Source organism: Turicimonas sp. TL08 (assembly GCF_054660695.1).
Genome location: NZ_BAAGDP010000003.1, coordinates 1 through 56,319, shown reverse-complemented (window position 1 = coordinate 56,319; position 56,319 = coordinate 1). Strand labels below are relative to the sequence as shown.

56 protein-coding genes and 1 pseudogene (1 of these 57 only partly in view) are annotated in these 56,319 nt (G+C 45.9%); 24 read left to right on the top strand and 33 right to left on the bottom strand.

Translation table 11 applies throughout. The features are described 5' to 3' along the window. Positions 1-403: the 5' portion of a 16S rRNA (guanine(966)-N(2))-methyltransferase RsmD gene (gene rsmD, locus ACYQ4O_RS02385; RefSeq protein WP_460174636.1), read on the bottom strand. The gene continues 176 nt to the left of window position 1, outside the view; 403 of the gene's 579 nt are visible here — the first part of the coding sequence; the start codon lies at positions 401-403; its stop codon lies off the left edge, out of view. A 58-nt stretch (positions 404-461) separates the two neighbouring features. Here rsmD and ftsY point away from each other — a divergent pair, with 58 nt between their 5' ends. From ftsY to trmL, 6 genes are all read left to right on the top strand, one after another. Then, the gene (gene ftsY / locus ACYQ4O_RS02380) at positions 462-1,391 is read left to right on the top strand and encodes a signal recognition particle-docking protein FtsY (RefSeq protein ID WP_460174635.1); all 930 of its coding nucleotides are present in this window, start codon (positions 462-464) and stop codon (positions 1,389-1,391) included. A gap of 13 nt (positions 1,392-1,404) precedes the next feature. Beyond that, on the top strand, positions 1,405-2,868 hold the full coding sequence (locus ACYQ4O_RS02375) for a Ppx/GppA phosphatase family protein (protein WP_460174634.1): 1,464 nt from the start codon (positions 1,405-1,407) through the stop codon (positions 2,866-2,868). Continuing rightward, positions 2,865-3,521, top strand: a complete 657-nt coding sequence (locus ACYQ4O_RS02370; protein WP_460174633.1) for an ATP-binding cassette domain-containing protein — start codon at positions 2,865-2,867, stop codon at positions 3,519-3,521. The genes ACYQ4O_RS02375 and ACYQ4O_RS02370 overlap by 4 nt, the downstream gene beginning before the upstream one ends. Continuing rightward, positions 3,521-4,378, top strand: a complete 858-nt coding sequence (locus ACYQ4O_RS02365) for a cell division protein FtsX (protein ID WP_460174632.1) — start codon at positions 3,521-3,523, stop codon at positions 4,376-4,378. The genes ACYQ4O_RS02370 and ACYQ4O_RS02365 overlap by 1 nt, the downstream gene beginning before the upstream one ends. A 62-nt stretch (positions 4,379-4,440) precedes the next feature. Beyond that, positions 4,441-5,358, top strand: coding sequence for an RNA polymerase sigma factor RpoH (gene rpoH, locus ACYQ4O_RS02360; protein ID WP_460174631.1), 918 nt, complete (start codon positions 4,441-4,443; stop codon positions 5,356-5,358). After that, positions 5,351-5,821: a tRNA (uridine(34)/cytosine(34)/5-carboxymethylaminomethyluridine(34)-2'-O)-methyltransferase TrmL gene (gene trmL / locus ACYQ4O_RS02355; RefSeq protein WP_308512868.1), complete on the top strand. Its 471-nt coding sequence runs from the start codon at positions 5,351-5,353 to the stop codon at positions 5,819-5,821. The genes rpoH and trmL overlap by 8 nt, the downstream gene beginning before the upstream one ends. A 63-nt stretch (positions 5,822-5,884) precedes the next feature. On the opposite strand, the gene ACYQ4O_RS02350 is transcribed toward trmL, so the two are convergent. The 8 genes from ACYQ4O_RS02350 to ACYQ4O_RS02315 all read right to left on the bottom strand — a co-directional run bounded on the left by ACYQ4O_RS02350 (position 5,885) and on the right by ACYQ4O_RS02315 (position 15,156). Further along, the gene (locus tag ACYQ4O_RS02350; protein WP_460174630.1) at positions 5,885-7,180 is read right to left on the bottom strand and encodes an NCS2 family permease; all 1,296 of its coding nucleotides are present in this window, start codon (positions 7,178-7,180) and stop codon (positions 5,885-5,887) included. A gap of 264 nt (positions 7,181-7,444) precedes the next feature. Next, positions 7,445-8,395, bottom strand: coding sequence for a phosphate ABC transporter permease PstA (pstA, locus tag ACYQ4O_RS02345; protein ID WP_460174629.1), 951 nt, complete (start codon positions 8,393-8,395; stop codon positions 7,445-7,447). Between the two features lie 8 nt (positions 8,396-8,403). Beyond that, positions 8,404-9,282 (bottom strand): phosphate ABC transporter permease subunit PstC, encoded by an 879-nt coding sequence (gene pstC, locus ACYQ4O_RS02340; RefSeq protein ID WP_460174628.1) that lies wholly within the window; start codon positions 9,280-9,282, stop codon positions 8,404-8,406. Between the two features lie 46 nt (positions 9,283-9,328). After that, entirely contained in the window at positions 9,329-10,150 is an 822-nt protein-coding gene (locus tag ACYQ4O_RS02335; RefSeq protein WP_460174627.1) for a PstS family phosphate ABC transporter substrate-binding protein, read from the bottom strand. Positions 10,151-10,430: 280 nt separating this feature from the next. After that, a complete protein-coding gene (locus ACYQ4O_RS02330) occupies positions 10,431-11,570 on the bottom strand; it encodes a BMP family ABC transporter substrate-binding protein (protein WP_460174626.1) in 1,140 nt (379 codons plus the stop codon). A gap of 66 nt (positions 11,571-11,636) precedes the next feature. Then, the gene (locus ACYQ4O_RS02325) at positions 11,637-12,554 is read right to left on the bottom strand and encodes an ABC transporter permease (RefSeq protein WP_460174625.1); all 918 of its coding nucleotides are present in this window, start codon (positions 12,552-12,554) and stop codon (positions 11,637-11,639) included. Then, entirely contained in the window at positions 12,551-13,642 is a 1,092-nt protein-coding gene (locus ACYQ4O_RS02320) for an ABC transporter permease (protein ID WP_308512859.1), read from the bottom strand. Before ACYQ4O_RS02320 ends, ACYQ4O_RS02325 begins: the two co-directional genes overlap by 4 nt. Beyond that, on the bottom strand, positions 13,639-15,156 hold the full coding sequence (locus ACYQ4O_RS02315; RefSeq protein ID WP_460174624.1) for an ABC transporter ATP-binding protein: 1,518 nt from the start codon (positions 15,154-15,156) through the stop codon (positions 13,639-13,641). Before ACYQ4O_RS02315 ends, ACYQ4O_RS02320 begins: the two co-directional genes overlap by 4 nt. A 247-nt stretch (positions 15,157-15,403) precedes the next feature. Between ACYQ4O_RS02315 and ACYQ4O_RS02310 the strand changes: the two genes are divergently transcribed. Both ACYQ4O_RS02310 and pstB read left to right on the top strand, forming a co-directional pair. Continuing rightward, positions 15,404-16,543, top strand: coding sequence for an ATP-binding protein (locus tag ACYQ4O_RS02310; protein ID WP_460174623.1), 1,140 nt, complete (start codon positions 15,404-15,406; stop codon positions 16,541-16,543). Positions 16,544-16,704: 161 nt separating this feature from the next. Continuing rightward, entirely contained in the window at positions 16,705-17,481 is a 777-nt protein-coding gene (pstB, locus tag ACYQ4O_RS02305; protein ID WP_346744414.1) for a phosphate ABC transporter ATP-binding protein PstB, read from the top strand. 5 nt (positions 17,482-17,486) lie between these two features. Here the strand turns inward: pstB and ACYQ4O_RS02300 are convergent, their stop codons facing one another. The 8 genes from ACYQ4O_RS02300 to ACYQ4O_RS02265 form a co-directional block, all read right to left on the bottom strand. After that, complete coding sequence (locus ACYQ4O_RS02300) at positions 17,487-18,041, bottom strand: LOG family protein (protein ID WP_460174622.1); 555 nt, start codon at positions 18,039-18,041, stop codon at positions 17,487-17,489. 63 nt (positions 18,042-18,104) lie between these two features. Next, on the bottom strand, positions 18,105-18,644 hold the full coding sequence (secB, locus tag ACYQ4O_RS02295) for a protein-export chaperone SecB (protein WP_066594326.1): 540 nt from the start codon (positions 18,642-18,644) through the stop codon (positions 18,105-18,107). A gap of 39 nt (positions 18,645-18,683) precedes the next feature. Beyond that, positions 18,684-19,121 carry a rhodanese-like domain-containing protein gene (locus ACYQ4O_RS02290; protein WP_066594325.1) on the bottom strand — a complete coding sequence of 146 codons (438 nt, stop codon included), beginning with the start codon at positions 19,119-19,121 and terminating at the stop codon, positions 18,684-18,686. Between the two features lie 456 nt (positions 19,122-19,577). Then, positions 19,578-19,970 (bottom strand): cupin domain-containing protein, encoded by a 393-nt coding sequence (locus tag ACYQ4O_RS02285; protein WP_460174621.1) that lies wholly within the window; start codon positions 19,968-19,970, stop codon positions 19,578-19,580. A gap of 194 nt (positions 19,971-20,164) precedes the next feature. Then, on the bottom strand, positions 20,165-20,404 hold the full coding sequence (locus ACYQ4O_RS02280; RefSeq protein ID WP_460174620.1) for a carboxymuconolactone decarboxylase family protein: 240 nt from the start codon (positions 20,402-20,404) through the stop codon (positions 20,165-20,167). Further along, entirely contained in the window at positions 20,404-21,420 is a 1,017-nt protein-coding gene (locus ACYQ4O_RS02275) for a DUF362 domain-containing protein (protein WP_460174619.1), read from the bottom strand. The genes ACYQ4O_RS02280 and ACYQ4O_RS02275 overlap by 1 nt, the downstream gene beginning before the upstream one ends. Positions 21,421-21,467: 47 nt before the next feature. Next, positions 21,468-22,496, bottom strand: a complete 1,029-nt coding sequence (locus tag ACYQ4O_RS02270) for an alpha/beta hydrolase (protein WP_460174618.1) — start codon at positions 22,494-22,496, stop codon at positions 21,468-21,470. A gap of 9 nt (positions 22,497-22,505) precedes the next feature. Continuing rightward, positions 22,506-23,276, bottom strand: a complete 771-nt coding sequence (locus ACYQ4O_RS02265) for a carboxymuconolactone decarboxylase family protein (RefSeq protein WP_460174617.1) — start codon at positions 23,274-23,276, stop codon at positions 22,506-22,508. 144 nt (positions 23,277-23,420) lie between these two features. Here ACYQ4O_RS02265 and ACYQ4O_RS02260 point away from each other — a divergent pair, with 144 nt between their 5' ends. The 5 genes from ACYQ4O_RS02260 to ACYQ4O_RS02240 all read left to right on the top strand — a co-directional run bounded on the left by ACYQ4O_RS02260 (position 23,421) and on the right by ACYQ4O_RS02240 (position 29,805). Beyond that, positions 23,421-24,317, top strand: a complete 897-nt coding sequence (locus ACYQ4O_RS02260; protein WP_460174616.1) for a LysR family transcriptional regulator — start codon at positions 23,421-23,423, stop codon at positions 24,315-24,317. Between the two features lie 187 nt (positions 24,318-24,504). Beyond that, a complete protein-coding gene (gene hutW, locus ACYQ4O_RS02255; protein ID WP_460174615.1) occupies positions 24,505-25,974 on the top strand; it encodes a heme anaerobic degradation radical SAM methyltransferase ChuW/HutW in 1,470 nt (489 codons plus the stop codon). A 160-nt stretch (positions 25,975-26,134) separates the two neighbouring features. Next, positions 26,135-26,884: a 2,3-diphosphoglycerate-dependent phosphoglycerate mutase gene (gene gpmA, locus ACYQ4O_RS02250; protein ID WP_460174614.1), complete on the top strand. Its 750-nt coding sequence runs from the start codon at positions 26,135-26,137 to the stop codon at positions 26,882-26,884. Positions 26,885-26,954: 70 nt separating this feature from the next. Then, entirely contained in the window at positions 26,955-28,289 is a 1,335-nt protein-coding gene (locus tag ACYQ4O_RS02245) for a murein hydrolase activator EnvC family protein (protein WP_460174613.1), read from the top strand. A 40-nt stretch (positions 28,290-28,329) separates the two neighbouring features. Then, positions 28,330-29,805, top strand: a complete 1,476-nt coding sequence (locus ACYQ4O_RS02240; RefSeq protein WP_460174612.1) for a S41 family peptidase — start codon at positions 28,330-28,332, stop codon at positions 29,803-29,805. A gap of 75 nt (positions 29,806-29,880) precedes the next feature. Here the strand turns inward: ACYQ4O_RS02240 and slmA are convergent, their stop codons facing one another. Together slmA and argB are read right to left on the bottom strand one after the other, a co-directional pair. Further along, a complete protein-coding gene (slmA, locus tag ACYQ4O_RS02235) occupies positions 29,881-30,498 on the bottom strand; it encodes a nucleoid occlusion factor SlmA (RefSeq protein WP_460174611.1) in 618 nt (205 codons plus the stop codon). Between the two features lie 2 nt (positions 30,499-30,500). After that, positions 30,501-31,397: an acetylglutamate kinase gene (argB, locus tag ACYQ4O_RS02230; protein WP_308514886.1), complete on the bottom strand. Its 897-nt coding sequence runs from the start codon at positions 31,395-31,397 to the stop codon at positions 30,501-30,503. Positions 31,398-31,499: 102 nt separating this feature from the next. On the opposite strand from argB, the gene ACYQ4O_RS02225 reads away from it, so the two are divergent. Beyond that, a complete protein-coding gene (locus ACYQ4O_RS02225) occupies positions 31,500-31,706 on the top strand; it encodes a heavy-metal-associated domain-containing protein (RefSeq protein WP_308514884.1) in 207 nt (68 codons plus the stop codon). A gap of 68 nt (positions 31,707-31,774) precedes the next feature. Here ACYQ4O_RS02225 and iadA read toward each other — a convergent pair whose 3' ends face one another. The 6 genes from iadA to dcuC (ACYQ4O_RS02195) all read right to left on the bottom strand — a co-directional run bounded on the left by iadA (position 31,775) and on the right by dcuC (ACYQ4O_RS02195) (position 39,137). After that, complete coding sequence (gene iadA, locus ACYQ4O_RS02220) at positions 31,775-32,917, bottom strand: beta-aspartyl-peptidase (protein ID WP_460174610.1); 1,143 nt, start codon at positions 32,915-32,917, stop codon at positions 31,775-31,777. 18 nt (positions 32,918-32,935) lie between these two features. Further along, positions 32,936-34,312 carry a C4-dicarboxylate transporter DcuC gene (gene dcuC / locus ACYQ4O_RS02215; RefSeq protein ID WP_460174609.1) on the bottom strand — a complete coding sequence of 459 codons (1,377 nt, stop codon included), beginning with the start codon at positions 34,310-34,312 and terminating at the stop codon, positions 32,936-32,938. Between the two features lie 131 nt (positions 34,313-34,443). Next, positions 34,444-35,334, bottom strand: a complete 891-nt coding sequence (locus ACYQ4O_RS02210) for a LysR family transcriptional regulator (RefSeq protein WP_460174608.1) — start codon at positions 35,332-35,334, stop codon at positions 34,444-34,446. Between the two features lie 15 nt (positions 35,335-35,349). Beyond that, positions 35,350-36,474, bottom strand: a complete 1,125-nt coding sequence (locus ACYQ4O_RS02205) for an alanine racemase (protein WP_460174607.1) — start codon at positions 36,472-36,474, stop codon at positions 35,350-35,352. A 259-nt stretch (positions 36,475-36,733) separates the two neighbouring features. Beyond that, positions 36,734-37,837, bottom strand: a complete 1,104-nt coding sequence (locus ACYQ4O_RS02200) for a porin (protein ID WP_460174606.1) — start codon at positions 37,835-37,837, stop codon at positions 36,734-36,736. Between the two features lie 31 nt (positions 37,838-37,868). Then, positions 37,869-39,137 carry a C4-dicarboxylate transporter DcuC gene (dcuC, locus tag ACYQ4O_RS02195; protein ID WP_460174605.1) on the bottom strand — a complete coding sequence of 423 codons (1,269 nt, stop codon included), beginning with the start codon at positions 39,135-39,137 and terminating at the stop codon, positions 37,869-37,871. Between the two features lie 227 nt (positions 39,138-39,364). On the opposite strand from dcuC (ACYQ4O_RS02195), the gene ACYQ4O_RS02190 reads away from it, so the two are divergent. From ACYQ4O_RS02190 to ACYQ4O_RS02180, 3 genes are all read left to right on the top strand, one after another. Beyond that, positions 39,365-40,651, top strand: a complete 1,287-nt coding sequence (locus ACYQ4O_RS02190) for an L-lactate MFS transporter (RefSeq protein ID WP_460174604.1) — start codon at positions 39,365-39,367, stop codon at positions 40,649-40,651. Then, positions 40,629-41,909, top strand: a complete 1,281-nt coding sequence (locus ACYQ4O_RS02185) for an amidohydrolase (protein WP_460174603.1) — start codon at positions 40,629-40,631, stop codon at positions 41,907-41,909. Before ACYQ4O_RS02190 ends, ACYQ4O_RS02185 begins: the two co-directional genes overlap by 23 nt. A gap of 71 nt (positions 41,910-41,980) precedes the next feature. Then, positions 41,981-42,754: a GntR family transcriptional regulator gene (locus ACYQ4O_RS02180; protein WP_460174602.1), complete on the top strand. Its 774-nt coding sequence runs from the start codon at positions 41,981-41,983 to the stop codon at positions 42,752-42,754. Between the two features lie 27 nt (positions 42,755-42,781). On the opposite strand, the gene ACYQ4O_RS02175 is transcribed toward ACYQ4O_RS02180, so the two are convergent. Continuing rightward, the gene (locus ACYQ4O_RS02175; protein WP_460174601.1) at positions 42,782-43,720 is read right to left on the bottom strand and encodes an AEC family transporter; all 939 of its coding nucleotides are present in this window, start codon (positions 43,718-43,720) and stop codon (positions 42,782-42,784) included. 292 nt (positions 43,721-44,012) lie between these two features. Between ACYQ4O_RS02175 and ACYQ4O_RS02170 the strand changes: the two genes are divergently transcribed. Beyond that, the gene (locus ACYQ4O_RS02170) at positions 44,013-44,483 is read left to right on the top strand and encodes a hypothetical protein (RefSeq protein WP_460174600.1); all 471 of its coding nucleotides are present in this window, start codon (positions 44,013-44,015) and stop codon (positions 44,481-44,483) included. Between the two features lie 267 nt (positions 44,484-44,750). On the opposite strand, the gene dksA is transcribed toward ACYQ4O_RS02170, so the two are convergent. Beyond that, complete coding sequence (dksA, locus tag ACYQ4O_RS02165) at positions 44,751-45,200, bottom strand: RNA polymerase-binding protein DksA (protein ID WP_066595946.1); 450 nt, start codon at positions 45,198-45,200, stop codon at positions 44,751-44,753. Between the two features lie 226 nt (positions 45,201-45,426). Further along, positions 45,427-46,578, bottom strand: coding sequence for a CobW family GTP-binding protein (locus ACYQ4O_RS02160; RefSeq protein ID WP_460174599.1), 1,152 nt, complete (start codon positions 46,576-46,578; stop codon positions 45,427-45,429). A 330-nt stretch (positions 46,579-46,908) separates the two neighbouring features. Between ACYQ4O_RS02160 and ACYQ4O_RS02155 the strand changes: the two genes are divergently transcribed. Further along, positions 46,909-47,709, top strand: a complete 801-nt coding sequence (locus ACYQ4O_RS02155) for an aspartate dehydrogenase domain-containing protein (protein WP_460174598.1) — start codon at positions 46,909-46,911, stop codon at positions 47,707-47,709. 50 nt (positions 47,710-47,759) lie between these two features. Here the strand turns inward: ACYQ4O_RS02155 and ACYQ4O_RS02150 are convergent, their stop codons facing one another. The 4 genes from ACYQ4O_RS02150 to ACYQ4O_RS02135 are packed head-to-tail and all read right to left on the bottom strand — an operon-like array spanning position 47,760 to position 51,534. Further along, entirely contained in the window at positions 47,760-48,983 is a 1,224-nt protein-coding gene (locus ACYQ4O_RS02150; RefSeq protein ID WP_460174687.1) for a class I SAM-dependent rRNA methyltransferase, read from the bottom strand. 18 nt (positions 48,984-49,001) lie between these two features. Next, positions 49,002-49,703, bottom strand: coding sequence for a hypothetical protein (locus ACYQ4O_RS02145; protein WP_460174597.1), 702 nt, complete (start codon positions 49,701-49,703; stop codon positions 49,002-49,004). Between the two features lie 10 nt (positions 49,704-49,713). Continuing rightward, a complete protein-coding gene (dapF, locus tag ACYQ4O_RS02140) occupies positions 49,714-50,565 on the bottom strand; it encodes a diaminopimelate epimerase (protein ID WP_460174596.1) in 852 nt (283 codons plus the stop codon). A 60-nt stretch (positions 50,566-50,625) separates the two neighbouring features. Further along, positions 50,626-51,534 carry a lysophospholipid acyltransferase family protein gene (locus tag ACYQ4O_RS02135; RefSeq protein ID WP_460174595.1) on the bottom strand — a complete coding sequence of 303 codons (909 nt, stop codon included), beginning with the start codon at positions 51,532-51,534 and terminating at the stop codon, positions 50,626-50,628. Between the two features lie 216 nt (positions 51,535-51,750). Between ACYQ4O_RS02135 and metK the strand changes: the two genes are divergently transcribed. Further along, positions 51,751-52,938 carry a methionine adenosyltransferase gene (metK, locus tag ACYQ4O_RS02130; protein ID WP_460174594.1) on the top strand — a complete coding sequence of 396 codons (1,188 nt, stop codon included), beginning with the start codon at positions 51,751-51,753 and terminating at the stop codon, positions 52,936-52,938. Positions 52,939-53,126: 188 nt separating this feature from the next. Here metK and ACYQ4O_RS02125 read toward each other — a convergent pair whose 3' ends face one another. Continuing rightward, positions 53,127-54,608: an ISAs1 family transposase gene (locus tag ACYQ4O_RS02125; RefSeq protein WP_460174593.1), complete on the bottom strand. Its 1,482-nt coding sequence runs from the start codon at positions 54,606-54,608 to the stop codon at positions 53,127-53,129. A gap of 186 nt (positions 54,609-54,794) precedes the next feature. Here ACYQ4O_RS02125 and ACYQ4O_RS02120 point away from each other — a divergent pair, with 186 nt between their 5' ends. The 4 genes and pseudogenes from ACYQ4O_RS02120 to ACYQ4O_RS02105 all read left to right on the top strand — a co-directional run. After that, positions 54,795-55,460, top strand: a complete 666-nt coding sequence (locus tag ACYQ4O_RS02120) for a M20/M25/M40 family metallo-hydrolase (RefSeq protein WP_460174592.1) — start codon at positions 54,795-54,797, stop codon at positions 55,458-55,460. After that, complete coding sequence (locus ACYQ4O_RS02115; RefSeq protein WP_460174591.1) at positions 55,442-55,729, top strand: peptidase dimerization domain-containing protein; 288 nt, start codon at positions 55,442-55,444, stop codon at positions 55,727-55,729. The genes ACYQ4O_RS02120 and ACYQ4O_RS02115 overlap by 19 nt, the downstream gene beginning before the upstream one ends. A 35-nt stretch (positions 55,730-55,764) precedes the next feature. Then, a pseudogene (locus tag ACYQ4O_RS02110) lies at positions 55,765-55,893 on the top strand (helix-turn-helix domain-containing protein); the annotation flags it as partial. A gap of 17 nt (positions 55,894-55,910) precedes the next feature. Next, a partial coding sequence (locus ACYQ4O_RS02105) for an IS607 family transposase (protein ID WP_460174590.1) occupies positions 55,911-56,319 on the top strand: 409 nt, incomplete at its 3' end.

The following is a 56,319-nucleotide window of genomic DNA, read 5'->3' as shown; positions in this document are numbered from 1 at the left end:
GAAGATTGAGAGCAAACGGAGGATCGATAAAGACAACGTCATAAGGACCGAACTCCTCCGCTCTTGAGTCTTTCAACGAGTCCCCGCAAAAAATATGGATGTTGTCGGCATTCAGTTTTTCTTTGCTTTGCTCAATAAGCTTTGCAGCAGTGCGGTTTTTCTCAAGAATCACAGCATTTTCTGCGCCTCGGCTCGCCATTTCAAAAGACAATGCTCCGGTACCCGCAAACATATCCAAAGAACGTTTGTCGGAGAACTCGCCGTCAAAAAGATGATTCAGCCAGTTAAAAATGGTTTCACGTTGTCTATCGCCGGTAGGCCGAAGGCCCTCTGAGTCCAAAACGGGGAGAGGAGTTCTCTTCCAGAGGCCCCCAATAATCCTGATTTTTCCGCCTTGTTTCATGTGTGTGTAAACTTACTCAAATTAGTGGTAGCTAAACTTTAATTGATAATTGTCAGTCATGGACACAAAAAAAGAAAAAACGGGTTGGTTTGCCCGATTAAAAAACGGTCTTTCTAAGAGTCGAATCAATTTAATCGGAATTTTTTCCGGAGGTGTAGTTGACGATGAGTTTATGGAAGAGCTCGAATTCCAGTTAATCTCTTCTGATGTCGGTGTGGAGACGAGCGCCAAGATTATTAGTCAGCTTAAAGATCAAATCAAACTTAAGGGTCTGAAGACTCAAGATGAAGTCAAGATAGCTCTGCGAGATGTTATTGAAGAAAGGTTAAAAATCTGTGAAAAAGCACCGGATTTGGAAATTCATCAACCAACAGTCTGGATGATGTGCGGTGTAAACGGAGCCGGTAAAACCACCAGCATCGGCAAATTAGCTAAGTTTTTTGCCAATGAAAAGAAAACCGTTCTGCTTGCAGCCGGTGATACTTTCAGAGCTGCGGCCAGAGAACAGCTCGAAATTTGGGGCGACAGAAACCAGATAGAAGTTATTGCGCAGGAAAAGGGAGATCCTGCTTCGGTAGCCTTTGATGCTATCTCATCGGGGAAAAGAAGAGGGACGGACGTTGTGATGGTTGATACTGCCGGGCGTCTGCCGACTCAGACCAATTTAATGAATGAACTCTCCCGCATTAAAAGAGTGCAGGGCAAAGCTATGGAAGGTGCCCCTCACGAAGTTATCTTGGTTTTGGACGGAACTAACGGTCAAAATGCTTTGATGCAGGCTAAAAGCTTTGATGATGTAGCCGGATTAACCGGCCTTATTATCACCAAGCTGGATGGAACAGCTAAAGGCGGCGTGCTTTTGGCTTTGGCAGATATGCGCAAAGAACCTCTTCCGATTTATTTCATCGGAGTGGGAGAAAAAATTGATGACTTGCAGCCGTTTAATGCTCGTCAATTTGCAAATGCGTTGGTCGGAATAGAAGAATAATTAAGGAAGAAAAATGCGCTTAGCTGCAATTGATTTGGGTTCCAATAGTTTTCGTTTGGAAATAGCTCGTGTAGAAAAAGAAGTCATTATTAGCGAGGGAAGCTGGAAAGAGACGGTTAGATTAGCCGGCGGCATAGATAGTGAAGGAAATCTGACTGAAGAGGCACAGGAAAGAGCACTGAAGGCTCTGGCACGTATCGCTGAGAAAATCGAAGGCTTTCCTCGATCTCAAATCAGAGCAGTTGGAACCCAGACTCTCAGAAGTGCTAAAAACTCAAGAGAGTTTATCCAAAGAGCCGAGAAGGTTTTAGGCTGCAAAATCGAAATCTTAAGAGGAAAGGAAGAGGCTAGACTGGTTTACGAAGGATGCAGCTTTGCCCTGCCGAGGTCTGATAAGAAGAGATTGATTGTTGACATCGGGGGTGCGTCTACCGAATGCGTTATCGGGCATGTTAGGGATGTGTTGGAAGCTGACTCTTTCCATGTTGGATGCGTTAATACTTCCGTAGCGTTTTTTAAAAACGGCATCATTACACCAGCCATGATGCAGAAAGCACAGCTTTCGGCAGAAGCAGAATTTGACAGCAGTATTGAGAAGTTTTTTAGATGCGGTTGGCAGGAAGCGTTCGGCTCCTCTGGTACCGCCTCTGCAGTTTCCTTGATTCTGCACGACCAGGGCTGGACTGACGGTACGATAACCTTAGAGGCTCTCCTGAAGCTGAAATATGCCATGCTCGAATTTGGTAATACCAGCTCTTTTAAGTTCTTGGGAATGAAGGATGACAGAAGAGAGGTACTGGCCGGCGGTGTATGCGTGCTGCTTGCAATATTCAATAAATTTAAACTTAAATCGATGAAACCGGCCGACGGGGCATTACGTTACGGCATTCTTTATGATTTGGCCGGGAGAAAACTCGATAAGGATCCCAGAGCGGCCTCCGTTCATTCATTAATGCACAGAATGCATGTTGACGAAGAACAAGCCTCCAGAGTCGCCAAAGTCGCAGAAGAACTTTACAAGAAGATTGAACCGTCTGCATCTCCTGAAGAGCTTAAAGAACTTGCTTGGGCAGCGGATTTACATGAAATCGGCTTGAGTCTTTCTCGAAGCGATTATCACAAACATAGCGAGTATTTGATTAGAAACAGCGATATCCCGGGCTTCTCTCGTTCAGAACAAGAGAAACTGGCGGCTATTGTTTTGGCCCATCGAGGCAATCTGAAGAAAGTCGCTTCATTCCTTGCCGATCGATCAATCGCCGAGAAAATCTTGGCCCTTAGGCTAGCGGTGATTCTTTGCCATGCTAAGATTGATACAGACCTTCCGCCTATTCAGTTGTTCAGCGGTGCGGACGGGTTCATGATGAGTATTCCAAAGAACTGGCTCTCCGAGCATCCGTTAACTGAGTACCTGCTCGGTCAAGAAAAAGAAATATGGGCTAAGGTTGGAATTAAATTTGAAATTTATACACGATGAGTCCCAAGAATATCTTAGTCGAGATTTCAGAAATTCCTATCCGGAAAGAAGGGAGGAACACCGGAGGTCTCTTGTCCTTTGTGATTGAAGAGCCTGATTTTATTTTGCTTGAGGGACCGAACGGTTCCGGTAAAACTTACCTTCTGAACCTTATAGCTGCCTTGGCGGAACCCAATACCGGTGAAGTCATCGTTGAGGGACACAGCGTCAGTGTGATGCGTGAGTCAGAAAAGTTGGCGTGGAGAAGAACTTTGGGACTTATACCTTCTCATTCCAACTTATTTACCACCTACACAGTTCTTGAGAACTTAAGATTGTCTGCACAGCTGTTGGGTATCAAGCCGAAAGAGGCAATTGAATATTCCAAAGAAAGTGCAGAACTCTGCGGCTTGTCTAAATACCTGGACGAGAAAGTCGAAAATCTCTCCGAAGGTTTGAGAAAACGTGTAGTGATAGCTCGTGCTCTCGTGGGGCGTCCGAAAATGATTTTGGCGGATAATCCGTTGGAAGGGTTGGATGGAACTTCTCAGGAACAATTTCTCTATCTTTGCACAAAACTGGCAAAGATCGGTTACGCCGTTGTAATGACCTCTAGCGTTCCGCTTCCTCTTGAAATCAAGTCCTTGAGAGTCATTAATCTAGGAGGAAGTTAGTGATTACCGTCAACGTCAGGGCAGTTCGCTCTCTCAAGCAAGATAAGAAATCCTTCTGGGTTGTTGTGGCACTTTGTTCGCTGGCATTCTGCCTTTTAGCGCACATGTCTTTGATTTTTATTTCTTTCTATGAAAATCATAGAACCATGACGGGAGACGAAATATCGGTTTTTATGGAACCGGGTACCAAGGCAGAAGATGCAAAAAAATTTTTAACTTCCCAATTAGATCAATTGGCACCGGGATCCGAGATTCGTTTAATCCCGCCGAAAGATATTTTGGAAGAAGATATCCTCAAGTTGATTGGTAAAAAAGACAAGATACCTGATATTTATGTCATTACCTTCCCAATCTCCACGCCGTTTGCCTCCATCCAAGAAATGGTGCATGTAATTGCAGAGGCTAAAGATGTCTCGGTTGTAAGCGCCAATCTTGATTGGATTAAAAAGAGATATTCTTTGAGACAAGCACTGGCTTTGGGAGCAGCGGCTTTCGGCATTCCTGCTTGTGCTTTGGTCGGGTTGCTATTTGTGGTTGGTATTCATAGACTCAACAGTTTCCTGAAGCACGATCAAGCTTTGCTGTTAATGCTCGGTGCTAACCGTTGGCAAGTAAGCGGTCCGTTGGTTGAAATTGCCTGTGCCGCGACTCTTATCAGCAGTGCCATTGGAAGCGTTCTTTATTTCATTACTACTTATGTGAGCGTCCCGCTTCTGGAAGATGCGTTCGAGGTGCATTTATTGCCGTCCTTGGGTGTCAACATTTTGATTTGTTTGTTCCTGACTTTCGTTTTAGTGGTCTATGCAGCTATCTGCTCTTACATCACTGCGGGCAGAACCAAACCGCTTACCTTCTAGTAGGCGTTTCTAACTGATTGACACATTAAGGAAAAATCACAGCTGTATTAGAATACGCCTTGATGACTAAACAGAATACAGACAAGCCTAAAAGTACAGCTCTTGCTCCTTACCATCCGACTCCGCTGGCACTTCGCGGAACCCCCGGAAGCTTAGAAGAATACATACGAGCTGCCAATGCAGCTCCTTTGCTTACAGAAGAGCGGGAAAAAGAACTGGCCGTTAGACTGCGCGATCATGGCGACTTAGAAGCCGCAAGCGAACTTATTACTTCTCACTTGCGCTTAGTTATTTCGATTGCCCGCCAATACTTGGGTTATGGGCTGCCGTTCCCTGATCTCATCCAAGAAGGAAACATTGGACTGATGAAGGCCGTAAGACGGTTTGATCCGGATAACGGTGCTCGTCTCGTAACCTTTGCGATGACTTGGATTCGTGCGGAGATTCAAGATTACGTCATCAAAAATTGGAAGCTGGTCAAAGTTGCAACCACGAAGGCTCAAAGAAAGTTGTTCTTTAACCTCAGAAGCATGAAGGAAGGTTCGGAGGCATTGACTACGGAGCAGACTAATAAGATCGCTCAGGACTTAGAGGTACGGCCCGCTGATGTCAAGGAGATGGAGCTTAGACTCCTCGGACACGATGTTTCTCTCGATGAGCCCCCGGTGCATGACGAGGACGATAAACCAATGGAAGATTGGCTGGAGGCCGAGGGAGATTCTCCTGATGAAATGCTCGAACGGTCTCTTTACGATAAGGCCCTTAACAGTGACTTGCCGAATGCAATTGAACAGCTTGATGAGAGAAGCAGAAGAATTATTCAGGCCCGTTGGCTTTATGATGAGACAACTGGAAAAGGGGCTACCTTGGATGATATGTCTAAAGAGTTAGGTATCAGCAAGGAACGAGTCAGGCAGATTGAAAAGAAAGCTTTCTCTAAACTAAAAGAAATTTTGAATTCAGAAAAAGACCATGTTTAACATCGTATTGGTTCATCCGGAGATTCCTCCCAACACAGGCAATATCATTCGTCTTTGCTCGAATACCGGATGCCGTTTAATTCTTATTGAACCGTTAGGTTTCTCATTTGAAGATAAGCATATGAGACGCGCAGGTCTGGATTATCGCGAGTATGCGGACGTCAAGATATATCCCAACTACGATGCCTTCCTTGAAGCGGAGAAACCTGATCGCTCCAGAATGTTTGCAATGACGACAAAGGCAACTCAACTGGTGCAAGGTTTGGAATTCAAACCTAATGATTGGTTTGTTTTCGGTTCTGAAGGGCACGGACTGCCTCAGGAAGTCAGGGATCTTTTTGACCCTGCCCACTGCGTCCGTTTGCCGATGATGCCGAACAATCGTTCTCTGAATTTGTCGAATTCAGCAGCTATTACCGTTTATGAAGCCTGGAGACAGAACGGCTTCAAAGGCGGAGTTTAATTTTCTCCTCTGCAAATGAAAACGCCGCAGAAGTCTGCGGCGAATCCATATGCTTCAAATGGATTAATGAAGCATCAGCATGATGATGAAGAAAACGGCGAGCATGTACATCTCGGGTTTGATTCTCTGAGCTTTACCGCTGAATAAGTTAATCAGAACGTAGCTGAGAAGACCGAATACTATGCCGTTGGCAATACTGTAGGTCAACGGAATGGTAATAATGCAGATGAAAGCAGGAATTGCCTCCGAAAAGTCGTTGAGGTCAATCTCTCTAATGCAGCTAATCATGAAGAAGCCGACCAAGATCAGCACCGGGGCGGTAGCTTGAGTCGGGATGGCTAAAAACACTGCAGAGAAGAACAACGATAACAGGAAGAATACTGAAATCACTAAAGCTGTGAGACCTGATTTACCTCCGGCAGCCACTCCGGCAGCACTTTCAACGTAAGTGGCAATTGCACTTGTACCTAAGCAGGCACCGACAGTGGTGCCGACTGCGTCCGCGAAGAAAGACTCTTTGAGGCGAGGAAGGTTGCCGTCCTTGACGAAACCTCCTTTAATCATCAGGCTGACTAGAGTCCCTAATGTATCGAAGAGATCCATGAAGAGGAATGACAAAACGACCATCACCATATCCACAGTCAAGAGATTTTGCCACTCAAATTGCATGAAAATTGGACCGATTGACGGTGGGAGAGAAACGAAACCATCGAAGTGAGTGATTCCTAACGGAAGTCCGCAGAGAGTTGTGACCGCTATACCGATCAGAAGAGCTCCCGTCACTTTTTTGACTAACAAGACGGCTGTAACGATGAGGCCGATGATGACGAGCATAACGCTTGGTTCAAAAATGTTGCCTAAAGTGACCAAAGTGGCATCATTTTTAACGGATAGGCCGGCATTTTGAAGCCCGATAAAGGCGATAAAAAGGCCTATGCCAACTCCGATAGCAGTCTGCAGACTGGTTGGAATTGAATGAACTATTTTTTCTCGAACGTTAGTGACGGTAAGAAGAATAAAGATGATGCCTTCAATCAGAATTGCTGTTAGGGCGAATTGCCAGGTATGGCCCATGGATAGACACACCGTATAGGCAAAGAAGGCATTCATGCCCATCCCCGGAGCTAAACCGAAAGGCATTTTGGCGTAGATCGCCATGATAAGAGTGGCAATCGCCGAGGCAAGCGCTGTAGTCGTAAACAAGGCGCCTTTATCCATTCCTGAGACGCTCAAGATTGCAGGATTGACGGCAAGAATATATGCCATCGTTAAGAAGGTAGAAAGGCCCGCAATGATTTCCGTACGGATGGTGGTATTTTCCGGATTAAAACCCAAGTATTTCTGTAAGAATTGGTGCATGGCAAAAAGTGCTTTCGAAAAAGCAGGAGAAGAGAAAATTTAAGTTCAATTTTAGAGCCGAAAATTTGTTCGAACCATTTCAAAACCGCTTGGTTACATACTTGTTTTCAAAATGGGCATAGAACAGGCTTTTGCATACACTGAGCAACAATTCTTCTGAGGAAGTTCAGATCCGAACGGGTGCAGTATCCGCGGTTCCTCAGTGTTTGCCTTGAACGTAAATCTTCCCTTCTCCTCCAATTCTTTTCTTCAGTAATCAATCCGTTACTTGGGTAAGTGAGAGGCTTTTTGTCTGAAGTAGATAGCGGTTAAGTTCATAAGGAATACCGCAAAAAGAAGAACTAATGCGGATGCGCTTTGCATCGGAAGCACTTTTTCCGGTTCCGCTCCGGTTGTTGCCAAAATATAAATATGGTGCGGAAGTGCCATTACGGCAGATAACGGCGAATTAAAAGCATCCGTGGTCATCACTACGGCAGCCGTAAACATAATGGCGCTTGTTTCCCCAGCAGCTCTGGCTACTGCCAGAACGGCTCCTGTCATGATTCCCGGCATGGCGGCAGGAAGAACGGTTCTGAGAATAGTTTCGTGTTTCGTTGCTCCTAAAGCATAAGAAGCCTCTTTCCAAGCTTTAGGAATCTGAGAAAGCGTTTCACGGACCGTGTTGATAATGATTGGCAGAGTCAGGACGGCAAGTGTCAAGATACCGGATACTGCGCTGACACCTAGATCGCACAGAATGACGAAAAAGGCTAAACCGAACAGACCGAATACGATGGAAGGCACCCCGGCCAGGTTTGCGACTGAGAGCGTAATGAGTCGTTTGAGCGGACCGTCCTTAGCATATTCATTTAACCAGATAGCACTGAATACGCCTAAAGGAAGAGCCACGGCTACAGCTCCTAATGCCAGAAGGCATGTGCCCACGATGCAGGGGAGAATCCCTCCCTCCGTCATCATGTTCTTAGGATTTCCTATCAGGAATTCGAGGCTAATCTTCTCTAATCCTTGATAGCCGATGTAGAACACCACGGCAAAGAACGCTGTAATCACAAACCAGGCGACGAGTCTAAGAAAAACTTTTGAAGCCTTTTCTTTGAGTTTTCTTCTTTGTTTATTGGATCCGGAAGCCGTTATCCGTCTCACAATGCGGTTGCTGTCACCGCTAACGGCGGTTTCTGAAAAATTAGGTAGAGTTTGTTCAAGTCTGTACATGATGAGGCTTAGCTAGCTTGCAGTTTGTATTTTTTCGAAATCTTGAAGGCTACGAGATTGAAAGCGAACGTGAAAAGAAACAGCACGATACCGGTCGCAAAGAGCGCATGGTAGTGAGAGCTGCGGAAAGGAGCTTCGGCCATTTCTGCCACAATTGCTGCGGGCAATGGGCGAGCAGGGTCAAAAATAGTTTCGGGAATAATGGCAGCCCCTCCGGCAGCCATCAGCACGACCATCGTTTCTCCGATAACTCGGCTCATCCCTAACATCACTGCAGTAGAGATTCCGGAAGCGGCTCCGGGAATCGTGATTTTGGTTAAAGTTTCCCAGTTGGTGGCGCCCACAGCTAGGGAGGCTTCCTTCATATGATTAGGGACTGATCTCAGCGCATCCTCAGAAATCGTACAAATGGTCGGAAGAGCCATCAATGCAAGAAGAATGGAGGCATTCAGAACGTTTAGTCCGGTTGGCGCTCCCGTTATTGTTTGAATTACCGGAGCCAGTACTGCCATACCGATAAAACCGATAATGACGGACGGAAATGCAGCTAAAAGCTCGATACAAGGCTTAAAGAAGGCTCGCACCTTAGGGGAAGCAATATGACTAAGGTATATTGCTGTCATAAGTCCCAGAGGAATAGCAAGAACCGAGGCGCAGATAGTTACAGCGATAGAGCCGGCTATCAGCGGAAGAATTTGAAATGAAGGCGGATTCTCTGTCGGATACCAATCCTGTCCCGTCAAGAAATCTTTTATGGAGACGTGCTGCAGAACGGGAAAACCTTCTTGAAACAGAAACCAAACGATGGCGGCCAATCCGGCTAAAGACACCAGGGCGCAGACCATGAGGCTGTTTTTAAATAAGAATTCTCTGAGATATTTATTCATAAGCGTTTTTCAGAGAGAGAACCGAAGCCCCCTCTCTATCGTGTTCCTATTTCAGAGGAATGAAACCGGTTTCTTTAATCAATTTTTGGCCCTTCGGAGCAAGGGTGTAGGCAATAACTTTTTCTACAGCACCCTTCGGAGCACCGTTGGTGTAAAGATAGAGTTCACGGGACAGAGGCCATTTTCCGTCCGCAGCTGCTTCAGATGTGGCTTTAATGCCGTTTACATTGACAGCTCTAATACTTGGAGTAATGTACCCGAATCCGATGTAGCCGATGGCATTAGGATTCTTTGAGACGGTTTGAACGACTGTACCGTTGGAGGATTGAAGCAAAGCTCTCGGAGAGATTCTTTGTTTCTTCATGACCAATTCTTCCCAAGTTTCGTAGGTGCCGGAGGAAGTATCTCTCGAGACCAATACGATTGGAGCGTTTGCGCCGCCGATTTCCTTCCAATTCTTGATTTCGCCTTTATAAATTTTTCTCAGGTCATCCAAAGAAATATTGGGAACCTTATTGTTTGGGTGAACGATTGGAACGATGGCGTCGATGGCTACAGTTGTTTGATAGGGCTGAACCTTATTTTTTTCTGCAATCTTGCTTTCTTCCGGTTTAATCTTTCTAGAACTCATAGCCACCTGAGTTAACCCGTCAGACAAACCTTTGATGCCGCTGCCGGAACCGCCCCCGGATAATTCGATAGCAACGTTCGGATCTTCACGCATATAAGATTCCGAAATTTTTTGCATAATCGGCAGAACCGTTGTGGATCCGGAAACCGTCACGGTCTCAGCCGCAATTGCTCCGGAGAGAATAGAGGCAGAGAACAGGGAGGTTAATAAGGCTGTCTTTAATAATTTTGTTTTCATCATTTTTCCTATTTTTTGATTCATTTTTATATGAGTGGTTTGAAGTGCTCTTCAAAATCTGAGCGCATTCTAGAAAGGAAAAATGACGAAAACTTGACGCAATTATGAAAGTTTGATGACAGAATATTTAATAAAATCAAATAATTGCGTGTAATAAAAATGTCACTAAAAAGTCATCGAAATGTCATAAAAAAACCGGAAAATCACACCTTTTTTCTCTCAACATCCGAGAGCAAGGACTGATATTTCCGGTTTGCAGAACTAAACGTTCTCGGGCGGATTAATTAGGCACTTTTCCTACAACGCCGTCGACGTAGTAATTCATAGTTACGAGCTTGTCATCAGGGAGAGTTTCTCCAGCTTTAACAGCTTCTTTTCCTTCGTTGGTCTTGATTGGACCTGTAAACGGATGGAATTCACCGCTGTTAATCTTAGCCTTGACTTCTTCCATCTTCTTGACGACGTCCGCAGGCACTTTGTCGGAAATATTCTCAAGAGAGATAGCGCCTTCTTTCAGGTGCATCCAAACAGGCTTGTTATCCCATTTGTTTTCGAGAGCCTGGTTAATCTTCTTCGCGTAGTATGGACCCCAGTTCAATACCAGAGCGGCGATCTGAGCATTTGGAGCAACGGACTTCATATCGCTGTTGTAAGGGATAACCATCTTGCCTGCGGCTTCAGCTGCGGAAGCAACTGCACTGGTGTTGGTGTGCTGGGTGAGGACGTCAGCTCCCTGACCGATAAGAGTCTTAGCGGAGTCTGTATCCTTGGGTGGATCGTACCAAGCGTTAGTCCAAACGACTTTAACCTGAATCTTCGGATTGACGGACTTAGCACCGAGAGTAAAGGCATTGATGCCTTGAAGAACTTCAGGAATTGGGAACGGAGCGACGTAACCGATAACATTGCTCTTAGTAGCGCCGCCTGCAAGCATACCGGCTAGATAGCGGCCTTCATAGAAGCGGATGTTGTAGTTAGTCATGTTGGGAGCGGACTTGTATCCGGTGGCGTGTTCAAACTTGACGTCCGGATATTCTTTAGCCAGCTTCTGCATATAGTTCATGTAGCCGAAGCTTGTACCGAAAATAAGCTTGTTGCCGTCATTGATCATCTGACGGATAACGCGTTCAGCGTCAGCTGTTTCAGGAACATTTTCCACAAAGGTTGTAGTAATTTTGTCTTTGCCAACCTTGTCAATAGCGTACAAACGGCCGATATCATGCTGCTTTGTGTAGCCTACGTCAGCAATCGGAGCAACATAGACAAAGCCAACCTTCAATGGCTCATTGGCTGCTGTTTTAGTTTCAGCAGCTGCTTTCGGCTCCTCAGCCTTTTTAGCGGTGCTTCCTTTGTCATCACAAGCTGTGAGGGCAAAGACGGAAGCAAGGGCGGCAGCAGCCGCAACGAGTTTCAAAGACATTCTCACTCTTTTGTCTCCTAAAGTGAAATTAATGAGAGTAAAAAAACAATCCTAAAAATCATTCAGTTAGTGTGGAATGAACGGTTTGCCAAGCGATGCTGGCATGTTCATTCGAATCCAAGTCGGGTTCCTGGAGAGAAGAGCCAACACAATAATTGTTGCGGCGTATGGTGCCATAGAAATGAATTGCGGTGGAATGGAGATCCCAATACTTTGTAAATTCATTTGAATCATGGTCATACCGCCAAAAAGATAGGCACCTAAAAAGACTCTAAGCGGACGCCATGTACCGAACGTAACCAAAGCTAATGCAATCCAACCTCTTCCTGCAACCATGCCTTCCACCCACAATGGAGTGTAAATCAGCGACAGATAAGCACCTGATAAGCCTATACATGCGCCGCTGAAGGCCAAAGCTGCACAACGGATGAGCGGTACGTTATAACCGAGAGCGTTCGCTGAGGAAGGTGACTCTCCGACTGCTCTGACAACAAGTCCCGGTCTGGTCTTAAACAGGAAGTACCAAATGGCAGGAATCATCAGCAAGGAAAGATAGACAATCCAATGCTGAGAAAAGAACGCTTGACCAAAGAACGGAATTTGGTCCAAAAGCCAAATGCCGTCGGCAGATCTTTCAGGAAGAACCGCTCCTTGGTAAGCAACGCCGATATAGGCTGATAAGCCTCCGCCGAAAATTGCGACGCCCAACCCGGAGGCTTGTTGATTGGCTCTTAAGCCAACCGCAAAAATTGCAAAAAATAAAGCAAAGGCAATGCCGATAATGATGGCGAAAATGAATCCGGCGGCAAAACTTCCCGTTTCTACCGTGGCCATATAAGCGCAAACAGCTGACATCAGCATGATACCTTCGACCCCGAGGTTTAATACGCCCGAACGTTCAGCAACTAAAATTCCTAAAGCGGCCAGAAGCAAAGGCGTACTGGAATTCATGGTTGTTGCGATTAAAGAAGCAGCTACGCTCATGGTGCAACCTCCTTTTTATGGCTGAAGCCGAGCCATTTAAATTTAAAGAACACAAAAGAATCACAAGCCATGATGCAGAAAAGGAGCAAACCTTGGAAAACGCCGGTTAAAGCTGCAGGAGTTCCAAGTCTTGATTGGGCAAGCTCTCCGCCTAGGTAGAAGAGGGCCATAATGAAAGCAGCAGGAACCGTATTAAGCGGTTTCAGACGTGCTACGAACGCAACGATAATGGCGGCAAAGCCATATCCCGGGGAGATTTTAGGAGTTAATTGCCCGATAGGTCCGGTAATTTCTATAACGCCTGCCAGGCCCGCTAAGGCCCCGGAAAGCAGCAGAACAAAGTAAATCATGGCACGGTTAGAGAAGCCCGCGTACGCAGCGGCTTTCGGAGCCATGCCTGAGACTCTGACCTGGAAACCGATGAACATCTTGGACATGATGAGCCAGATGCCGAACAAGGCTAAGCAGACAAGAGCTACACCCCAATGCAGTCTAGTGCCCGGAATCATGATCGGAAGAGAGGCGGCAGTTTCAAACATCGGACTCTGCGGGAAACCAAGTCCTTGCGGATCTCTGAGAGGGGACTGAACCGCCCAGGATAAGAAGAGCTCTGCAATGTAAACAAGCATCAAAGAAACCAGAATTTCATTTGCATTGCACTTGTCTTTGAGCCACGCAACGATTGCCCCGTATAAAGCACCTCCGGCCATTGCTGCGAGCAGGACCCAAATCATGTAAAGCTGACTTTGGTCAGGGCCGGCTTGAAGAGCCACGACACCGCCGGCCAACGCCCCCACGATAAGCTGACCTTCTGCGCCGATATTCCAAACGTTTGCTCGATAGCAGACCAGTAGACCCAAGGCGCAAAGAATAAGAGGCGTCATCTTGACGCCCAGTTCTCCCCAGCCTCTTAATGTCTGGAGAGGCTCAATGCACACTACATACATGGAATAGAAGGGATCTTTTCCCATGAATGCGAAAATCAATCCTCCGATGATCAGTGTTAAAAACACAGCCATGAAAGGAGATAGAGCCGCCAAGAATTTATTGGGATTCGGGCGGTTAAACAGTGCTATCGGAAAATTCATACTGAAGCCTCCTTAGGGGCCTCGGATTTCTGCGGCCAGAGGCCTGACATCCAGCGACCAATTTCTTCAATGGAGACGTCTGATATTTTTACTTGAGGAGAAATCTTGCCTTCACTCATTACAACAATTTCATCGCAGATTTCAAAAAGTTCATCTAATTCTTCGCTGACAACCAACACTGCGCTTCCCCCCGTTCTTTGACGGATGAGAGCGTTACGGATTAAGGCTGCAGCTCCGGCATCCACACCCCAGGTAGGCTGATTAAGAACCAGAATCTTAGGATTGTGCAGAAGTTCTCGGCCGACGATGAATTTCTGCAGATTGCCTCCGGAGAGACTGGCGGCCGGCGCATGACTGCCGCCTGACTTCACCTTGAATTTTTCAATCACGGTTTCAGTAAAGCGGTGAATCATTTTATTTCTCATGAATCCCTTAGCCAAGAATAAATTGCTGGTAAGCAAAGTATTCGATTCAAGAGACATTTCAGGGACTGTGGCTTGGCCGAGACGTTCTTCAGGGACGTATCTCAACCCCATTGCACGTCTATGTTTTACTCTTAGATCTCCTACAGGAGCTCCGCAGATCAAAATTGCATCCTTAGGAAGTAGAGCTTCTCCGGAAATCGCCTTCATTAAGTCAGACTGGCCGTTGCCGGAAATTCCTGCGATGCCGACGATTTTTCCGCATGGAACATGGATTTGACCGGACAGCGGGAAATGGCTCTTGTAGGAAACTTTTTCTCCCCGGAGATTTAAATCGAGGCCTAAAGCCTGTTTGACTTCAGGTTTAGGCAGGATTTCCGGAAGATCATTGCCAATCATGAGTTTGGCTAGATCATCCTCAGAAATCTCTTGAGGATTTACGTTAGCAACTACTTGGCCGCCTCTGATGACGCAGCAGTTCTTCGACAATGCTCGAATTTCGTTGAGCTTGTGCGTAATGAAGATAATTGAAACGCCCTCGGAGGATAACTGGCGCAAGGTTTTGAAAAGGGCCTTTAGCGCTAAGGGAGATAAAACGGAAGTCGGCTCATCGAGAATAAGCAGCTGAGGATTTGTGAGCAACGCACGAAGAATTTCAACACGCTGCCTTTCTCCCATCGAAAGATCGTTGATGACGGCATTCGGGTCGACCTCGAGACCGTAGTGCTTACTCTTTTCTTTAATTTCCTTTTCTAGCTTTGCAAGATTGGTGCCTTCCGGAAGTCCTAAAAGAATATTTTCTTTAACGGTAAGAGTATCAAAGAGCACGAAGTGCTGAAAGACCATGGCGATGCCAAGCTTTCTGGCGTCAGCCGGACTGGAAATGTTGACTCGCTTACCGTTGAAAAAAAATTGGCCTTGATCGGGGACCACAGAGCCAAAGATAATTTTCATGAGCGTACTTTTACCCGCTCCATTTTCGCCAAGTACAGACAAAATCTCACCCGGCATTACTTCAAGCGAAATATCCCGGTTAGCAATGGTGCTTCCGTATCGCTTGGTGATGTTCTGAAGTCTTAGACGTGGGGTCATCTCAGGTTCTCTTAAGAGGAAAGAGAATTTTAACACAGCGGTAACCCTAACCTTAGGACCAAAAGGCTTTACGCAAAATCTAGGTACATTCTTTTCGTCATATAGTAGGTTGAAGACACTCAAATACAAAGAATAGATTGTTTGTGGTTCGAGAGGATAGGTAAATTTATGTTACATGTTTAAACTTTTCCATTTTATAAAGAGGAATAGTTTAAACTTTTCCATCTTATGAAATGGAAAAGTTTAAATGCGGTATATTCCACGACAAATTACAGACCGACTCCTTGCTTCTCCTAAGAACAAGGCAACGCTTTTGTTGGGAGCAAGACAAGTAGGAAAAAGTACGCTATTGAAGCATCTCTTGAGTGATGTGCCTCACTTGTGGGTCTCCGGAGATGATCCAAAAACTTGCTCAGATCTTTCCAAGCTTATTTCTCCGGCTGATTTGAAGCAATACATAGGAGATAACAAGGTTTTTGTAATAGATGAGGCGCAAAGGATTGACAGTATTGGTCTGCTTCTTAAAAGATTGGTCGACTTGCAATTGGATTGCAGAATAATGGCAACCGGTTCAAGTTCCTTGGATTTGGCCTCCGGCGTGTTTGAGTCTGCTGCCGGTAGAATTCGAGCTTATCAGTTAATGACTTTTTCACTGGAAGAGTTGACTAAGTTTTTTGGCTGGGGGAAGGTCAGTCAAAATCTGTCTGATAGGTTGGTGTATGGAAATTATCCTTTTGTGGTGGAAGAAGATCCTTTCGAAGCAGAACAAAACCTTTCCATGCTTTTCCAATCCGTGGCCTTCAAAGATATCTTCTCTCTTTCCGGCATCAGAAAACCTGCTGGATTTACTCGATTGGTCGAGATATTGGCCTATCGCATTGGCGGTCTGTGCACGGTTGATTCTCTTGCTAAAGAGTGCGGACTGAGCGCTTCAGCGGTAGAAAATTATTTGTCTTTGCTTGAGCAGTGTTTTCTTATTAAGGTTTTGCCATCATTTTCAAAGAATTTGGCAAATGAACTAAAAAAATCAAAGAAGATTTACTTTTGTGATGTGGGCCTAAGAAATGCCGCCATTGGTGATTTTCGTCCGTTTTCTACTCGTCCTCCTGAAGAGCAAGGAGCGTTATTTGAGAATTTTTTCATTATGGAGCGAATTAAATTTTCGCTCTACCGTAATCCTCTGGCTCGACATTATTTCTGGCGAACAAAAAATCGCGCAGAGGTTGACCTCATTGAGGTCAATAATCAGCAAATGACAGCTTTCGAAGTAAAACTTTCACGAGAAAATGTCGCGGCTCCCCCTTCATTTGTAAACGCCTACCCCGATGCAGATTTTTTTGTTGCCAACCAACATAACTTACAAAAATATTTGTTGGAACAGCATTAGAAGGAAGCGAATGGATAGGAGAAAAGGCAGAAGAGCTCCGTATGCGCAGGGTGCCGTACTTCAGTGTCATAGAGCCGTAATCTTTCTGAAATTAAACCGTCATAAAGCAAAAATAGAATCACGGCAACTTGTTGAACAGACAACATTGTCGTGAAATCTCTATGAATTCAAAAGAAACTCAGAAAAAAACAAAATTATCGGCCGAGAACGTAAATTTCTACTATGGCGAAAAGCAAGTAATTAAAGACGTCTCCCTCTCTTTTAAAGAAAATGAAATTACGGCTTTAATTGGTCCTTCGGGCTGCGGAAAAAGTACTTTCCTTCGTTCTCTGAATCGTATGAACGATTTAATTGAGTCATCCAGGATAGACGGCCTCATTACTCTCGAAGGAGAAGACATCAATTCTAAGGAATGTGATGTTGTTGAGCTCCGCCGGCGTGTCGGCATGGTTTTTCAGAAACCAACTCCATTTGCTAAAAGCATCTTCGAAAACGTGGTCTACGGCGTAAGACTTAACGGTATCAAAGATAAAGAAGAGCTGATGAATATTGCCGAGGAGAGTCTTAAAAAGGCAGCTTTATGGAATGAAGTCAAAGATCGTCTCCATCAATCAGCTTTGTCTCTTTCCGGGGGCCAGCAGCAAAGACTATGTATTGCGAGAGCCTTAGCTGTTTCTCCGGAGGTCTTATTAATGGATGAGCCTGCAAGTGCGTTGGACCCGATCGCTACGGAAAAATTGGAAGAGGGTATTAAAGAGCTGAAGAACGATGTTTGTATTGTCATCGTTACACACAATATGCAGCAGGCCGAAAGAATCTCGGATAAAACAGCCTTCTTTTATATGGGTGAATTGATTGAGTGGGGGGACACGAAGAAGATCTTCCACTCCCCCGATTGCATGAAAACAGCGCAATATGTCAGCGGTTCTTTTGGCTGATGTAGTTATTCCGGAAGCTGCGTAGTCTGCAGAATGTCGAGCAGCTCGGCAGGATCTGTAGAACGCGGCCAAAGGACGCTCGCTCTTTTAGAAATGAAGCCTTTATTTTGGGCATTTTCCAGGAAACGGAAGAGGTCGTCATAGTAGCCTTCAAAATCCAAGAAGCCTAACGGCTTTTTGAAGATTCCTAACCAATTGCTTGTAAGGACTTCGAAAGTTTCTTCCATGGTTCCGATACCGCCGGGTAAGACCACAAAATAGTCAGCCATCTGTCCCATCAGGCGCTTTCTTTCAGCCATGGTCGGCGTGATAATGAGCTTAGAGAGGTTGGCTTCGGGACGCTCGACGTTATAAAGAATTTCAGGAATAACTCCGGTCACATGTGCACCGGCACTGAGAGCCGCTTGAGAAACGATTCCCATCAAGCCGGTTCCGCCTCCGCCGAAGACCATATCCATTCCATGTGAACCAATGGCAGTGCCGAGAGATTCCGCTAATTCCTTGAAAGCAGGATCGTCACCGAGGTGAGAACCGCAGAATACACATACTGTTTTACGCATTTTGCCAAAAACAAAAATCCTCACCCAACAGAAGATGTGAGTGAGGAAAATTTACAAATAAGATTACTGAGCTGTGCCGGTGCCGTTGACTGTGTTGGCTTCAGCAGCTTGAGCAGCCTGAGCCTGCATAGCTTCTTGCTGTACACGCTGAGCGAACATGGCTTGGAAGTCGATTTCGCCCATGTAGACAGGAGGCATGCCTGCACGTGTCAAAAGATCGGACACATTGGAACGCAAGTACGGGTAGATGGCTGCCGGGCAAGTGATGCCAAGAATCATCGGGAGATGTTCCTGAGGGATGTTGTGAATGAAGAAGATACCGGCTTGTTTGCATTCAACCAAGAAAACAGTCTGTTCCTGACCATTTGCTTTTGACTTTGCTGTGACAGTTCCGCGGACGACAACTTCAAAAAGATCTTCAGCGTCAGCAAGCTTAGTCTGTTCAACGTCAACTTGAATGCTGATTTCAGGAGCGTCCTGAAGAAGGAAAATCTGAGGAGCGTGCGGCATCTCGAGAGAAGCATCTTTCAAGTAGATGCGCTGGATGGCGAACTGAGGTCCGTTTTCTTCCTGTGCTGGAGCTGTGTTTTGGTTTTCAGCCATTTAATAGTCCTTTATTAAAAATGAGATTGAAGAAACAGATTAATGTTTCCTTTTTGCCTTTTCTTTTCTATTGATCGCAAGGTTGGTGAGCGGAAGCTTGGCAGCCTGCCATGCAACAATACCGCCTTCGAGTGTGTAGACTTCTGCGAATCCCTTACCCTTCATGTCTTTTAATGCTTGAGCTGTACGGCGTCCGTTTTGGCAGACAAGGATAACAGGTCTGTTTTTATCCAAGGTACCGAGTTTTGCCATCAGATCTTCGGTTGGAATGTTGACGGAGCCGGCCAAGCTGCCGGTTGCAAATTCTTTTGGAGTTCTGATGTCAACTAATTGAGCATTCTTGTCGTTGACTTTGATAACAACTTCTGCAGGGCTCAGACCAGAATTTTTTCCTTTGGACAAAGATGGAAATGCCAAAAGAATACCTGAGCCGACAAAGCACAGAATGAGGAGAATATTTTCAGTAAGAAATTCCATTTTGGAAGCTTTTCGTAAGTCTAAGATTTATCGTTTTATTTGATAGGTTTCTGGCCTATCAAATAATGCCAGTTACTTTAAACTTCATATTATGGAAGAAATTGACCTCCTATTACAACTATAAATTTGAAAGGAGACATATTTCTCGCGGCTGATTTATGGAGGGACAAAAATAATCAAACAAAGAAAAAAGTTGAAAACACTTTTCGACAGAAAGATCGAAAAGCCGTTACAGAGGAGCAGGAAGCTCTTCCGTCGATAAAGAAATATTAGGACAGCGGACTATTTGAGTCATTTCCACCGGCATTTCGCCAATTGCTTCAGCACACTTTAGAAAGCATTTGACTATATGGCGCAAACTCCAAAACAAATTCCAAGAAGCGCCACTTTCCGTAATGCGTCAAGGATAATGAAGCGCTTCTTAGGTAAAAAAGATTGTCCGAAGTCATTTCTTCGTCATTTCAGTTTGTCGTACTCCTCGTCTGTCACAGGTTCGAGCCATTCATTGGAAGTGTTTTCTCCCGGAAGCTCGAAGGCCAGATGAGCGAACCAACTGTCGGCCGCCGCTCCGTGCCAGTGCTTTACGTTAGCCGGAATGTGGATGACCTTACCAGGCAGAATCTCCACCGCTGGTTTGCCTTCCTCTTGATACCAGCCGCGGCCTCCTACGCCGATAAGCATCTGGCCGCCGTCCTTTGTCGCTTTATGGATATGCCAGTTGTTGCGGCAGCGAGGCTCGAAAGTGACATTTGCTATGGGAACCTGCTTGTCCGATATAAAAGCGAGGTAGCTGTTGCCGATGAAATACTGCGCATAGGCAGTATTAGGTTCGCCTATCGGAAAAATCATCTCACGTTGGAAGGCGGCTTTGGCATCTTCTCCAGCCGTATCTTCGGTCCATACGCCTTTGGCGAGGTTGAACGCCGCCCAAGCCTTAGGCCAACCAGCATAAAAACCGATATGAGTAATGATTTCGGCAATCTCGGAGCGCGAAATTCCGTTTTTCTTTGCCGACTGGAGATGGTATATGAGCGAATTATCAGTTATACCTCTTGACTAATAAGCGACGTAATCGTGATCAAACTGCGGTCACGCAGATCAAGTTTATCGGTGCGGCTCCATACTTCGCCAAAGAGGACATCGTCGTTGAGTTCCGCAAATTTAGGGGCGAAGTCGCCGAGTTGGTCGCGCCCTGCTGTCTGTACTATTTTTTCCTGTGCCATAATGTTGAAAGTTAATATGCTAAATATTATTGCCAAAAGAATTTTTTCATAATCGTTCATTACTTATTGGTGCGGATGACTTGAAGACGATAATGAGTTGCACCAACGCCAATTTTTTCAGCCATCTCAAGAGACTCGACAAAGTGTTCTTGTTCCCACTGCCTTCTGGTTTGTTCGTTAGGAGCAAAGCCATAGACAATGTCTACCGCAGCCTGATCACAGGCAATCGGATCAATGCTGAGAAGTATCCCGATATCGCCAATATTCTTTGCTCCGTCACAAGCATCCCGTCTTTGAGGCTCAAGCGAATCAAGGATGTTGAAGAAAATCCACCTTCCCGGTTTGAAATCAAGCGCAGCTTTGACGGCATCCGCCATGGATTCACTGGTGACCTTTTCTCCGGCAGATGAAAAATAGTCAGTTATTGTGCCTCCGCTGTGGATCTGAGCTGCTCCTTTGGGAGTTCCCAGGCAGATGGAAAGATTTTTCATTGAGCCTCCATAGCGAGGAAGATTATGACCTTTAAAGCGCACAATGGAGATTAACGAGTCGTAGTCAGCGAGCTTGGCTCCGGTGATAAATGTCTTGAGGTGATAACCACCTTTTACGGGAAGCGCAATCTCACCTTCCGAGTCCAATATTTCAATCGGACCAGCCTTGTCGAAGCCGTTTGCTTTTGCGGTTTCCAAATGTGCTCGTGTATTGCTGCGGGCGCCGTCAAAGTAGTTACTGTCGATCATGGTCCCTTTGACATTTTCAATCAGCGGCTTTATCAACATCGGGTCGATTTTTACGGCACTGTCTCGAACGTTGGAGAACGTCATTTTGATGCCGACTTTGCCGGAGACTTTGTACTGACTGGCTTCTAGAAGCTTGAGCATTGCCTCAGAAGAAACTATCGGACTGTAGAATACGACCGGCGCGTTTTTGTCTTCGGTCAGATGAGGAAGCCTGATGTTTGCAATCGGCGTGCCGGCTAAGAAGTTTTCTTGAGCATGAAGGACAGAGGCCAAATGACTGCCAAAGTTAAGAAGACTCAGCATGCCAAGGCTATTTAGAAGTTTTCTGCGTTTCATTTTCATTCTCTGAAAAGTAAGTCGTTTTTAGCTCAGAGAGCTTTCTTCTAATGTTTTGCGCTCCAAACCTTATTTAAAAAGTCAGACATGAATTCGTAGTGCTCTTTCGTTTCCGGAGCTTTGGGAACCAAATAGTATTGAGCATGCGAGAGGCCTTCATAGACAATCAGGTCTGCGGGTACTTTGTTCTTCAGTAAGTTGCGATGCATTCTGACGGTGTTGCTTAAAAATAAGTCACGTGTTCCGGAAATCAGCAAGGTTGGAGGAAACGCTTTTAAAGTGCCATTGGAAGCATTAACCGGTGAGAGCAAAGGAGACTTGTAGTCATGACCATTGGCATAAGCTTTGGCCGCAGCATCAATCATGCCGTCGTATGTGCCGAGAATATTATCAACCTTGTCGTTGACGAAGTAGCTGTCGCCTTTCTTGCCAAGCTCAGACCATGGTGTACCGGCGATAATTGCAGCAGGCATAGGCAGTTTATTTTGATGTGCCTGGATAGGCAGAATAAGAGCCATTCCGCCGCCGGTTGAAGTTCCAAAAACTGCAATGTCTTGTGGACTGTATTGAGCAAGAAGAGCTTTATAGACTGTTAGGGCGTCATCGATAGCAGCCGGGAAGGGGTGTTGAGGTGCCATGCGGTAGTCGACACAAACAAGCTTATAGCCTTCCAGGCCTGCCATTAAAAGAGCCTCTCCAAGTCCCGAACGTTCATGTCCCAGAACGTAGCCGCCGCCGTGAAAATAGAGAATGACCTTATTCTCAGCATTCTTTTTAATGTGCTTCGGCTGAAGAATAAAGACAGGAATACCATTCATCTTTTCTTCAAAGATTTGTACTCCTAGAGATTTCGCAAGTTTAAGGTTGTTAGGTGTGGCCGAGGCAACATAGCCCTTTTGTATTTTTTCCCAATCTTCTATCGTTTGAGGCGTCTGCAGCCAGAAATTCGAAAGAGGAGCGCTGACTGCGGCTGTCATTTCCGGACTTAAATCGGAATGAATTGGAAGTGCGGAGGAAGAAGCAATCGATCCTTGGAGACCGAGGACGATAGAGAGAAGGATGAGTGATTTTTTCATGAAAAACTCCTAAAGTCCATTAACAACGGCAAGAGCGTTTAAAGTTCTTGGAAAGCCGTTGAGAGGAAGAGCGATCTGTAACGCGTCAACGAGATTCTGCTTTGTGTATCCTTCTTTCAGATTTGCCGCCCCATGAGCCTTTAACTGAGGCTCGCAAGCACCTAACGCGGCAATGCAGGAGAAAACAGCTAGTTCTCTTTCTTTAATATTCAGGCCGCTTCGAGTATAAAAATCGCCGAAACAGTAACCGGATAAATCATCAATCATCAGCGGCTTCATATTGTCGGGTGTATTTTTGTGCATTTGAGTAATGGTATTGCCAAAAATTGCCGTCTGGACTTCAATGCCTTTTTCGAGTCGGTTGTTGTCAGTGACTGTGGTCTGGGACGGCAGAGGAAGTTCAATGTGATGCTCTTTAAATGCTGCGTTGACGCCTCGCATTGTTTGTTCCACTCGCCCGATTCCAACATAAGGAGCGGTTTGGTACACAGCTTCTCTGATAAGCAGTGGTTGTACTCCGGCTCTAAGAGCATCGGAAGCAATTTCGCAGGCTTGAGTTTCAAGAGCCTGAGCAGCACATACGGCAAGCAGAGAGATGAATTTCTCTTCAACAGTGAGCGTACTTCCGCGAGAGTCCAGAGAGAGAAGACGATTTTTAATTTTGAGGAGGTCTTCGTCGGAAGGAATTGAAGCTTCAGAAAGCGGTGCCGACGAGGCCAAGGATCCTGTTGTACCGACAACTGATGCAAGTAATAGATGACGTCTTAAAAATTTTGGCATATTGAACTCCTTGTTTCCCGTCTAAATATTGTCGCTATGGATGCGGGTCTAACCGTATGATTAGTTTAAGAAAAAGAGTTAATTATTTCCAATGAGAATTTATAATGAAAACAATGCATAAAATTCATAAATAATCTAAAGACCATGGACCTCAAAGTTCTAAAAGCATTTTTAGCTGTCTGTAAGACAGGCAACATAACAAAAGCAGCTGAAGAAATTTATTTGTCCCAGCCGGCTCTATCCCGCCAAATTCAAGATTTGGAAGAGGAGCTCGGCTGTAAACTTTTGAATCGTCATACTCGAAGTCTGTCTCTTACGGAAAGCGGCTATTTGTTCCAGTTAAGAGCCCAAGAAATTCTTGAACTGAGTGCACAAGCCAAACGCGAACTCTCACAGCAGGGTGAACTTGGTGGCACTATCGTGCTTGGTGTAGTTGAAAGCTCCGTGATGGAATACCTTTCGAAAAAAATAAAGAGGTTCCGGGAAAAACATCCTCGAATCAGATTTCATATCCATTCGGCAGCGGGAGATGAGCTAAGAAGAAAAATTGATTCAGATAAATTGGATCTTGCCGTGTTGATAGAGCCGGTGGAAATTGCTAAATACAAGAGTCTTCCGTTAGAGACAAAAGAGCGGTGGGGTCTGGTAGTGAAGGAAGACTCTGTTGAAGAGGGGCGACTCGCTTTTTCCAAAAAAGAAGCGGCATCTCTGGAATTAATCCTGCCGTCAAGAGACATTGTTATCGAGGAGATTTGTGAATGGCTTGGAGTTCCGGAGAAAGATCTGAAGATTGTTGCCTTGCATAATCTTCTATCGAATGCAACAGCCATGGTTCAAAACGGTCTAGGTTCATCTCTATGTATCGAGGGTAGCTTTACCAATCGCGGCTGTCCGGGATTGCGCTTTGTGCCGATTGAGCCGGAAATGATTTCTGGCCATGTCCTGATTCGGAAAAAGAATAAGTCTCTGTCCAAGATAGCCGAGCAGTTTTGGGAATTTTTGGAGGAAGAAGTTAGGAAGGAGCATGAGGCCAAGACCTGATGAGTGCTACTGACTTCTGTGTTCTGAGGATCGGCTGAATTGAATGCAGAGACAAAAATGAAGAGACAAAAATGAAGAGACAAAAATGAAGAGACAAAAATGAAGAGAGATAAACGTAATTGCAAATAATTCTCGATATCATCTTATTCCAGAAAGAGCGACTGCAAAAATAACCAAGGAGAACATCATGGCGTCATTTGAGATGGGAGTGCAACTTCTTAAAAACATGCTTATTAAGAAGAAGAGCTACTCAGCTTTCTATGCTGACGAGAGCGATGCCCTGCATAAAGCCTTTCCTGCAAAAGCAACGGTTCATGCAGGACCATTCGGGATTCCCATGTTATGGAACTCGGCACGAAACTTTCTGGAGAAGAAGTCGTTTGAACCTAGAAAAACAGAAGGAATTGCTTATGTTCATATTCCTTTTTGCGAAAGCCGCTGTCTTTTCTGCATGTTCTACCAGAATCCGTACTCGAAAGAAGCGTCAAATGCATACACGGACACTCTCATAAAGGAATTCGAACTCTGGAACGGCCGAGCTGCACAAAATTCTGCACCTATCAAGGCTCTGTATTTCGGAGGCGGAACACCGACAGCTCTTGAGGCTTCCGATATCAAGAAGATCCTTGGAGCAGCGCGTAAAAACTTACCTCTTGCAAAAGATTGCGAGATTACCTTCGAAGGCCGTATACATGGTTTTTCCGATGACAAACTCGAGGCTTGCTTAGAAGGAGGCGTAAATCGTCTATCCATCGGCGTCCAGACATTCAATCCGGAGATTCGGCGCGAAATGCAGCGTTTAGACTCTCCTGAATTTATCATCCGCCGTTTGGAAGAGATTGGTATGCATGAGAATCTTGCAGTGGTAATCGATCTTCTCTTCGGCTTTCCCGGACAAAAGGGAAAGGTGTGGACTGAGGATTTGAGAATTGCTGCTGAGCTGCCGATTGACGGGGTGGATTGTTATCAACTGAACGTTTTTGAAAAATCTCCTTTGAACACCCGCATTAAATCCGGACTATGCGAACCTGCAGCTACTTTGGCAGAGGCGGCTGATATGTATGCAGAAAGCGTTGAGAAGTTTTCTTCCCATCCGGATTGGCATCGTTTGACCAATACGCATTGGGCAAAAACGCCGCTGGAACGTAATCTTTATAACCGCTTGGCAAAAGGTCCTTCCGACTGTCTGCCGTTTGGCTGCGGCGCGGGCGGCAAATTATTCGGATATAGCTGGATGCAGGAACGCAAACTAGCAAAGTGGAGCGAGATGGTCGAAAAAGGACTGAAGCCGGTTTTTGTCATGATGAAGCCTCAAGAGCATTGGACGTTAATGCGGACATTGGCCAGCAGCGTAGAGTCAGGCCCATTCAACTTGCGTGAGATTGGAGGCAATTTCAACGTTGACATCGAAAAGCCTTTGAAGCCGGTGATGGAACAATGGATTAAAGCGGGCCTTTTAGAGAAATCCGGCGATGTTTACAGCCCGACGATTGCCGGTCAATTTTGGTACGTTACCATGGCTCAGCTGGCTACCGAAGCGCTGACAATGGTCATTTCCAAGGACGATTCTTTTAAAGCAGATCCGATTACGCAGAGCGTATATTCGCCAAATCAAGCTGAGGCTTGGCTTAAGACAATTAACAAGCGAGAGGAATAGAGAAGACATTTCTCAAAGCTGCGTAGTTTCCAATGGTCTACCTCTTCAGAATGAGGAGAACTTCTATTTTTGGGAAGATTCAGATGACAGCAAATACTAGGCTTGAGTTCAAGCACTGGTAAAATGGAAATTCATTTTTCAATTTCCTTCGGAAAACTATATGTACAAAATCGTTTTGATGAGACACGGCGAAAGCCAGTGGAATCTCGAAAACCGTTTCACAGGCTGGGTAGACGTTGATTTGACCGAAAAAGGCCGTAAAGAAGCCGCATTGGCCGGAAAGCTGTTAAAAGAACAGGGATTTGTCTTTGATCTCTGCTACACCTCCGTGCTTAAGAGAGCTATCAGAACACTTTGCATTGCTTTAGATGAGCTCGACCAACTCTATCTTCCTGTTATCAAAGATTGGAGATTGAACGAAAGACACTACGGTGCTCTTCAGGGACTGAACAAGAAAGAAACGGCTGAAAAGTTCGGCAATGAACAAGTCATGATTTGGCGCCGCTCTTACGACGTTCCGCCTCCGGCATTGTCCAAGGATAGCCCGATGTGGCCGGCTAATCAGCCTCGTTATCGCTTGGAAGATCCGGAACTGATGCCTTTGACGGAATGCCTCAAAGATACAGTGAAGAGAGTAGTTCCTTATTGGGAAAATGAAATCGTTCCGAAGATCCGCGAGGGCAAGCAGATCTTAATTACAGCTCACGGCAACTCCTTGCGTGCTTTGATTAAGCATTTGGACAACATCAGCGATGCTGACATCGTTGGTTTGAATATTCCGACGGGAACTCCTCTTGTCTATGAATTAGATGAGAACATGAAGCCAATCAAGAGTTACTACCTAGGCGACCAAGAAGCCATTAAAAACGCAATGGCAGCAGTGGCTGCACAAGGTAAGGCAGGAAAGTAAACTGAAAACTCAGTCTGTTTTGAGAACCGCTGCTGTCTTATTGCTGACGGCAGCATTCTCGTTTAGTACGATGACAACAGGTTTCGCGGCGCCGAGTCCGGAACCTGCGACATCTTCTAGTCAAAAGAAAGCCAAAACGGTTAAAAAGACCGTTCAAAAGAATTCTGCCGTTAAAAAGAAAGTGACGGCTAAAAAAACAACCGCAAAAAAACAAACCGCAGCGAAGCGTTCCTCTCAGCAAAAAACAACTAAAAAGAGAACCTCTTCTGCCTCAAAGAACGTTTCGGTCAGTCAAGTTTCTCAACAAAGAAGTAATACGCAGCAAAGAATCGAGAAGCTGCAGGCCTCAATGGCTGAGGCTCAGACTAACAGAACAAATATTCAGGCTGAACTGCAGAAATCAGAGAAAGAAATCGGTAAAGTACGTCAAAACCTTCAAAATCTGCAGAAAGAGCGCCGTGTCGTTGAAAGAGATCTTCGCAACCAGCTTCGCCAAAAGCAAAAGATCGAAGACGCAATGGCTCAGGAAAGAAAAATCTTGAGTGAAATCGACAAACAACGCTTGGAACAGATCAGTCTTCAAGACGCTCCGGACTGGCTTGGAAAAAGCGACCCGCACCAGAAAGCCAGGGCTGAGGCTTTGCTCGAACTTCTAAGGGAGCGTTCTGAGACTTCTTATAAGAAACTTGAAGAACAGCAAAAACAGCTTGCAAAAGTTGTGTATGCATCTCGAGTTTCCGGAGAAAAGCTGCGAAATAATGTCAGCAGCGAACGCCAGCAGCAGCAAAAACTGGTAAACGAAAGAAGAGAGCGCCAAAGGACGGTTGTTCGTCTGGAAAAAGATTTGGCGATGAAGGCAACAACGCTCAAGAAACTTGAGCAAGACGAAAAACGACTCGCCAGCTTAGTGACGAAGCTGCAAAATCAAAAGAAAACGGCTTATCGTCCTCCTGTCGCAAAGAAAGGTACGACAGAAAAAGCGGTTGCGGCTTCCGCACCAAAGACACAGAGCGGACTTGTGCTCGTCTCTTCCGGCATTCCTGTTTTTGGAAAAGTTGCAGCATCTTACGGCCAAAAACGTGCCGGGGATAAGAACATGGGCAATTGGAAAGGCGTAGTATTCAGCGTCAATGAAGAGCAGCCGGTTAAAGCTGTCCGTGCCGGAAAAGTTGTCTTTGCCGATTACCTAAGAGGCTATGGAAACTTATTGGTTATTGACCATGGACGGGGCTATTTTACGGTTTACGGCAACAACTCTTCGATGGAAAAAGATATAGGTGATTTGGTAGAGGCCGGAGAAATTATTTCTCATGTTGGTTCAAAAGAAAGCGATCTCTCGGTTTTATACTTCGAGTTGCGTCACAATGGGAAACCAATTAATCCGAATAAGTGGCTAAAACTTTGATAATCTTGAATAATTTTCTAAAAGCTAACTAAAAAATATTATGAAAAGTGGAATCCGCGGCATCATCTTAGTCAGCATAGGGATGATTGCAGGTGCAGTGATCGGTGCCGTTACGGCCGAGCCGGTTGCTAATAAAAAAACAACTCTTCCCTTAAGTGAAATCAGACAGTTCACCGATATCTATGGTGCTGTAAAACAATTCTATGTCGAGCCCGTCTCAGATAAAAAACTGATGAAGGGAGCGATTTCGGGAATGCTTCATGGGCTGGATCCGCACTCCGCTTTCCTCGACGAAGAATCTTTTAAAGAGCTTCAGGAAGGAACAATGGGCGAATTCGGAGGTCTCGGTATTGAAGTTACCTCTGATCCGGCGGGTGTTAAGGTAGTTTCTCCGATTGACGATACCCCGGCAGCCAATGCCAATGTCCGTGCAGGCGACGTTATTTACAAAATTGACGGCAAGCTTATCCGTGACGTTCCTTTGAATGATGCCGTTAAGATGATGCGCGGCAAGCCGAACACACAGATCGATCTTTCTATTCTGAGAAAAGGAGAGAAAGCTCCTCTGAACATCAAACTGACGCGTGCCATCATTAAGGTTAAGTCCGTTAAATTTAAGCCTCTTCCTGACAACATGGGATATGTGCGTATTTCACAGTTCCAAGAAAGAACGAATTCGGAACTGGCTAAAGCCATCAATGAACTGGCTAAGACAGACAACTTGAAGAACGGCTTAGTCTTAGATTTGCGCAACGACCCGGGCGGTTTGCTCAATGCTGCCGTCGGAGTTTCTGCGGTTTTTCTACCGAAGGGAGTCAAAGTCGTTTCTACTAAAGGACAGGTTGAAGAGGCTAAAAAAGATTATTTGACCGTTCCTGCCGACTATAGAACAACTAAAGATGATGATCTTATTGAGCGTCTGCCGCCGGCAATTAAGAACATCCCGTTGGTTGTTCTCGTTAACGGGGCTTCTGCCAGCGCCAGTGAAATCGTGGCCGGTGCTCTGCAGGATCATAAGCGCGCTGCAATCTTAGGGACCAAGACTTTCGGAAAAGGCTCCGTTCAGACTGTCATCCCATTGAGAGGCGATGCGAAGAACATGGCCATCAAACTGACGACGGCAAGATACTTCACGCCTACAGGACGCAGTATTCAGGCCAAAGGAATTGTCCCAGATGTTGAGGTAAAAGATACGGCGGAAGGAAATTTCTTAGACTTTGATATCCGCGAAGCTGATCTAGCCAACCACTTGGAGGTTGAGGATGCTTCAGCTCCGAAGCCTGTTCCCGTGGATGCAAGTAAGCAGAAGCCGGCAGGACAGATTAAGGAGAAGGTGGTCGATGAGAAGGGAGAAGAAAAGAAACCTGCTCCCAAGTTCTATAAGTACGGGGAGCCGGACGATTACCAACTCCAGCAGGCAGTCAAGTATCTGAAAGAAAAGCCGAATGGTACAAAACCTGCTAAAAATCCACGCATTAAAGAGCGGATTGAGCCTATCAACCAACCGAAGAAATAGCAGTATTGATTCTTAAGAAAACACCTCCTCGCGTAAAAACAAGGAGGTGTTGCTGTCTTGAAAGCGGAACCGATCCTAAGAACGGATGCCTAAAGCGGTACAGATAAGCTTGTCTACGGAATCCGGTTCGGTGTTTGTCCGTTGGATGCCTTTAGAGAAAGAAACCCACTGTCCGAGAATGAGGGAGAACAGCAGTTCGCTTCTGACCTGGACATCGTAGTCGGAAAAGATTTCCATCTGTGCAACGGCAAGACTCAAAGACTGCTTGAGCTGTGTACGCAGCTTGCTGAAAAGAAGATTGAGTCTTTGTTGAAGTCTTTCATCCTCTTGAGTCAGGAAATCGCCGCACATCAGAATTACCATGCCGGGATTGGTGCGCGTCAAGCTAATCAAAGTTGTGGCAATCATGCGCGCCTGATGCATGCCCGATGGATTGGACTGATGAATCTGATTAACCGCTGTAAAGACGGCGCTTTCAACATAGGCGATCAGAGCATCATACATTTGAGCTTTGCTGGCAAAATGCCGGTACAAAGCAGCCTCGGACAGGCCGAGATGGGCGGCCAGGACCTTCGTCGTAATGTGTTTTTGTTTAGAACTCTGGAGAAGGTCTACAAGGGCCTTCAAAATATCCAGTTTTCTTTCCCCCGGTTTCGCTTTTCTTGTTTTTGGTTTTTGGATTTCTTCTTCCATTCTTATTCCGATTTAATCATCGTTCCCACGCCTTCAGGAGTCAGGATTTCCAACAGCAGACAGTGGTCGACGCGGCCGTCAATGATATGTACGGCTTTCACTCCGTTTTTTGCAGCTTCCAAAGCGGAAGAGATCTTCGGATACATACCCCCGGAAATGGTACCGTCTTCAAATAAGGCATCGATTTCCTTGGAAGTTAATCCGGTAATCAAATTTCCTTCTTTGTCTAAAACGCCCGGTGTATTAGTAAGCATCACGAGCTTTTCAGCTTTCAAAACTTCAGCCATCTTGCCTGCGACAACGTCAGCATTGATGTTGTAGGCAAGCTCATCTTCTCCTAAACCTACCGGAGAGATGACCGGAATGAACGCATCGTCCTGAAGAGCTTTTACGACAGCCGGATTGATGGATTCAATTTCACCAACCTGTCCGACATCATAAAATTTGTCAGGATTCTGATAGTCACGAAGCTTCAGGCGCTTTGCTTTAATTAAGCAGCCGTCTTTGCCGTTTAGGCCGACGGCTTGACCGCCGAAGCTATTAATCAATGTGACCAAGTCTCCCTGAACCTGACCGCAGAGCACCCACTCAACAACTTCCATGGTTTCTGCATCGGTCACCCGCATTCCTTGAATAAACTCGCTTTCTTTGCCGACTTTCTTCAAGGCCTTCCCAATCTGCGGGCCGCCCCCATGCACGATAACGGGGTTCATGCCTACCAACTTCAGAAGAACGACATCGCGTGCGAAAGCACGTTGAAGTTTTTCATCGGTCATGGCATTGCCGCCGTATTTAACCACAATCGTTTTGCCATGAAACTTCTGGATGTATGGCAAGGCGTCCGATAAGATTTCCGCCTTCAGCTGGGGCGGAACATATGCATTGCTAAGGTTACTCATAGTCTTCAAGCAAAATGGGAACACGAAATTAATAACCGTGAATACTACCATTCAGGAACGTTAGAATAAACTCATACAGGTATTCATTTGAGGACATTACCAATGAAACAAAGTTTCGAGTTGTCAGGTGTAAATTGCATGCATTGTGTTGCAAGAGTTAAGAAAGCTCTTGAACCGCTCGCAGAAAGTGTTGAAGTCACTTTGTCACCGGCACTGGCTGTTTTGACCGTTAAAGAACCCGTTAGCTTAGAGAAGGTTAATAAAGCTCTTGCCGAAGCAGGTGATTACAAAGCCGTAGCTTTGAATTAATTCCAATTCGTTCAAGCTAAAAAACCTCGCTTCCGTTAAAAGAAGCGAGGTTTTGAGCTAGTTTGCGGCTAGATTTCAAAAGTTCCTTTTACAAGGAGCTCTCTGTCCTTCATCATCATCCGGCCTTTGCTTAGGACATGCTTCAAATTCCAATCTTGATCGAATAAACACAGATCGGCGCTGCAGCCGCCGTAGAGTTCGCCTTTGCCGGTCAGCTCGAGACCGCGGGCGACGTTTTTCGTTAAGAGAGGAAGAACTTTTTCTGGAGAGTGGCCTCGTCCAATCAGTTTCTTGAGGTCTCTTAAGTTGCAGGCAACACCGCCTACACCTAATCCAATCATTTCACCTTTATCGTTAAAGCGCGGAACAGAACCGTGACCGTCCGAACTCATTGTGATAAGGCTAGGCTCGATTCCGGCCTCCCAAGCCGCTTCAACCGCATCAGCGGGACTTTCGAAGCAGCAAGAGCCGCCTGTGGTGATATCGATGCGGCCGCCGGCCTTTGCAAATTCCAATGCTTGTTCAAAGACGTATTTGTCGCGGGCACAGTGTGTCGGGCGGATATGGCGGATTGGAAAGCCGCGTTTAACGATTTCTTCATACATTTCGAAGGCGCCGCGGACGTTACCGGTGTGAATGTGAAGAACGCCAATCTTTCCTGCAATCATGCCGCCGACGCGAATGTCTGTCAGCAGGTGGAGAACTTGTTCGACAGTCGGGAAGGAAGAACGGTGATCACCTAACGCAATCTTCACCCCGAGGACTTCCGGAACCATAAACAGATCGCCTTTGACGCTGCCGGTTAAGGTTGTCGGTGGGAAAGCATAGTTGCTTGTGTACATCCAGGCGGTGACGCCTTCAGCTGTCAAAGCTCTTACCTTAGCGAGCAAGTTCTCGATGGAGCGAGTAACGCTGTCTGTTCCGGATACTCCTACCAAGCTCGTTGTGCCGCATTCGATTAACTCGCTGAGCATAATCTCGGGTGTACGGGTTTTCGGACCGCCTTCTCCGCCGCCTCCGGTGACGTGAATGTGCTGGTCAATAAAACCCGGCGTCAAAATCATTCCCTTGGCATCGAGAGTCTCCAGTTCCGGCAGACAGGCTTGTAAGTTTTCTCCGATGGCGGCGACCTTATCGTTGACTACGAGAACATCTTTAATTCCAAGATCGTCAGGACTGTAGACGTGAGCATTTTTAATAAGTAATGCCATTAGATTCTCCTTAAGGAATTAGATGAAAATCAAGCTTGATGTTACAGAAACAATCATGGCAATGATCATCACAGGAATAGTCCGGCGGATAAGAGCGATAGGAGTCAGACCCGTAATACCGGATACAGCGATGATAACGCCTGCAATCGGGCTCATTGTGCGGGCGATGCCGGCAGAAAGCTGAACCGGAACAGCCAGAGCTAAAGTCGGGATACCGACGGAAGCGGCGGCTTCAGGAAGAAGCGGGGAGAACGCAAAGAAAGCTGCGTTTCCGGAACCGGTAACGATAGTTGCGATAATCATGATGCAGAGCATGACGAACAGCATGACGAACAAACCGGCGTTCTGCATGGAAGCGGCTGCCTGAATCATAGTGGTAATACCGCCGACCTTGTTCAAACCAAGAGCGAACAATTCAGCGCAAACAATCAAGCTGACGGTTGAGGTAAAGACTTTGCCCATGCCTTCGAAGATAGCCTGAGAGTCTTTGCAGCAGAGCTTGAAGTCTCGTCTTGTAAGAATATCAACAACCAATGCAACGATTAAAGAAACAATAATCGCTGTAACTAAAGAGAGTTTGATTCCTTTGTAAACCAACGGAGAGAAAATGATTAAGAGGAACAGCGGGAGCATCGGAAGGATGGCGTAGTAAGCGGGGCCGGCACCGGCGAGAGCTTTATCAACGTCGAGCTCGTCAGATTTTTCATTAACGTCATTAGCTTTGGCGCCTTCGCGTTTGTCGAACCAACGTTGGACAAAGAAGTGTCCGATAGCCACGGAAGCGATTGTGCAGAGAGCAACCGGACCCTGGCCTTGAATGAAGTATGTGACAACGTCGATTCCGCAGAGGTCGGCAGCACGCATGGCATTTGAAGAGGAAGGTCCCAAGTCTAAGCAGCATGTTGTTGCGATAACGGCAGCGGCGGAAGTTCTGGAAACGCCGAGTGCAACTAGCAGAGGATAGATGGAAGCCATCAGCAAAAGGCCGAGTCCGACAGCAGAGTTAACAAACAAGGCGATGAATTGCCCGACTACGTAGGTGAGAGCCAACAAAACGTATGGAGAACGGATAGCCTGAAGAGGTTTGACGCAAAGCTTAACCAGAGACTTGCTGGCACCGATTCTGTCCATATAAACAGCAAAGCCGGCGATAGCCATGATATTCAAGCCTAAGCCCGGTAAACGGCCTTTGACGAGATTAGTAAAAGCTTGAGCAACGTCAAAACCGAAGAAGCCGGTTGAGGCTTTTGCTGCGACCGGAGCATTGCCGAGCATACCTCCGACGAGTAAAAGAACTAAGCCGATTATTAAAAGGATAATCGGAGGATAGTAATTCTTGAGGACGAAGTAGGCAAGAAGACCGATCGCCAATAGCGTAACGATGACACCTATCATAGTGAACTCCTTTGTTATAAAGATTTGAGCTTTTGTAAGTATCTGTTAAAAGTCTTTAGACAAGTTAAGTTCAACTTAATTCAGAGTTAACCGGATCAAGGTCTAACTGAGAGTAAGTTCCTATTGAATACTCAAGGATTACTATTCTCCTCTTGGCTTTTTAGAAAGTTTATGACAAGCTGAGTTCTATAAGCGGTACTCTGATCGGAAGCAAAAACAGCATAAACGTCTGCGGTAACCGACCATTGAGGAAGAACTTTGACTAGCTGGCCGGTCTTTAAGTAAGGTTTAATATCCCAGTCGGAACGAAGCACCACGCCAAGACCATTCAATGCCCAGTTAAGTGCCACTTCTCCGTTATTAGTCTGCATTGAAGTTTTTGGCTTGACCAACTCCTGGCGAGAGCCGTTGCTAAGTCTCCAAGTTCCGCTGGTTAAGTCATCTTCCAGAATGATGATGCCGTCGACATCGGATAGGTCCAAAAAACGATTAATAGGATGCTTTTGAAGGTATTCCGGAGAACAGCACAGATGCTGTTTATTTCGTTTGATAAGACGCGCGATTAATCGGCTGTCTTTCAAGGCTCCGACACGAATAGCGACATTGAAACCGCCTTTGATGATATCCAAATGCGTATCGGACAGGATGAGGTCAAGTTTGATATGCGGATACAGTTTCTTAAATTCGACGAGCTGCGCGGCAAGGACCTTTCTTCCGTAGCCGAAAGGTCCGTTGATGCGGATGGTGCCTTGAAGAGAATCACTTAAAGAGGAGATACTTTGTTCGATTTTAGAAAGATCGTCAAGAAGAGCCGAGCCTTTCTCGAGGTAATATTTTCCTTCTTCAGTAATCCGCAGGCTGCGGGTAGAGCGGCGGATGAGGCTGACACCGAGTCTCTGCTCTAAAGCTGCCAAGCGCTGGCTGACGGCCGGAGGCGTAATTCCTAAAAATTGTGCTGCGCTTTTGAAAGAATCAAAGCGGCAAAGTGCTTGAAAAAATTCGAGATCGGAGATCCTGTCCACCGTTCACCTCACTGATTACCAGCCGCAGAATCTAGGCCATTCTGCGATAACTTTTCCATCGTTAACTACATGGTAGCTGTGATGCTGCGCTGCCATGGCACAGGCATGATTGGGCAATATCCGTAGTTTAGTGCCTACCGGAAAATCCTCAGGAGACAGTGCCTCTCCGGTTCTGTTAACGATAACTCCATGCTCTTGATTGGCAAGCTTGACATAAAGATTGTCAAGAATCTTGCCGTTCACATCACAAACCGCGCCGTAGCCGTAATCGACAGCCTGGGAGGCAGTTCCTCGGTCTCTGGAGAGAGCCATCCAACCGCCGTCGGTAATGACCCAACCTTTTTCTTTTTGGTGCCCGATGACTTCGACGAGCAGAGATAAAGCTAAATCTTCAAGTTTGTAGACGCCGACCCCTGCCATGACCAAGTCTCCGAGACAGTAAACACCGCATCGAACCTCAGTGCAGCCGTCCCAATTCTCAGCAAAAGTGGCCGTGGGAGTGGACCCAACACTGATAATGTCGATATTGAAGCCGGCTTCTTTCAGACGGTTTGCGGCTAAAACAATAGAGTCGCGTTCGTTCTCAGCGGCTTTCCTGCAGGATTCGCTTCCGACGCACCCGTAGGAGTCCCCGGCATGAGTGAGGACGCCGACTAGTTTGGCTCCGTCTGTTAAAGCGCGGGAAATGTTAATGAGATCGGGAGAGGCCGGTTTTACGCCTGAACGATGGCCGTCGCAATCAATTTCAATCAGCACTGGGATTTCAATATGATTTTCTTTGCAGAAGCCACTCAAGGCTTCGGCTGTTTCAACGTTGTCTAGAATGACTTTGAGCTTGCAGCCTTTTTTGATTAGGTCAGCAACACGGTTGAATTTACTCGGCGCGATGCCGACTGCATAAATCAGATCTTTGACGCCCCAATTGAAGAAGTTTTCTGCTTCCAACAAGGTAGAAACGGTTGCCGGGCCTTCCGGGCTCATCATCTGACAAAGGGCTACTTCTTTGCTTTTGCCCGTCTTCAAGTGAGGACGAAGATTAACGCCGAGGCGTTTACATTTGTCTTTCATCCAGTCGCAATGGGCTTTGAATTTATTTTCATCCAAAATCAGACACGGGGTTCTGAGCTCTGTGATTTCCATGTGGAACTTCCTCATTTACCAAACTTGTTAGATGAAAGTATGGCTTGGAAAACCATTCTATTAATTTAGTTAATTTTAATTCTGTGATTAGAAAAACTTTCATTTTTTTTTCAAGACCAGTGTATCCGATAGTCTTTGTTTGAAAAAAAAGACCTGACTTTGGCTCTCAAAAGTCAGGTCAACCTTCAATCAGGAGAAATGGAAATATCGCTTGGAGCTGGGAGACAGCTGAGGAACAGCTGTCTGGATTCAAAGTACTCTAGAAGTATTTGGTAATACCGGTGAATACATTGATGGTGTGGTCCTTTGTAAACTTCTTGGTTGTGCTGTTTTGGCCGTCCCAGCGTGAGAATCCGGCACCGATATACATATCAATGCTCTTGGAGGGACGATACAAGTATTTAGTAGCTACGCCAATCAAAGAAGCTTGATGGTGGTTAATGCCGTTAACGGTATCAACCTTGTAATTGCGGTAGTAGACCATGGATTGCCAGGAAGAAAGCCCGAACCAGAATTGTGTACCTCCGTAGATACCAAAACCCTTAATGTTCTTAGCCGTTGAGAAGCCGTCCAGCTTATTGACGCCGTTGAAGTATTGCCCCTGCAGGTAGACGGTGACAGGATCAAAGCGGTAGCTTCCGCCCAAGGTTGCAACTTTTTTGCTAGTGGAAGCTTTGGCAGTAGCAGCAGTATTTTTCCCCCAATCAGTTTCTTCATAGGCAGCAACTACATTTAACTTATTGAGGTTATAGCGGATGCCGCCGGCATAGAAACGGTTAACAGCGGAAGTATTCTCGTTGCCTTCCTCGTTACCGTCAATTTTCATGGAGTATTGGAGAGTAGTTTGGAAACCGGCAATTGTGGGTGAACGATAGGTAATCATGTTATCGATGCGGGAGGACTTAACCGGAGCCAGGCCTGTGCCGTAAGTGCCGCCGCCAAAGGAATCCATAAAGAATTCCAAGTCATAAGCCCCGGATCCGGAAACGATTCCTGAGATACGGCCCATTGAGATTTCTCCCAAGGATTTGCTGGTCAACCCAAGGTACGAGCATCCTTCAAAAATTTTGTCTCCTTTGGAGCCCCCTTTCAAAGCACCGGTATCAGAAGCAAAACGGTTTTCGAGACGGAATTGAACAGACAAGTCGGAATTGATTTCTTCGACTCCTCTGATGCCGATACGAGAAGCGGTATTTAATCCGGATTCCATTGAGACAGTAGAGGATTTATGCGTATCGCCGCCGTAGTTGTTGTATACAACGCCGCTATCAATTCTTCCGTAAATGGTTACGGAAGATGCCATGGCTGTAGAGATAGCGAGGAGGGCAAAGCCGGCGGAAGCAGCGTAATGATGTAAGTTCATGATTGTTCCCTGATAGTGTTAGTTTCAATAATTAGAGGAGGAAGTAGGCTGCCAATAAGACACAGAGCATGATCGGAGCACTGCGTTTAACGACTTCCATTGGGTTGACGCCAGCCATACCGGCAACCAGAATGACGCCGCCGGCAAGTGGAGAAGAAAGTCGGCCAAATGAACCGCAGATGACGGCAAGCCAGCCTAAATCAGCAATTTGCAGACCAAATTTTGCAGCGTTTGGAGTGACAGCTTCGTTGAAGGCAAATGCTGCAGCGTCACCGGAACCTGTCAAGACACCCATGAGGTAAGGGCCGAAGGCACCGCCGATTCTGGCAAGATGGTTGGCAGAGGTTAAAGCTTCAACGAGCATATCAACGACACCGGCTGCTTTTAAACCAGCTGCGAAAACACCTGCAGCAATGATGATGCCGAGAATGCTGCCGTAGCCTTTGCCCATGCCCTCAAAGAATTTCTTTGTGACTTCCGCCGGATTGGAGTGTGTGATTATCAAAGCATAAGCTGTACCAATCAGCATGGCTGTTGCAACGCTCATCTTCATAGTGGTGTACAAAGAGACGTAAAGAAGGATTGCAACCGGAATCAACGGAGCGATAGCGTAGAAGATGTTGACTTTTTCAGGAAGATTGCTGGCTTGTGTTTCTTGGACATCATCAGCGCCTGTTTTTACGGGCTTTTTGTAATCTCTGTAAAGGAAGCAGATGATGGTCAGGCCGAGAATAATGGCGATACTGAAGCCAGTGATAGGCATGAAGAACTTAGTGATGAAAGCCATGACTTCCATGTCTGCCAATTTCGCAATAAAGACGTTGTGAGCTACGCCGGGATTGAGAAGGGCCGGTGTAGTGGAACAAACGATAGCGGCCGCTGCGATAGCAGGTTTAAAACCGGCACGAATCAAGATTGGAATCAAAGACGGCCCGACGGCAGCGCAAAGACCAGCTGTAGAAGGGATTGCAACGGCGCAGAAACTTGTTACGACCATGCAGGCAGGAAGAAGAAATACGCCGAGCTTGCGGAGCGGTCTGGTCAGCAGAGCGACCAAATGAACATCGCATTTAGTTAAAGAGATAGTGGCGGCGAAACCCATTGCGGAGCAGATTGCAATGATTAAAGAAGATTTCGTCATCGATGCATCAAACTGCTGGAATGCAATCATGGGCTTAAGTGAGAAGAGTGCCATGGCAAAACCGGCAGCCAGCAGAACAAAGCGGGTTTCATAGCGCTTTATTAATGCATAAATCGTAACGAGAACCGTCAGAAGAGCAAAGCCAATATTGAGTGACATGAAAACCTCTGAATCGTAGTTGATGGGATTGGTTGTGAAGATATTTACAAGTCTAGGAACGGCTCGTTTGCAGGCCCATTCGGAAAATCGGTACGTTTTTTGTTTTACAACTTATGTCGGATATCCGATATCAGATATTAAATAACTAATTGATATTTAAGTAAATATTCTATTGTTAACTTTGGAGATTTCTCTAGACTGTGCCTGAGAACAGATAAGGAATCTCTATGAACAATTGGAACGATTTAAAGAAAAAACGTTGGTTATTTCTCTTCCTGTTTTGTGCCATTAATTTCTGTACCGGCGCTCTATATATTTGGAGCGTTTTTGCCGGTCCTTTAGCGGTTCGCCTCAATGAGCTCAACGGAAGTTCTTTAACAGCATCGGATCTTGGACAAGTATTTGGCTTGGCTGCCGGTGTAACACCTTTTCTAATGCTGGCCGGCGGCTTTATTAACGATCGTCTCGGACCAAAATTGGTCGTAATTGCAGGCGGTCTGATGGTCGGTCTCGGATACATTATTTGCGGTTTGTCATCTTCATTGACCATGCTTTACATCGGTTACGGCCTGTGTGTCGGTATCGGTACAGGAATGGTTAACGGCTGCACCATCAACAGCGCGGTCAAATTCTTCCCGGACAAAAAAGGATTTGCCGGGGGCCTCGTGACTGCTTCTTTGGGCATTGGCGCTGCATTGCTGCCGTTTGCAATCAATGGATTAATTGAAGTATCCGGTATTTCATCTACTTGTATCTATTTCGGAATTTTCTCGGGAGTATTGATTCCTCTCTGCGCAGCTTTCACCGATAAGTGCCCCGACCATTTTGCAGATAGCTTCACCGCTCTGTCTTCCGGTTCCAAACATATCGGCATTGAAACTAACTGGGTCGGAATGTTGAAGTCACCCTTATTCATTCCTCTGTTTGCCTTGTTTATTACAGGTTCAACCATGGGTTTGATGCTCATCTCCAGTCTTGCCGGGATTGCTCAGAATCAAATCGGTTTAGGTTTGGGCGCAGCGGCCACCGCCGTTTCCGTAATTTCTGTGGCCAATACAATCGGACGTTTTGTTTCCGGTGCGGTTTCTGACAAATTCGGCCGAGTACAAACTTTAATCGTGATGCTCGTGCTTGCATTGGCGGGTTTTGTTTTGCTGGCTCAGTCCAATGCGTCCAAAGTAAGTTTCTTCTTTATCGGAATCGTTTTGATTGGCTTGTGCTATGGCGCATTTATCGGCACTTATCCGAGTCTAGTAGCCGATGAATTCGGCAGTAAGCACAACAGCGTCAATCTTTCCCTCATGTTCTTGGGCTACAGCGTCGGCGGCTTTGCCGGTCCGGCTCTCATTAAGTGGGCTCAAGAGTCCGGCTCTAACGATCTCGCTTACTGGATCTGTATGAGCGCGGGTGTTATTGGAATCGCCTTTGCTTGCTTCTATCTGTACCTTAAAAAAAAAGATCAGTTAACCTTAAATAACTTTGGAGAAAATCATGAACTCTGTGTACGTCAATGAAATGGTTGCTCATCGTCGCCATATGCACAAACGCCCTGAAGAAGGATGGACCGAATTTGAGACAACTTACTACATTGTCGATCAGCTCAGAAAAATGGGCATTCCGGTTACTGTCGGAAAAGCTAACATCAACGAAAATGAAGTCCTCGGAAGAGATCCTCAGCTAGTTGAGGACGGAATAACCAGAGCGTTAAATCATGGTGTTCCTCAAGCTTTTATCGATGAATGCGATGGGTATACCGGCGCGGTTGCGGTGATAGATACCGGCCGTCCGGGTCCTACAACTGCTTTCAGAAGCGATATCGACTGTGTGTTGGTTCGCGAGTCTAAGGATCCGGAGCATCTTCCTAATAAATTAGGGTTTGCATCCGAAAGACCGGGTTTCATGCACGCCTGCGGGCATGACGGACATAGCGCTGTCGGACTGGCTTTAGCCCATTGGCTTTGGGATAACAAGGATCAGCTCTGCGGAAAATTTAAATTGATTTTCCAACCTGCTGAAGAAGGTGTTCGCGGCGCACGCGCTATGGTAGAAGCCGGAATCGTTGATGATGTTGACTACTTCGTGGGAGGTCATGTCGGCGGCGTCATCGGGTTAGGTGAAGTGGCAGTAATGGACGGAGGCTTTCTGGCTTCTTCCAAGTTTGATGTAACAATTGAAGGCAAAGCGGCGCACGCCGGAAATTGTCCGCAGCTAGGTAATAATGCCTTGATGGCTGCTTGCGCTGCATCCATGATGCTGCAAGGAATTCCGAGACATGGGGACGGAGCAACGATGGTTTCCGTCGGAACTCTGCACGCCGGTGAAGGCAGAAATGTAGTGCCGGCTCATGCTAAAATTCAGATGGAAGTCAGAGGGGAGACTAAAGAGGTCAACGACTTCATGAAGAATTGTGTCTATGACATTTTCGCCGGCATAGATAAGTCTTATCGAGTTAAGTCAAAGGTCGAGCTCGCCGGTGAATCTATTACTCTGACTCCATGTCCGGAATTCTTCGACACCGTCGAAGAAGTGATGGCAAAGATCCCGAACGTTAAGATGGTTCCAAGAATCCATTGCCCGTCAGGATCTGAGGACTGTGCCTTATTCTTGAGCAGAGTAATCAAGAATGGCGGAAAAGCAGCATTTATTCTTTACGGCTGTAATCACCAAGGCCATCACCGTCCGAATTTCGATCTTCAAGACGAACAAAGTTTGCCTAATGCCTTTGAGATCTATAAGGGTATAGCTCAGGTGGTTAATAAGTTGTCAAATTAGTAGAATCAGACCTGGGAAGTAAAATGAACTGCACTACATAACAAATAAGAATTTCTCCGGGAGCTGCTCAAATGGACAATTTCTCTTCGATTGAAAGCGATTTCGTTTTTCCGCAAAGATTGACTCTGTTTGAGCAAGTAAGTAAGACTCTTGCCGAAATGATCAGCCATGGCAAATGGGCCCCCGGAGAGATGCTTCCCAATGAAATCGAGCTCGCCCATTCTTTTAATGTCAGTCAAGGAACGATGAGGCGGGCTCTAAATCTTTTGGTAGACAAAGGCGCCCTTATTCGCCGTCAAGGAAAAGGGACTTTTGTGGCGGAGATGCGGACTAATGAGGCGCATTTTCAAAAGCGCTACATCAAACTGGTTCCCGATGATCCGGAAAAAGATGAAAGAGTTCCAACAACGAGCAAGCTGCTATTCTTCGATCGCGTTGTCGCTCCTTTGGAAATCCAAAAGATTTTGAAGCAAACATCCGAGGATTTAGTGGTCCATACGGCCCGTGCTCTGTTGGCTTCTTCCGGATTAGTGACTTTTGATGAAATTTGGGCAAGGGGCAAAGAGTTCGAGAAGCTGACCGAAGAGAACCTTCTCAATCACAAAGAAAAGCTTCTATATTCTTTCTACCAAACCGAACTAGGCGTCTCTATCGGCCGATGTGAAGAAACGATTAAGGCAGCTCTTTTACCGCCTAATCTTTGCTACATGTTTTCACTTCCGTCTCCTACTCCGGTTATAGAAGTTCGCAGAATTGCCTACACCGTCAATGATGAGCCGGTTGAGTACCACAGACAGTTAAGTATCACTGAGAAATATCACTACGCACCGATGCCGGAGGATTGAAACAAGGAACGAAAGAATTCTTTAAGGTTACATGAGGCCGAAAACCGCCAAGGTCAATGGCACAGTTAGGCAGGCCAGAGTAGTGGTGATGAGCAAAGCGTTTGCAGTCGCACCTTGTAAAACGTTAAATTCTTGAGACATGATATACACGTTGACGCCGACAGGTAAACACGCCATCAGACAGGTTGCCTTCGTTTCCAATGGTCCTAATCCAATTATTTGGCAGAGAACCAAAACAATCAGAGGCTGCACGCCGAGCTTTAATAAGGTGATCCAAAGAGAAAAGCCCAAATTGCTGGAAATTTTGTATTTAGCTAGCCCGATTCCCACTGCAAATAAAGCGACGGTAGATGCAGAGTCGCCCAGCAAGTCTGCGGCGGTCTGAACGGGAGTGGGCAGTGTAAGTCCTGTGAAACCCCATAACGTACCGGCCAGAATACCGACCACAATCGGATTTTTGAGGGTAGACCAAGTTCCTTTAATAATCGTTTTTTTAATAGAAGGACTCTTATTTCTGCTGATTTCAATGGCAATTGTGGCCAGTGTCCACATCAGAAAACCGTTTAAAGAAAAAATAACGGCAATCGAGGGGAGGGCTTCCTGGCCGAGAAGAGAGATGGCAATAGGAATTCCAAGCTGGACATTATTTGAGAAAACTCCGGTCATCCCAAAGATCGTTTGTCCTTTTCCATTTAATTTTAAGAACCTGTCGCCGATGACTCTTCCTATTACAAAGACGATGAAACAAGACCCAAAAAAAGCAATGGCAATAAACCAGTTCGGAGGAGGCAAGTGCGTGATGTTGCTCATGACATTAAACAGCAGCATCGGCAGAGCAATAACAAAGGCATACTTGGAAAGACCTGTGCCGACCGAATCCGTAAGAAGGTTTAGCTTGGTACACAAAAATCCGAGCCCTATCAGAGCAAACAAAGGGAAGGCAACCAAAAAATTTTGTACGAACATTTTCTTCTTGGGAATGTAAATACTAACTTGCTCAGTTATGAAATATTTTTCTTAACTTTAGATCAAAGTTTGGTATTGAAACGAATTTAGCGAACAAAAGGCAGCTCTTCTACAGGAAGGTCCTCATTTCGTTAGCCTGAATGAAGGTTTTATTTCTTTTTGTTAAATGATTTTGACTGGATAGCAGTCACTTAATTTGAGCATAAATTAGCCTCCATATAGGTATAAATACTTACTTAGCAACATTTTCTTTGATATCCTCGTTCCAAGACAACTTTTCCAAGAGGACAAAATGAGGAAAGTTCTAGGAAAGATTTGCGGCTGGTTCAGTTTGTTCTGCGCCTCTTGGCTGCTTGCATTTAATGCGACCGCCGGCGTGCACTTTGATTTAAATGTGAATGTAGGAGCGCCCGGATATTTCGGACCGATTCCTATGGTTTCCGGTATGGTTCCTCAGTTATGGAACGTTCAGCCGGTAATTGCCATCGGACCGGTTGTTGTCGCAGCAGAACCAATTTATCTTCGGGTGCCTAATTTTCAGCGGAAGGCTTGGAGGCAGTATTGCGGACGATACGGTGCCTGCGAACGCCCTGTTTTCTTTGTGAAGAACTCGTGGTACGAGCAGGAGTACGGTCCTCGCTATCATCCAAGACACGATGAACATTACTACAAGCATATGGAGAAGGAGTGGAAGCACCACAAGAAAATGGAGAAACACTTCAAGAAGCATTTCAAAAAACACCATCACCACGATGATGACTAATAAGACGCCGGACGTGTAAAAGTCTTGTTTGGAATTCTTGTGAACTATCTCGCATTAATGTGTGAGATAGTTCCGCTGTTTTTGAGCCTTCGCTTTTGAGATTGAGGCTCTGATCTTAAAGAGTGAATTTTTCTTGCTATTTCCGCCGTACGTTACTATTCCACGACTTTTAAGCAAAACGGCTTATTGCCTGCCGGCAATAAGCCATTCCTGTGAGTTTCTGCTGAAGCATAGAGAGACTGGCTTCAGCGAGCAGCTAAGCGCGGATTAATCCCCGTAGAGCTTCTGACGCATTTCTCTTCTTTGCTGAGCTTCCAAAGAGAGAGTTGCTGTCGGGCGAGCTAAAAGACGAGGAATACCGATTGGATCGCCGGTTTCTTCGCACCAGCCGTACTCACCTTTGTCCAAACGCTTAAGAGCTTCTTGAACTTTTTTCAGAAGCTTTCTTTCACGATCACGGGTGCGCAGTTCCAAAGCATGTTCTTCTTCAACAGTGGCGCGGTCGGAAGGATCCGGAATAATCGTGTTTTCACGAAGGTTTTCTGTGGTCTGACCTGCATTTTCCTTCAGCTGAGCTTCTCTTTCTCTGAGAAGGTGCTTGAAGAAGGCGACCTGTCTTTCGTTCATGTAGTCTTCTTCCGGCATACTTAAGAGTTCAGCCAGTGTCGGGATTTCGATTCCGTCAACAATAATGCCGCCCTGAGTCTTATTGGCCATAGAGTCCATTAAGAATTCAGCTGCTTTCTGAGCTTCTTTTTCATCGACGACGTTTCCGCCGTTGGACTTGTGTGTCTGAACTAAAGGAGCAATTTCGGCAGCGTCTTCAAAGGCTTTTTGTGTAGACGTCTTTTTAACGCTGGAGTCAGCTGCAGCGGTTTTTTTAGCTGTGGCGCTACGTTTTGTTGCCATGTTATTTTCCCTATAACTAATGTTTACTAATAAATTATTCTGCTAAGCAGGTTTCTAAGCCCTGAATGATTGATTTCTTAGGCAAGCGGCGTCCGATAAAGACAATCTTGGAAGATGGCTTTTCGTCTCCCCACGGCTTTCCTAAGTCGGCGGCCATAAGCATATGTACGCCTTGGAAAATCATCTTGCGGTTTGTTCCGGTCATGTAAAGGACGCCTTTATATCTAAGCATGTCAGGACCATAGACGCCTGTCAGGGATCTCATATAGCTGTCTAAGCGAGCCGGATCAAACGGTTTGTCTGAGTGGAACATGAAGGCTGAAATTTCATCATCGTAGCGAGCTTTCGTGCTGTGTGCATGATGGTCGTGATGGTCATGACAACTGCAGCCCTCGTCGTGTTCGTCGTGATGATGACCGCAGGTGCAATGATCGTCATCGGGGTGATGTTCATGATCATGGTGATGACCGCAGCAGCATCCTTCTTCATGATCGTGGTGATCATGTTCGCAGCATTCCGGAGCTTCTTCTTTTAAGAAATCCGGGTCGAGCTCGAGAGCTGCATCAAGATTAAAGCCATGGATATCGAGTACTTCGTTGATATCAATGTTGCCCATGTTGCATTCGATAATCGGAGCTCTTGGGTTGATATGGTGCAGACGGTCAGTCAAATCCTGGACGACTTCTTTGTCGGCAATGTCTACTTTAGAGAGAAGCAGTCTATCGGCAAAGCCAACTTGGGACTGCGCTTCTTCGGATTCATTGAGTGTTCTCGTACCGTTGATTGCATCAACGACCGTAATGATGCCGTCAACCATGTATTTTTCGCTGACAGCTTCATCCATAAAGAAGGTTTGAGCAACCGGACCAGGATCGGCTACGCCTGTAGTTTCAATGATGACTCGGTCAAAGTTGGCTTCGCCTCTTTCTTTTCTTTCAGCGAGCTTGATTAGATTTTCTGCGAGGTCACCTCGAATAGTGCAGCAAATGCACCCGTTGCTCATGGTGATAATTTCTTCGTCTTCATTAGTGACGAGCAGATCGCTGTCGATAGCTTCTTCACCGAACTCGTTTTCAATAACGGCGATTTTCTGACCGTGTTCTTCTTTGAGAATGCGGTTTAACAGAGTTGTTTTACCAGCTCCAAGAAAACCTGTAATGATAGTAACAGGAATCATCTTGTCCATTTCTAAACCTCCAATAGGAAGGATGTCTTTGATTTTTCCTTATAAATATCTTATGAAGGAAATAATGACATCTTCTCCAAGCAAGCAATTCTATTACCTCTGTCAAGAGATTAAAGGTAAAAATACGTCTTCCTCTTAACAAATCCAGCTTCTCAAATTGAGTGAGAACCCGCAGGGCGCCCATAACATAGATTGCAAATGGTTACATATTTTACCTGATTTGTCCTTAACCTTAAAAAGCTAAGCTCTTCTTAACTCACCTCTAAGCACAACTTTTTCAGATGGGCCTCTTTTTCAATAAGATTAACCGTGAAATCTAAAGGATACATTATGAAAACCGTCTCACTTATCGGATGCGGAGCCTTAGCTTCGATTTTTGTACAAAATTTTTGGAAGTTAGGCAATGAATGGAAGCTCGTCAACGTCTACGGCAGAGAAGGAAAAAACAAAAGTGCTTTCGAAGAATGTTTTGGGCTTAAGGTAGAAACTGATTTTGAAGATTTTCTTGCTTGCGCCGGAGAATATGTGGTTGAGCTGGCAGGAGCCGGCGCGGTCAAAGAAACTTGTATTCCTGCCCTAAAGAACGGCAAAAACTACGTCTCTATTTCCATTGGTGCGCTGGCCGATAATCATTTCCTTGAACCAGTCAAAGCTGAGGCTGAGCTTTCGGGAGCTGCCCTTTATGTTGCCAACGGAGCAATCGGCGGTCTGGATTTTCTTCAGACACTTAGTTTTTCTGATTATCCATATTCAGTCTCAATCGAAACTTGCAAGAATCCGAAAGGACTTGAAGGTTCGCCGGGACTGCACGGAAGACTTCTATCGAAGACGGAGAGAGAAATTGCGTTTGACGGTACGGCTCAAGAAGCTATCAAAGGTTTTCCGAAAAACGTCAATGTTGCTATTGCAACTCAATTAGCTTCTGAGTCTGAGCAGATCCGGGCTAAGTTGGTTTCTGAGCCCGGCCGTACCAGTAATGAACATGTTATCCGCGTACGTTCCGAGACTCTAAATGCCACATTGAGTTTTGAAAGCAAGCCGGATAAGGCCAATCCGAAGTCCAGCGTGTCTGCGGCCTTAAGCGTTTTGGCTTTGCTGAAGAATTTGAGCGGACCAATTCGCTATTTCTAGTGCGGAAAAGAAAAAGGAGCTTGGCAGCTCCCGTTTCTTTGTCGCTTTTGTTAGCCCGCGGTATTGGCGCCGCGGCTGACTAAATGAAGCCCCTTTAGATATTCTCCTTCCGGATGAGTCATTAAGAGAGGATGGTCAGATCCCGCCCCCAGTCTTGAAATCATCCATGCATCGGTCTTTGCATCAATTACCGCACCTGCGACGATTTTTTGGAACAGGTCGACATCAATTGCGCCTGAGCAGGAGAAAGTCAACAGCTGACCTCCTTCGTTTAAGAGTCTCAAACCATTGAGGTTGATGTCTTTATATGCCCTGGCGGCTTTCTCTACATGGTGGTGGCTGGATGCGAACTTCGGCGGATCCAAAATCACCAAATCAAATTTTTCTCCGGCATCTCTATATTTTCTGAGCTGCTCGAAGACGTTAGCCTCAACCCATTTCATCTGAGATTCGTTAAATCCGTTGAGTTTGGCGTTGGACTTAGCCATTTCAAGGGCATCGGCAGAAGAGTCGATGGAAATGACTTCTTCAGCGCCGCCTTTCGCTAAGGCAAGCGAGAAGCCGCCGGTGTAGCAGAAGCAATTCAAAGCACGCATGCCTCTGCCGTGGACTTTTCGGAAGGTTTCAGCTAATTGGCGTGCAAGGCGGCGATTGTCTCTCTGGTCAACATAGAAACCGGTCTTATGGCCCATACGGACATCAACGCCGTAAAGAATTCCGTCTTCATCGATTTGAATTTTTTCCGGAGGTTCTTCTCCCTCAAGAACTTCTTTTCTCTCCGGAAGGCCTTCGCGGGCGCGTGTAGCTGCGTCAGATCTGTCGAAAACCTGTGTAAATCCGGTGGCATCGGTCAAGGCTTTTCCAATTTCAGGACGCCATTTTTCTACACCTGCAGCCTGAAATTGAGTGACCAACTGTGTGTCGTATTGGTCAACGATGAGTCCCGGTAAGAAATCGGCCTCGCCAAAGATCAAGCGAATCGCATTGGTGCGGCTCTTGAGATTATCGCGGGCGCGAATAGCTTCAAATACGCGTGCACGAATCCATTCTTCATTAATGACATCCTGTTCGTTAAACGACCAGCAGCGGGCGCGTAAGGCAGATTCCGGAGAATAAGCTCCCCAGGCTAAAAAGTTGCCTTTGTTGTCCACGATTTTGATGGTGTCGCCGCTCTGAGGTTTCCCTTTTACATTAGCTACGCCGGTGGAATAAACCCAAGGATGTCTTCTGAGAAGAGCACGCTCTTTTCCGGGTTTAAGAATTAAAGTAGGAATATTAGTTTTCATATGAAATTATCTGGTTAAACGCAGCAAGGCTGCCTCAGCAAGCGGCAGCGCACCTGACAAGAAATCTTGAACGTCAGGGGCCTTGAATGTAGAAACGTCAGGCGAAGCTAGACAAATTGCACCGAATGTTATCCCATTTGGCGCTTTAATTGGAATGAGAATGACTCCTTTGGTTTCGGAGATTGGTACACCGAACCAAGAGGCAATTTCTGAACCCGAATTTTCTCCGATAAACATTTCAGGCATTTCAGAGATCTCTGATTCAACTTCTTCAGAGAAGCGCTTGGTAAAGGGCTGCCCTTCAAATTCCGTGCGGTAAAGCCAAAGACGAAGGATGCCGTGCTGGACTTTAAAGAACTTTTTGAATTGCTCCAATAGGATTCCCGGGATTTGGTAGTCTTTAGTGACTGCGACGAGGGCGACCGCCATCTCAAGAAGAGATTTTGACAAGCCGGCTTGTTTCTTTTCCAGTTCTCTTTCACGCGCTGCGATTTCTTCCTCACGCAGCTCATAAGTCGTAAGACTTGCCCTCAGAACTTCGTTTTGGCATTCAATAATGCTTCGAGTTCCTTCTCGATTTTGGCGCGGCGGTACCAGTCTGCAAAAAACATCTGAATGAGTACGGAAGTATTCCGGATTCTTCAACAGATAATCTTTGACAAACTGAGCAGGATTAAACCCTTCAGGAAGTTCGATATCGTCTGCCATAGTGCCTCATCTATATTTCGATTTCACTGTCAAAAACCATTTCGGCAGGACCGCGAAGGTAAATATTCATTCCTTCTCCTTCCCATTCAAGGGTTAAGGTACCGCCAAGATTTTCCAGCGTCACCGGGCTTTCCATTGCTTCATTTTTGATAGCCGTTGCCGCGGCTGCGCAGTTCCCCGTTCCGCATGCTAAAGTCTGACCGGCACCTCTTTCCCATACGGCGAATTTACCGTGGTGAGGATCTTGGATTTGAAGAAAACCGACATTTACGCGGGCAGGGAAGGCCGGATGGTTTTCTATGAAAGAACCAAGCTCTTTAATCGGAGTCTCGTCTAAATTTTCAACTTGAATAGTGACGTGGGGATTGCCGATGGAGGAGATCGAGAACCACCAAAGCTTTCCTTGAAAGGATACTGCCCACTGCTTTTCTCCGTTGATTTCTCTCTCAGGAAGGCCTTTGGGATTAAACGGGAGATCAGAAGGACGGAAAGATGGAGTATTCATCATGACTCTAACGGAGCCATCGTCTAATAGCTCCGGTTCAATGATTTCTTTGACGGTCTCTACTTTGATTTTTTTCTTATCCGTGAGGCCCTTGTCGTGAACATATCGGGCAAAACACCTTGCGCCGTTGCCGCACTGTTCAACTTCTCCGCCGTCGTGGTTGAAAATTCTGTACTTGAAATCTACGTTTGGAAGTTCGGTTTTCTCGATGACTAAGACTTGGTCGGCACCGACTCCGAAGTGCCTGTCAGCTAAAAATCTAATATTTTCCGGCGATAAGCTGAATTGTTCTTTGGTCGAGTCGATAACGATAAAATCGTTGCCGGCACCCTGCATTTTTGAAAACTTAATCTTCACGAAGACCTCTTAGAAAAGTCGGGAGTTAAACAACTATTTTAAGGCCTTGGACGCGGTTCTTTATAGGTTTTCGTAAACTGATGATTCTCCGTCCGGCCTCGTTTTGAATCTTCTGTGCGACCAAAGATATTGATCGGGGTGTTTCAGAATAAATTTTTCCAATTCTTGCGTTATGCGGAGGGTATCGGCTTCAGCGTCATCCGTGGGAAAATTCTCCAAAGGAGCCGATAGATGCATGGTATAGCCTTCCGGAGTAGTTTCCGCAATTCCCCAAATGACTTTGGCCTTTGTCAGTTTGGCGAGCTTCGAGACCATGGGTAGGGTGGCAGCCGGAACTCCGAAAAAAGGAACAAAGATGGAGTTTCTTTTGCCGTGATCCATATCCGGGAGATAGTAAAAAGATAAACCCGAACGGATAGCACGGATTACTTCTTTCATTGCAGAATTGGATTTCGGAATCAGGACAGGGTCGGAAAATCTTTTTCTAGCATCGTAGAAAACCTTATCCCAAAGCGGATTGGACTGCGGCTGATAAAGAGAGCAGCCGCGGTAGAACGTATTGATGCCGATTCCTCCTTGGTCTAAGCCTACAAAGTGGGGAGTGACCACGATGACCGGATGTTCTTGAGTCAGTTTTAGGAATTCTTCTTTCCCTTCAAACTTAACGTAATTTTGAACTTCTTCACGCGTACCCCTGATGAGGACGCTATGGTCAATGGCTGCTCTCAAGAGATTTCGAAATACGCCTTTTGCGACTTCTTCTCTTTTTTCTGCCGGCCAGTCCGGGAAGCACAGTTCCAGATTGCGGAGCGTGACTTTTCTTCTTTTCGGTATGGCATACCATGCTACGGCGGCAAGCCAATTAGCAACTCTGGTTCTGGAGGACTGTTTCCAGCCGGAGGTTGACTTCATCATGGCAATAGCACACCGAGAAAAGAAACGGTTCAAAGCAGATTTTTTCTTCGCCATTTTTAAGTTCTTTGAAATATTTTTCTGTTAAAGTCCAATTCTACGTAAGAACTAGGATTGTATTTCGCATTGCGAAAGATTATAGTTCTCGGGCGCTGAGTTAAAGGACAACTTGCGGAGCGCTGCTGGAAGGCTAAATAACCGCTAAAGCGTCTTGAAGAAGCTCTTCAATGACGCTGTCTCCTTTGTGTTAAATATTTTTTTAGGTGACAGCAAATGTCTAAAAACGAATACTTATTTACTTCTGAGTCCGTATCAGAAGGCCATCCGGACAAGGTGGCAGACCAGATTTCCGACGCAATTCTTGATGCTATTCTTGAACAAGATCCAACCGCTAGAGTAGCAGCCGAGACTTTGTGCACAACCGGTACCGTCATGCTGGCCGGTGAAATTTCCACGACAGCCAACGTCAATTACACTGACATCGTTCGCGCTACTTTAAAGAGAATCGGCTATGACGACAGCAGCTACGGTATTGACCACAAAGGCTGCGCCGTATTAGTGGCTTACGACAAACAATCTCCTGACATTGCTCAGGGCGTCAACAACGCTCAGGACGATCCTTTGGAAAAAGGCGCCGGCGACCAAGGTTTGATGTTCGGTTATGCTTGTGATGAAACCGATGCATTGATGCCGGCTCCGATTTACTACGCCCATAGACTTGTTGAACAGCAGTCTTTGATGCGCCGCAGCGGTGAAATGCCTTATCTGCGTCCGGACGCTAAGAGCCAGGTCACAATGCGCTATGTTGATGGCAAACCGGATTCCGTTGAAACCGTTGTTTTGTCTACTCAACATGCTCCAGAGATGAGCGACGGAGAGAAAATGAAGCCTGAATTCGTTCAGGCCGTTATCGACAAAATTATTCGTCCGGTATTCCCGCCTGAAATGCTCAAGGACACCAAGTTCTTGATCAACCCGACAGGCCGTTTCGTTATCGGCGGTCCGCAGGGCGACTGCGGTTTAACCGGCCGTAAGATCATCGTTGACACATACGGCGGCGCTTGCCCGCACGGCGGTGGTGCTTTCTCCGGTAAAGATCCGACTAAGGTTGACCGCTCTGCTGCTTATGCTTGCCGTTATGTCGCGAAGAACATTGTCGCTGCCGGACTAGCACGTCAGTGCCAAATTCAAGTTGCATATGCTATCGGTGTTGCTAAACCTGTCAATATTACGGTCTACACAGAGGGTACAGGCGTTATTCCTGATGAAAAAATCGCTGAATTAGTTCGCGAACATTTTGATCTTCGCCCAGCCGGCATCATCAAAATGCTTGATCTGCAGCGCCCGATTTACAGCAAGACAGCTGCATACGGCCACTTTGGAAGAGAAGAACCGGAATTCACATGGGAACGTACTGACAAGGCGGCTGACTTGAGAAAGGCTGCCGGACTCGATAAGTAATTTTTCCTCTGAAATCAAAAAATCCCATTCCTCAACAAAAGGATGGGATTTTTGCGATCAAGTTCTTACGATCTTCTCACCTAATAAAAACTTGTCTCAGACAATTTTTTCAAAGTTCGTTAAAACACTCTTTGGATGAAGGAATACCCGAAGACTTTGCACGGCGAACGCAAATAATAATTTATATCTCAGATAAAACCCAGACCAGCGGCAATACATTCAAGGGCGATCTCCGGCTTTCTGCACTTAATTTGCAGGGACCGTATTGAAATATCGTCTTCCGATTTTATTCGTTTGTTCTCCCAAAGCCAATAGCGATAATTTTCTAGATACGCAAGTGCCATTTTGTTTAGTGCACAGCGATTTGAGATGTAATTAGGGTTAGAGGCCTGTATTCGATCTTGTTGCCAGTACATGTCAAGCATCCAATGTAAATTATTTTCAATGCCCCAATGATTTCGAATAACGCGTGTCACCAGGGGCAAATTTTCTTGCATGCTGGCAATGGAACTGATGTAAAAGCTCTCATCAAAGCTTTCTTTTCTGGATCTCTTATGAGTTACCGTTTTAACCATTTTCAAGACTGAGCCCTCGCTAAGCCCAGCCCACTTTTTGCGCAAGGTTTTACTCAAAAATTTCCCGGAAACCATATAGACTTTTCGAGTCTCGATTCTGCCGTGGTCAAGCTCGACTCTTTCTTCAGAACTGTAGATGTGCGAGCAGTGAGCGGAGGCAAAGATTTCTCGAGCTTCGTCAAAGGATTTACTTTGATTTCCCTTCAAAGAGATTAGATAACCGCCTCCCTGTTTTTGAACTGCGTTGACAAAATCAATCTGGCAGCTCATAGCATCAGCAGTAACGTAGCAACCGTGCAAATCCCATCCTTTAACCAATTGCGGGCCTACAGTGATTTCATTAGTTTTTTTATCGATGATTTTGTGACCTAAACAAACTTTTGAAGCCGTGTCGTAAAGATTCATTAAGTAGTAGGCGCTGTGCGGCTGTCCATCGCTGTTGTCAGTTAAAGCTGTCGCACGAACTGCTTGCCCGTCAGCTGCAATAATTCTTCCAGCTTGTTCTCGAACCAACGGCAGGGTCATTTGTGAATAAAATTGATCAAATTCATTTGGATCAATCAAAAGCAGAAGCCGTCGAACAGTATCGTGGGAAAAGCCTTCTAACTTAAGTTGAGGCATTGTTTTGTGAAAGAACTCGCAGTAAGTTTTTGAGTACTGTTCGATAGATACAGCATCACTCTCGCCAGTCAAGGCAGAGAAAAGCGCCACAGTGGCCAGAGCAGTTACATCAACTGAGGTTTTCTTTGTTCCCGACAATTTGGCTTTTTGAACAGCCTTAGAAACAGAGGCTCCAACGGCTGCGGCCTGCCCCGCAACTTCAACGGGAGGGATAATTGTGCCCGAAAGTTTTTGTTTAAGCAACTTATTTTCTGCTTCCAGCCGCTCCAAATCGAGCCGAAGTTGATATTGCGGGCTCGGCACAAAACGGTTGCGGACGACATTTCCTAAGGAGATTCGAATTCTTTTTTTACTGCCTGTTTCTTCGTCAATCTCATATTCGTATTTATAAACTTGAATATATCCGCTTTTTTTATTTTCGTTGAGAAGCGCTCCCGCGGGCAGGCCTTGAACGTCAGAAAGTTTTAAAGTCATGGCACCATAGATATATATTATATCAGTATTGTGCCACTCTTAATCTGTGGATTCAAGGCAAGGAGCTAATTTATATCTTTTAAGGTGCTATATTTTTTTTTGTTGCATTCGCCCTGAAGACTTTGAACGTCAGAGCTTTCAAAAGGTTAAGCTAAATACTTTGAATCTCGTGACGGAAAGAACATCATGCAAGAATTGCCTCTTCAGCTTGTTACACAGATGATCGCGGATCGCAGGACAATCCACAAACGGCCGGAATTAGGTTGGACAGAGTTTGAAACCACCTACTTCATCGCGAAGCGATTGGAAAAACTTCAGGTTGAATTTCAATTAGGCGAAGATTTTTTGGATCGGGCTTCTGTTCACGGACGCGATGAGCAGGAAGTAAAAACAGCCATACAACGAGCTCTCGAACACGGGGTTCCAAAAAATTTCATTGAGAAGACTCAAGGTTACACGGGAGTTGCAGGAACTTTTGATACAGGCAGGCCAGGTCCAACCATTGCAATACGAGCAGATATTGATGCCGTTCCAGTTCAAGAAAGTCACGATGCGGCACATGAGGCCGTCCTAGGAGGATATTCCTCTGAAATACCAATGGTGATGCATTCCTGCGGTCATGATGCACATACCTCTATTTTGTTGGCAGTCGCTGAATGGATAGTTGAGAATCAAGATAATCTTTGCGGAAAATTCAAATTTGTGTTCCAGCCTTCAGAGGAAGGTGTCCGTGGGGGGGGGGTGGCCGTTGCAAACGGAAGTTTCTTGGACGATGTAGCCGAGCTGTTGTGCTTTCATATCGGGACGAAATGCAAGCTAGGTGAAGTGGGAATATGCAAAAAAGGTTTTTAGCAACATCAAAACTGAACGTAACTTTTGAAGGTGTTCCCGCTCATGCCGGGTCAAATCCTGAAGCCGGCAAAAGCGCGCTCTTAGCCGCTTGTAATGCTGCGACACTCATTTCTGGAATTCCACGGCATAGCAAAGGTTTGACTCGTGTTTGCGTGGGCAAGCTTATTGCAGGCGAAAGTAGAAATGTCATTCCTGCACACGCAGCAATGAAAATTGAAGCCAGAGGAGAGACGGGAGGGTTAAAAACTAGTCATGAAATTGTTGTGTAATCTTGTACAAACAAGAATAATACCCACCTTTTCACATGAAGCGTCTAGATTTTTCTCTCCTATCGGTAGGAGAGTTAGCAGCTAAATTAGGTGTTACCTCAGCAACCATTCGCCGCTGGTGCCGTGCCGGTAAATTGACGGAGACCCTCCGAACTGTCGGGAACCATCGTCGTTTTGCTTCTTGCTCTTTCTCTCATTTAATAAAAAAAAGGAACGCCGCAGCATCGGATATGCCCGAGTCTCCAGCTACGATCAAAAATCTGACCTTCAGTCCCAAATTCAACGCCTTAAAGACAGTGGCTGCGATGAGGTTATCTCTGATCTCGGCTCCGGATTAAACTGCAAAAAGCCGGGATTAAAGAAACTGCTGGAAGCCATCTGGAGCGGTACCGTAAGCTCTCTTACATTGACGCATGCCGATCGTCTTTTACGGTTCGGAAAGGAATTAGTTTTCTACTGGTGGAAACAGTTTAATGTCTCGATTCAGATTCTCGATGATCCGGAAGACGAAGCTTTTGAAACGGAACTGGTTAAGGATGTAATTACGCTGATGACTGTGTTCTCGGCTCGTCTTTACGGAAAAAGGAGCT

Bases quoted from the DNA above. Each gene is read 5' to 3' on its own strand.
- ftsY (WP_460174635.1), top strand. From the start codon at position 462: ATGGACACAAAAAAAGAAAAAACGGGTTGGTTTGCCCGATTAAAAAAC.
- ACYQ4O_RS02375 (WP_460174634.1), top strand. From the start codon at position 1,405: ATGCGCTTAGCTGCAATTGATTTGGGTTCCAATAGTTTTCGTTTGGAA.
- ACYQ4O_RS02370 (WP_460174633.1), top strand. From the start codon at position 2,865: ATGAGTCCCAAGAATATCTTAGTCGAGATTTCAGAAATTCCTATCCGG.
- rpoH (WP_460174631.1), top strand. From the start codon at position 4,441: ATGACTAAACAGAATACAGACAAGCCTAAAAGTACAGCTCTTGCTCCT.
- trmL (WP_308512868.1), top strand. From the start codon at position 5,351: ATGTTTAACATCGTATTGGTTCATCCGGAGATTCCTCCCAACACAGGC.
- ACYQ4O_RS02350 (WP_460174630.1), bottom strand. From the start codon at position 7,180: ATGCACCAATTCTTACAGAAATACTTGGGTTTTAATCCGGAAAATACC.
- pstA (WP_460174629.1), bottom strand. From the start codon at position 8,395: ATGTACAGACTTGAACAAACTCTACCTAATTTTTCAGAAACCGCCGTT.
- pstC (WP_460174628.1), bottom strand. From the start codon at position 9,282: ATGAATAAATATCTCAGAGAATTCTTATTTAAAAACAGCCTCATGGTC.
- ACYQ4O_RS02335 (WP_460174627.1), bottom strand. From the start codon at position 10,150: ATGAAAACAAAATTATTAAAGACAGCCTTATTAACCTCCCTGTTCTCT.
- ACYQ4O_RS02330 (WP_460174626.1), bottom strand. From the start codon at position 11,570: ATGTCTTTGAAACTCGTTGCGGCTGCTGCCGCCCTTGCTTCCGTCTTT.
- ACYQ4O_RS02325 (WP_460174625.1), bottom strand. From the start codon at position 12,554: ATGAGCGTAGCTGCTTCTTTAATCGCAACAACCATGAATTCCAGTACG.
- ACYQ4O_RS02320 (WP_308512859.1), bottom strand. From the start codon at position 13,642: ATGAATTTTCCGATAGCACTGTTTAACCGCCCGAATCCCAATAAATTC.
- ACYQ4O_RS02315 (WP_460174624.1), bottom strand. From the start codon at position 15,156: ATGACCCCACGTCTAAGACTTCAGAACATCACCAAGCGATACGGAAGC.
- ACYQ4O_RS02310 (WP_460174623.1), top strand. From the start codon at position 15,404: ATGCGGTATATTCCACGACAAATTACAGACCGACTCCTTGCTTCTCCT.
- pstB (WP_346744414.1), top strand. From the start codon at position 16,705: ATGAATTCAAAAGAAACTCAGAAAAAAACAAAATTATCGGCCGAGAAC.
- ACYQ4O_RS02300 (WP_460174622.1), bottom strand. From the start codon at position 18,041: ATGCGTAAAACAGTATGTGTATTCTGCGGTTCTCACCTCGGTGACGAT.
- secB (WP_066594326.1), bottom strand. From the start codon at position 18,644: ATGGCTGAAAACCAAAACACAGCTCCAGCACAGGAAGAAAACGGACCT.
- ACYQ4O_RS02290 (WP_066594325.1), bottom strand. From the start codon at position 19,121: ATGGAATTTCTTACTGAAAATATTCTCCTCATTCTGTGCTTTGTCGGC.
- ACYQ4O_RS02285 (WP_460174621.1), bottom strand. From the start codon at position 19,970: ATGATTTTTCCGATAGGCGAACCTAATACTGCCTATGCGCAGTATTTC.
- ACYQ4O_RS02280 (WP_460174620.1), bottom strand. From the start codon at position 20,404: ATGAACGATTATGAAAAAATTCTTTTGGCAATAATATTTAGCATATTA.
- ACYQ4O_RS02275 (WP_460174619.1), bottom strand. From the start codon at position 21,420: ATGAAACGCAGAAAACTTCTAAATAGCCTTGGCATGCTGAGTCTTCTT.
- ACYQ4O_RS02270 (WP_460174618.1), bottom strand. From the start codon at position 22,496: ATGAAAAAATCACTCATCCTTCTCTCTATCGTCCTCGGTCTCCAAGGA.
- ACYQ4O_RS02265 (WP_460174617.1), bottom strand. From the start codon at position 23,276: ATGCCAAAATTTTTAAGACGTCATCTATTACTTGCATCAGTTGTCGGT.
- ACYQ4O_RS02260 (WP_460174616.1), top strand. From the start codon at position 23,421: ATGGACCTCAAAGTTCTAAAAGCATTTTTAGCTGTCTGTAAGACAGGC.
- hutW (WP_460174615.1), top strand. From the start codon at position 24,505: ATGGCGTCATTTGAGATGGGAGTGCAACTTCTTAAAAACATGCTTATT.
- gpmA (WP_460174614.1), top strand. From the start codon at position 26,135: ATGTACAAAATCGTTTTGATGAGACACGGCGAAAGCCAGTGGAATCTC.
- ACYQ4O_RS02245 (WP_460174613.1), top strand. From the start codon at position 26,955: ATGACAACAGGTTTCGCGGCGCCGAGTCCGGAACCTGCGACATCTTCT.
- ACYQ4O_RS02240 (WP_460174612.1), top strand. From the start codon at position 28,330: ATGAAAAGTGGAATCCGCGGCATCATCTTAGTCAGCATAGGGATGATT.
- slmA (WP_460174611.1), bottom strand. From the start codon at position 30,498: ATGGAAGAAGAAATCCAAAAACCAAAAACAAGAAAAGCGAAACCGGGG.
- argB (WP_308514886.1), bottom strand. From the start codon at position 31,397: ATGAGTAACCTTAGCAATGCATATGTTCCGCCCCAGCTGAAGGCGGAA.
- ACYQ4O_RS02225 (WP_308514884.1), top strand. From the start codon at position 31,500: ATGAAACAAAGTTTCGAGTTGTCAGGTGTAAATTGCATGCATTGTGTT.
- iadA (WP_460174610.1), bottom strand. From the start codon at position 32,917: ATGGCATTACTTATTAAAAATGCTCACGTCTACAGTCCTGACGATCTT.
- dcuC (WP_460174609.1), bottom strand. From the start codon at position 34,312: ATGATAGGTGTCATCGTTACGCTATTGGCGATCGGTCTTCTTGCCTAC.
- ACYQ4O_RS02205 (WP_460174607.1), bottom strand. From the start codon at position 36,474: ATGGAAATCACAGAGCTCAGAACCCCGTGTCTGATTTTGGATGAAAAT.
- ACYQ4O_RS02200 (WP_460174606.1), bottom strand. From the start codon at position 37,837: ATGAACTTACATCATTACGCTGCTTCCGCCGGCTTTGCCCTCCTCGCT.
- dcuC (WP_460174605.1), bottom strand. From the start codon at position 39,137: ATGTCACTCAATATTGGCTTTGCTCTTCTGACGGTTCTCGTTACGATT.
- ACYQ4O_RS02190 (WP_460174604.1), top strand. From the start codon at position 39,365: ATGAACAATTGGAACGATTTAAAGAAAAAACGTTGGTTATTTCTCTTC.
- ACYQ4O_RS02185 (WP_460174603.1), top strand. From the start codon at position 40,629: ATGAACTCTGTGTACGTCAATGAAATGGTTGCTCATCGTCGCCATATG.
- ACYQ4O_RS02180 (WP_460174602.1), top strand. From the start codon at position 41,981: ATGGACAATTTCTCTTCGATTGAAAGCGATTTCGTTTTTCCGCAAAGA.
- ACYQ4O_RS02175 (WP_460174601.1), bottom strand. From the start codon at position 43,720: ATGTTCGTACAAAATTTTTTGGTTGCCTTCCCTTTGTTTGCTCTGATA.
- ACYQ4O_RS02170 (WP_460174600.1), top strand. From the start codon at position 44,013: ATGAGGAAAGTTCTAGGAAAGATTTGCGGCTGGTTCAGTTTGTTCTGC.
- dksA (WP_066595946.1), bottom strand. From the start codon at position 45,200: ATGGCCAATAAGACTCAGGGCGGCATTATTGTTGACGGAATCGAAATC.
- ACYQ4O_RS02160 (WP_460174599.1), bottom strand. From the start codon at position 46,578: ATGGACAAGATGATTCCTGTTACTATCATTACAGGTTTTCTTGGAGCT.
- ACYQ4O_RS02155 (WP_460174598.1), top strand. From the start codon at position 46,909: ATGAAAACCGTCTCACTTATCGGATGCGGAGCCTTAGCTTCGATTTTT.
- ACYQ4O_RS02145 (WP_460174597.1), bottom strand. From the start codon at position 49,703: ATGGCAGACGATATCGAACTTCCTGAAGGGTTTAATCCTGCTCAGTTT.
- ACYQ4O_RS02135 (WP_460174595.1), bottom strand. From the start codon at position 51,534: ATGGCGAAGAAAAAATCTGCTTTGAACCGTTTCTTTTCTCGGTGTGCT.
- metK (WP_460174594.1), top strand. From the start codon at position 51,751: ATGTCTAAAAACGAATACTTATTTACTTCTGAGTCCGTATCAGAAGGC.
- ACYQ4O_RS02125 (WP_460174593.1), bottom strand. From the start codon at position 54,608: ATGACTTTAAAACTTTCTGACGTTCAAGGCCTGCCCGCGGGAGCGCTT.
- ACYQ4O_RS02120 (WP_460174592.1), top strand. From the start codon at position 54,795: ATGCAAGAATTGCCTCTTCAGCTTGTTACACAGATGATCGCGGATCGC.
- ACYQ4O_RS02115 (WP_460174591.1), top strand. From the start codon at position 55,442: ATGCAAAAAAGGTTTTTAGCAACATCAAAACTGAACGTAACTTTTGAA.